This window comes from Aeromicrobium camelliae (assembly GCF_003850045.1).
GTDB lineage: Bacteria > Actinomycetota > Actinomycetes > Propionibacteriales > Nocardioidaceae > Aeromicrobium > Aeromicrobium camelliae.
Genome location: NZ_RQJX01000006.1, coordinates 1 through 57,518, shown reverse-complemented (window position 1 = coordinate 57,518; position 57,518 = coordinate 1). Strand labels below are relative to the sequence as shown.

Genomic DNA, 57,518 nt, shown 5'->3' with positions numbered 1-57,518 from the left:
GCAACTGCAGCGGCTCGCCGGGCTCGAGTGGGACGTGGAGGTCGAGGCCGTTCAGCCCGAGGGCCTCGGCTGGCGCACCCGCGTCACCTACGCGGTGGACGAGTCCGGACGCGCCGGGTTGCGGCGTCATCGCGATCACGCGGTCGTGCCGATCGACCGGTGCCGGATCGCCCACCCCGATGCTCCGCCCGTTCCGGCTGCGCGATGGGACGGCGGCCCCGTCGAATCCGTCATCTCGTCCACGGGGGAGAGGGTCCTCGTCACCGACGCCGAGGTCCCCGGCGATCTCGGGCCTGTCCACGGTGTGGTGGGGCGCGACGGTGAGGTGCGGGCGGGCAGCGGCACACTGCACGAGACGGTGCACGGCCGGACGTTCCACGTGTCCGGGTCGGGGTTCTGGCAGGTCCATCCGCGAGCCGCGGAGACCCTCGTCGACGCTGTCCTCGTCGGGGCTCAGGTGCAACCCGGGGATCGCGTGCTCGACCTCTACGCCGGCGCCGGTCTCTTCTCGGCCTTCCTCGCCGAAGCGGCCGGCCCGCGAGGTGAGGTGGTGAGCGTCGAGGGTGCCCGGTCCGGGCATGAGGACGCACGAGTGAACCTCGCGGAGTTCGAGCAGGCGACCGTGCAGCGTGCGCCGGTGGAGAAGGCTCTCGCTCGTGGTTGGCTCGGTGGATCAGCCGACGTCGTGGTGCTCGACCCGCCCCGCGCGGGAGCCAAGAACGCGGTGGCGCCCATCGCAGCCCTCGGCGCGCGCACGGTCGTCTACGTCGCCTGCGATCCGGCGGCGTTGGCGCGCGATCTCAAGACGTTCATCGAGCACGGCTACGATGTGCGCTCGGTGCGCGCTTTCGCGCTCTTCCCCATGACACACCACGTCGAGTGCGTGGCCGTGCTTGCTCCCGCCGAGCGTTGACGAGAGGGTAATCCGGTGAAGTACGCAGACTCGCACGCCTGCCCCGGCTGTCGAGGCCACATCTCCGGACACCCTCACTGTCCCCACTGCGGGCTCGTGCTCACGGGTCCCTCCGCCACGGAGCTGTGGCAGCAGATGGAGCGTCTCGACGCGCTCGTCGCGCAGGTGCGCGGGTACAGTCCGCAGCCTCCGATGCCGCCCCAGGTCGCGCCCGCGTCGTCGAGGCTGGTGAAGTACGCGGACCCGCACGCCTGCCCCGACTGCCGTGGCTGGATCTCCGGCCACACCCAGTGTCCTCATTGCGGGCTTGCGCTGACGGGGCCCGGGGCGACGGAGCTGTGGCGGCAGATGGAGCGTCTCGACGCGCTCGTCGCGCAGGCACGGCAGACCCGCCCTCAGCCGCCCGCGACGGCGGTCGTCGCGCCGACCGCGCCTCCCGCATCGTCTGCTGCGGCCGTGCCCCCGCAAGCACCGTCGCCTGCGGCGTCGGCTCCCGCGGCCTGGGCTCCGCCGCCGGCGCCTCCCGTCGCGCCGACCGCTCCGCAGGCGTCCTCGTTGCCACCGTTCCCAGGATCGATGCCCCCGCAGGCGACGGCGCAGGAGCCGCGCAAGGGGCTCGACGTGGGGTCGGTCATCCTCGCTCTCGGCGCGCTCCTGCTGCTGGTGGCCGCCACCATCTTCATCTCGGTCTCGTGGGATCGGCTCGGACTGTTCGGCCGGTCCATGGCGCTGTTCGCCGCCACGCTCGTGGCCACCGCCGCGGCAGCCTTCACCACCCGTCGTCGTCTCGGAGCGTCGGCCGAGGCCCTGTGGGCCGTGGTCTTCGGCCTCCTGACGCTGGACTGGTTCGCCGCGCGAGCTGAGGGACTCCTCGGGCTCGACGCGATACCGGGCGAGATCTACGTCGGGGGATGGGCGGTCGTTCTCGCGGTCCTCACGATTCCGCTCGCCCGCACCGCCCGTGGGCGCTTGGGACGGCCGTTGGTGCTTCCGCAGATCTACGCGGGCGTCGCGCCGTGGATCGCCGTCCCCGCCGTGCTCGTATACCTGTGGTCCGAGGCCGATTGGACCGCGTTCTGGTCCGGAGCGGTGGCAGCCCTGCTGGCTGCCCTCGTCCTCGCGCTGGCATGGCGCCTTCGCACGACCGTCGCGCTCTGGATCGTGGTGCCGGTCGGGGTGGCCATGGTGCCGTTCCTGGTCGTGGCCGCACTCTCCGAGGCCTTCGCCTCGCCCGACCTCGACGGGCTCGTGCTCGAGGGTCACGGTGCCCCGCTCGCGGTCATCGCGGTCGGAAGCGGCGTCGCCGCGCTGATCATGCCGCGCGGCGCCGCCGGCGCGGCGGCGGTGACGGTGATGACCGCAGGGATCCTCGTCGTCACGGCGGCGGCCGGCGAAGTCTCCGCCACGGTCGCAGCGGTCGTGGCCGCCGTCTTCGTCGCGCTCGGCAGCGTCCTCGTGCGCGGCGCGTCCACGTGGGCGCGTGGTGCTCAGGCCGCGCTCGTGGCGGCGGCAGGCGGCTCGATGTTCGTCGTGCTGATCGGGTGGTCCGAAGCGACGGTCAGCGCGACCGCGATCGCCTCGTTGAGCCTCGGCGCCGCCATCGCCGCCTGGGGAGCTCGCCGGCGGCCGACCCTCGCCCTGCCGTCGCCGCTCGTGCGGCCGCTCGTGCTGGCGATCGTGGTCGTGGGCGTGCTGGCCACCATGTCGGCGACGGACCTGCCCGAGGCCGTCCAGGCCGCTGTCGCGATCGCCGGTGCGGCGTTGATCGCGTGGCGGTTCGTGCACGGCAGCCAGGTCGAGCAGTGGGTCGGTCCTGCTGCCCTGCTGGTGGCACTCGTCCCGGCATCCGGTGATGACGGTGTCGCGGCCTGGGCCTACGCCGCCGTGGCCGTGGCGTTCGGTGTGCTCACTGCCACGACCCGCTGGGACCTCGTGGGCGCCGTCAGCGGCGTGCTGACCGCACTGACCGGCGCGGTGGCCGGCGTGGCGTTGGCGAACTCGGCCGGACTCGACACCCGTGCGGTCTCGTTGTGGCTCACGCTCGCCGGAGTCGCGGCGTTCGGCGTCGCGAGCTGGTTCGTAGAGTCCCTCGTACGCCGCATTCCGCTCGAGGTGGTGGCGGCTGTCCTCGCATTCGCCGGCGTGCTGGCCGGACTGGATGTCCGGGACGCCTCCTGGATGGCGTTGCTGTTCCTCGTGCTCGCCCTCAGCCTGTTCGCCGCGGCGGCCGATGTCGCCGACCGGCGCTGGTTCGCCGTGCCTGCGATCGTGCTGGCCGTGCTGGCCTGGATCTGCTTCATCGTGGGCGAAGAGGTCACAGCGGTCGAGGCCTTCACCGTTCCCCTCGCGGCGGTCGCGCTCGGCATCGGTGCGTGGTTCATGGCGCGCGACGCGTCCGTACGCTCCGTTCCCGCCCTCGGCGTCGGCCTGGCGCTGGCGGTGTTGCCCTCCTTGCCGCAGGCATTGGCCGACCCGACGAGCTTGCGCGCCATCCTGCTCGGTGGTGCCGCCGTCGTCGCCTTGACGGTCGGCTGGTGGCGTTCGTGGCAGGCGCCTTTCCTCGTGGGGGCGCTCGTTCTGGCCCTCCTCGTGGTCGTCAACCTCTGGCCGCTGGCGATGGCCGTGCAGCGCTGGGCGCTCTTCGGCGTGCTCGGTGTCGTGCTCCTCGTGATCGGCGTAACGTGGGAGTCCCGGGTGCGGCAGGGCCGTGCCGCCCTCCGGGTCGTCGGCTCCATGCGGTGACCCCCGGCGGTAAGGGCAACCTTCGTTGAAGGCCCCGCCGCGGCAAGGTATCTTGATGTCAAGATATTGCGTCGGCCTCCGTGATGCGCGGAACCGAAAGGTCGGCAGGATGGGTCAAGACACGCGAAGGAGAGACGATGAGCGTCGACAGTTTCCAAGCCAAGGACACCCTCCAAGTCGGTGATTCGTCCTACGACTACTACCGACTGGATGCGGTGCAGGGGGAGGGGCTCGACGTCGCCTCCCTGCCGTTCAGTCTCAAGATCCTCCTCGAGGCGCTCCTGCGCACCGAGGACGGAGCGGACATCACCGCCGACGACATCAAGGCGCTGGCCGGATGGGACCCGACCGCGGAGCCGAGCAAGGAGATCCAGTTCACGCCCGCCCGCGTGATCATGCAGGACTTCACCGGCGTCCCGTGCGTCGTCGACCTCGCCACTATGCGTGAGGCGATGGCCGAACTCGGCGGCGACCCCAGCAAGATCAACCCGCTCGCCCCGGCCGAGATGGTCATCGACCACTCCGTCATCGCCGACGTGTTCGGCACCCCCGAGGCGTTCGAGCGCAACGTCGAGATCGAGTACGAGCGCAACGGCGAGCGCTACAAGTTCCTGCGCTGGGGCCAGGGCGCCTTCAGCGACTTCAAGGTGGTGCCCCCGGGCACCGGCATCGTCCACCAGGTCAACATCGAGCACCTCGCTCGCGTCGTCTTCACCCGTGAGGCCGACGGCTCGGTCGTGGCGTACCCCGACTCCTGCGTCGGCACCGACTCGCACACCACCATGGTCAACGGCCTCGGCGTCGTCGGCTGGGGCGTCGGCGGCATCGAGGCCGAGGCGGCGATGCTCGGTCAGCCGATCAGCATGCTGATCCCGCGCGTCGTCGGCTTCAAGCTGTCCGGCGAGCTCCCCGAAGGTGCCACCGCGACCGACCTCGTGCTCACGATCACCGAGATGCTCCGTCAGCACGGCGTCGTCGGCAAGTTCGTCGAGTTCTACGGCTCGGGCGTCGGTGCCGTGCCGCTGGCCAACCGCGCCACGATCGGCAACATGAGCCCGGAGTACGGCTCCACCGTCGCCATCTTCCCGATGGACGAGGAGACCACGAAGTACCTCGAGCTCACCGGACGCAGCCCCGAGCAGATCGCTCTCGTCGAGGCCTACGCCAAGGCCCAGGGCCTGTGGCACGACCCGGACCGCGAGCCCCGCTACTCGGAGTACCTCGAGCTGGACCTCGCCGACGTCGTCCCGTCGATCGCCGGCCCGAAGCGTCCTCAGGACCGCGTCAACCTCTCGGACGCGAAGGCCGGGTTCCGCGGAGCCCTGGCCGACTACGTCTCCGAGGACGTCGACGGCGACCGCAAGCCCGGTGTGCCGCCGGCCGCCAACGAGGAGACCGGCTACGACGAGGCCGTCGCCGAGACGTTCCCGGCGTCCGACCCGGTGTCCAGCCATGACGACGGCAAGAGCGCGCCGAAGGACTACCTGTCCTGCGTGCCGGCCGACGGCGGCCGCCCGAGCAACCCGATCGACGTCACCCTCGAGGACGGGACCAGCTTCACGCTCGACCACGGTGCCGTGACGATCGCGGCGATCACCTCGTGCACCAACACGTCCAACCCGTCGGTCATGATCGGCGCGGCGCTGCTCGCCAAGAAGGCCGTCGAGAAGGGCCTGCAGCGCAAGCCGTGGGTCAAGACCACGCTCGCGCCCGGCTCCAAGGTCGTCTCGGACTACTACGAGCGTGCCGGCCTGACGCCGTACCTGGACAAGCTCGGCTTCAACCTCGTCGGCTACGGCTGCACTACCTGCATCGGCAACTCCGGTCCGCTGATCCCCGAGGTCAGCGCCGCCGTCAACGAGAACGACCTCGCCGTCGTCTCGGTGCTGTCGGGCAACCGCAACTTCGAGGGCCGCATCAACCCGGACGTCAAGATGAACTACCTGGCGTCGCCGCCGCTCGTCGTGGCCTACGCGCTCGCCGGGTCGATGGACCTCGACATCACCACCGAGCCGCTCGGCCTCGACAGCGAGGGCAACGAGGTCTACCTCAAGGACATCTGGCCGAGCCCGGCCGAGGTCGAGGAGGTCATCGCGTCCTCGATGAGCGCCGACACCTTCAAGTCCGAGTACGCCGACGTGTTCGCCGGTGACGAGCGCTGGCAGAACCTGCCGACGCCCGAGGGCGACACCTTCGCGTGGGACGAGGACTCGACCTACGTCCGCAAGGCGCCGTACTTCGAGGGCATGGAGCGTGAGCCCCAGCCGGTCGAGGACGTCACCGGAGCCCGCGTGCTGCTGAAGCTCGGCGACTCCGTCACGACCGACCACATCAGCCCCGCTGGTGCGATCAAGAAGGACAGCCCTGCCGGCCAGTACCTGATGGAGCACGGCGTCCAGCCGCGCGACTTCAACTCGCTGGGCTCGCGTCGCGGCAACCACGAGGTCATGATCCGCGGCACCTTCGCCAACATCCGTCTGCGCAACCAGATCGCCCCGGGCACCGAGGGTGGCTTCACGCGCGACTTCACCGCCGGTGGCGAGGTCACCACGGTGTTCGACGCGGCGCAGAACTACCAGGCCGCCGGCACCCCGCTGGTCGTCCTGGCCGGCAAGGAGTACGGCTCGGGCTCGTCGCGCGACTGGGCGGCCAAGGGCACGGCGCTGCTGGGCATCAAGGTCGTCATCGCCGAGTCGTACGAGCGCATCCACCGCTCCAACCTCATCGGCATGGGCGTCCTCCCGCTGCAGTTCCCGCAGGGCGAGAACGCCGAGTCGCTCGGGCTGACCGGTGAAGAGGTCTTCTCGTTCTCCGGCGTGACCGAACTGAACGAGGGCCGCACGCCCAAGACGGTCAAGGTCACCGCCGAGGGCGAGAACGGCACGATCGAGTTCGACGCGGTCGTGCGCATCGACACGCCCGGTGAGGCGAACTACTACCGCAACGGCGGCATCATGCCGTACGTGCTCCGCTCGCTGCTCGACAACTGAGCGACGACACCACGAGGGCCCCGGCGACTGTCGCCGGGGCCCTCGTGCGTCATCACGCCCGTCGGTGACACCTCGTCGTTACCCTGGCGGCGTGACGATCCACAGCGACCACCCGTTCGTGCCGCCCGAGTCCGACCGCGACGTCGTGCGGCGGTTCCGCGGGCGCCTCGCCGCGCCGGTCACGGTCGTCGCGACGGGGGAGGGCCGCGACCGCAGCGGGCTGACCGTCTCTTCGCTCGTGATCGTCGACGGCCCCCAGGCCCGGGTCGTCGCCTTCATCGACCCGGACTCCGAGCTCGGTGAGGCGGTGGACGTCGGGACCTTCGTCACCGTCTCGCTGCTCTCCGGCGGCGACCAGTTCCTCGCCGACGCGTTCGCGGGGCTCGCGCCGGCACCGGGAGGTGCATTCCGGTTGGGCGCCTGGGATGACACGGCGTGGGGACCCGCGCTCGCGCAGCGATCTTGGCTGGGCGCACGCATCGAGGGCGTGCGTGAACTCGGGTACGCGCTCGAGCTCGTCGCCGTCATCGAGCACGCGGAGATCCACGGTGACGAGGGGCTCGTTCACGTGCGGGGGCGCTACCGCAGCAGCTAGGGTGCGGCCATGGCCAAGCCGTCGATCGACCCGCAGCGCTGGCGGCCTCCCGTAGCGGATCCCTCCGAGCCGAGCGCAGCGCACCTGGCGCACGTGCACCCGGTCTCTGGCAAGGGGCCGGAGGACGTTCTCGTTCTCGCCGACGGCAGCGTGCTCACGGGCCTGGAGGACGGTCGGATCGTCCGCGTCGACCCGGAGTCCGGGCGCGAGCACCCCGTGGTGGACACGGGAGGCCGGCCGTTCGGGCTGGAGATGCATCCCGACGGTGGCGTCGTCGTGTGCGATGGGTTCCGCGGACCGCTGCATCTCAGCGACGACGGCACCCTCACGACGCTGCTGGATCGGGTCGAGGGCGTGGCGCTGAAGTTCTGCAACAACGCCGCGGTCGCCGCGGACGGGACGATCTTCTTCAGCGACTCGACGCGCAAGTTCGGCCCGTTCGACTGGCGTGCGGATCTGCTGGAGCACCGGCCGACCGGCAGGTTGCTGCGGCGTGACCCGGACGGTCGCGTCGACGTGCTGCTCGACGGGCTCGCGTTCGCCAACGGCGTCGCGCTCACGCCAACCGAGGACGCAGTCATCGTGGCCGAGACCGCGGGCTACGTCCTGCGACGCGTGGACCTGGCCAGCGGGGCGGTCACCCAGTTCGGCCCGGTGCTCACCGGGTTCCCGGACAACATCGCCCTCGGCGACGACGGGCTGATCTGGGTCACGATCGCCTCGCCCCGTGACCCCGCGCTCGACACCTTGCTGCCGCGTGCGCCGTGGATGCGCTCGGTGGTGTGGTCGTTACCGGACCGCTTCCAGCCCCAGCCGAAGTCGACGATCCACGTGCAGGCCTACGAGCCGACAACTGGTCGCCGCGTGCACGATGTCGAGACATCGCACCCGGATTTCGGCATGGTCACCGGCGTGCGGAAGGCGGGGAACCGCGTGTGGCTCGGCAGCCTCGAGTCGCGCGCGATCGCGGCGCTGTCGTGGTGACGGCACGAGCGTCGGGCTGACCGGGCACCGTGGGGTCGGCTCGTTACGATGGAGCAATGGCCAGCGTGCTCCGTTCCCTCTCCGGTCCCACGGACCTGCGGCGGCTGGGCGACGCCGAGCTCACCGAACTCGCCACCGAGATCCGCCAGCTGCTGCTCGAGTCGGTCGCCGCCAACGGCGGGCACCTCGGCCCGAACCTCGGTGTCGTCGAACTCACCATCGCCCTGCACCGCGTCTTCGAGTCCCCCCGGGACCGCATCGTGTGGGACACCGGGCACCAGTCGTACGTGCACAAGATGCTGACCGGCCGCGCCGACGGTTTCGCGACATTGCGCCAGGAGGGCGGCCTGTCCGGCTACCCCTCGCGCAGCGAATCCGACCACGACTGGGTGGAGAACTCGCACGCTTCCACCTCCCTCTCGTACGCCGACGGCCTCGCTCGCGCCTATCAGCTCCAGGGCCGTGACGACCACGTGGTGGCCGTCATCGGCGACGGTGCGCTGACCGGCGGCATGGCCTGGGAGGCGATCAACAACATCGCCGCCGACCCGCATCGCCGGGTGGTCATCGTCGTCAACGACAACGGCCGCTCCTACACGCCGACGGTCGGCGGACTCGCCAACAAGCTCACCGAGATCCGCACCAACCCGCGTTACGAGCCGACGCTCACGGCGATCCGCGAACGCCTCACGTCCGGGCACCGCATCGGCGAGGTGGCCTACGAGGCCCTCCACGCGGTGAAGAAGGGCGTCAAGGACGCACTCGCGCCCCAGGGCATGTTCGAGGATCTCGGCATCAAATACATCGGCCCTGTCGACGGCCACGACCGCACCGCCATGGAGCAGGCGCTCCTGGCGGCCAAACGCTTCGGCGGGCCCGTGCTCGTGCACGCCATCACCACCAAGGGTCAGGGCTACGACATCGCGGTGGCCAACGAGAACGACCAGATGCACCAGTCGCATCCGTTCGACCTCGCGACCGGCGAGGCGACGACCGTCGCACCCGCGGGCTGGACGTCGGTGTTCCGCGACGAGATCGTGCGCATCGCCGACGAGCGCCCCGACGTCGTCGGCATCACCGCCGCCATGCTCTACCCGGTCGGCCTGGACGCGTTCGCCGACAAGTTCCCCGACCGCGTCTTCGATGTCGGCATCGCCGAGCAGCACGCGGTGACCAGCGCCGCGGGCCTGGCGATGGGCGGCTTGCACCCGGTCGTCGCGGTGTACGCGACGTTCCTCAACCGCGCCTTCGATCAGGTGCTGCTCGACGTCGCACTACACCGTTGCGGCGTCACCTTCGTCCTCGATCGTGCGGGAGTCACCGGCGACGACGGCGCGAGCCACAACGGCATGTGGGACCTCTCGCTGCTGCAGCTCGTCCCCGGTCTCCACCTGGCCGCTCCGCGTGACGGCGGCCAGCTGCGCGAACTCCTGCGCGAGGCGGTCGCCATCGACGACGCGCCGAGCGTGGTGCGTTTCGCCAAGGGCGCCGTTGGACCTGACATCGAGGCTGTCGACCGGGTCGGCACCATCGACGTCCTGCGTCGCGACGCCGCTGCCGACGTGCTGTTCGTCGGCGTCGGGCCGCTCGCACAGGTCGCTCTCGACGCCGCCGACCACCTCGCCGTCGACGGCGTCGCCAGCACCGTGGTCGATCCGCGCTGGGTCAAGCCGCTCGACCCGGCGATCACCGACCTCGCCCGCCGTCACCGGATCGTGGTCACGGTCGAGGACAACGGCCGCCAGGGCGGTGTCGGCGCGACCGTCGCGCAGACCTTGCACGATGCCGGGGTGTCCGTCCCCGTGCGGATCCACGGCATCACCCAGGAGTTCCTCGACCACGCGAAGCGTGGCGTCATCTTGGAGCGCCTGGGCTTGACGCCGGACGCGGTCGCCAGCGACACGCGGTCGGCACTGTCGGGACTCGACACGGGGAATACTCAACAGGGGTGAGAGCGTTGACGCCGAAGTGGTTCTCATCGAATCGTCCATCCCGGGACCGCTCGCCTCGGCGTGAGCCGGGCCCGGTGCTGATCCACGTCCTCGAAGGCTTCCTGAGCGCCGGTTCCTCCGCGACCCTCGCCGCCGCGCAGTTGCGCGGCAAGGACAGCGAAGTCGTGTACGAGTTCGATCTCGACCCGATCTACGACTATCGCGCCCGCCGACCGCCGATCGTGTTCGACGGCGACCATTACCGCGACTACGAGGAGCCCCGCCTCGCCATCACCCGCGAGCACGACCTCCAAGGTCGCGAGTTCCTGCTGCTCTCCGGTCCCGAGCCTGACTTCGGCTGGGAGCACTTCGTGGACGAGGTCATCAGCGTCGCGGAGCGCGAGAACGTCTCGCTGACGGTCGGCCTCGGCGCCGTCCCGATGGGCGTGCCGCACACTCGCCCGCCCATGATCACCGCGCACGCCACCCGCCCCGAGCTGGTCGACCGCCGCAACCTGTGGGAGGCGGAGATCACCATCCCGTCCTCGGCGCAGACGCTGCTGGAGTACCGGCTCGGCCAGCGCGGGCACGACGCCATCGGGTACGTCGTGCACGTGCCGCACTACCTCACCCAGGTCGAGTACCCCACGGCGGCCATCGCGCTACTGGAGGCCCTGGCCGTCCGGCTCGGACTCGCCTTCGATCTGGAGACGTTGCGCGCGGCGCAGCCCGAGGCCATCGCCCAGATCGACGAGCAGATCGCCGAGCAGCACGGCGAGGAGGTGCTGACCGGCCTGGAACAGCAGTACGACGCCTTCGCCCGTGGCGCCGCGCGCTCGCTCCTGGAGGACGACGACCGGCTGCCCAGCGGCGAGGAGCTCGCGTCCCAGCTCGAGCGTTTCCTGGCCCAACACCGAGGCGACGACCCGAGCTGACCGGCCGATAGGATCGGGCTCGTGCCTGCGTCAGTCAATGAAGTCGTCGAACTGCTGGAGCTTGAGCCCCTCGAGGTCGGACTCTTCCGCGGTTCCCAGCCGCGGAACTCACGGCTGCGTCGCGTGTTCGGCGGGCAGGTCGCGGCGCAGGCGACGATGGCCGCGCATCTCACCGTGCCCGAGGACCGGCAGCTGCACTCGCTGCACGCGTACTTCATCCTCGGCGGCGACCCGGCGATTCCGATCGTCTACGACGTGGAGAACGTCCGCGACGGGCGATCGTTCACCACGCGTCGCGTCGCGGCCCGCCAGCACGGCGAGATCATCTTCTACATGACCGCCTCGTTCCAGCGGGAGGAGACCGGCTGGGACCACCAGGACGCGATGCCGGACGTGCCCGGCCCGGACGAGGCCACGCCGATGTCGGAGCTGGTCAAGCTCATCGACGCCGAGGCAGCCGACCAGTGGCTCGTCGAATGGGGCGGCTACGACATGCGGTACGTCGGCGACAACCGCGCAGCCGACGATCCGTCGCGCGAGGCGGTTCCCGCCGTGCAACGCATGTGGTTCAAGGCCGCCGGAGAGCTTCCCGATGACGAGGCGATCCACAACGCGGCGTTCACCTACTACAGCGACTTCAGCCTGCTCGGCGCCTCGCTCGTGCCGCACGGGCTCATCATCAGCTCGCCCAAGGTGTCGCCGGCCTCGCTCGACCACACCATCTGGTTCCACCGGCCCTTCCGTACCGACCAGTGGCTGCTGTACGACCAGACCTCGCCGTCGGCGTCCGGTGCTCGCGGCTTCAGCACGGCCAAGGTCTTCACCGAGGACGGCACCCTCGTCGCCTCCGTCGCCCAAGAGGGCCTCATCCGCCAAGCCAAGAAGTAAGCCGACCGCCTGCTGGTCAGTGCGGCACGATGGTGCCGACGAGGTGGGGGAGGGGCTTGCGGGTGCCTCGGACGCCGAAGACGGTCCGGTCACCCTGCTGCTCCAGACCGAACACGACCGTGCTCGGGAGGAGGATCGGCTTCTTGAACTCCACCGTGACGGTGTAGGCGTCGGGAAGGCGCGGGCTGAGTGCTGCGAGGCACTTGGCCTTGGTCCACATCCCGTGCGCGATGTTCCGGGGGAAACCGAACGCCTTGGCGGTGAGCGGATACAGGTGGATCGGGTTGCGATCGCCGGACACGGCGCCGTACGTGCGCCCCAGGTTGCTGGGCAGTTTCCAGTGCACCGGTCCGGTCGGAGCCTCGAGCCCCTCCAGCGGCGGCGTGGTCGGCTCGGGGCCGCTGCCGGACGAGCCGCGGAAGAAGACCGTCATGCTCTCGTCCCACACCAATTCGCTGCCCACCCGGGCCTCGGAGAACAGCTCGACGAGCTGGCCCTTGGGATGCGGCGTCAGCGACGCGGCACGCAATGACAGATCGTAGGTCTCGTCCGGACCGATCGGACGGTGCTGAGTGATGCGGTTGCGCAGGTGCACCGCGCCCATCGGGGTGAACGGGAACGCCGTGTCGGTCATCAGCGTCAGATGCAGTGTGTGCGCGGCGAGGTGCGGATAGGTCGCGGGCAGAGCGGGGGAGAGCGGGAATCCGCACACCTCGCGATACCGCACGAGCGTCGTGTCGGGCAGGCCGCCACGCTCGTGCCGGATACCGGGCAGTTTGCCGATGACCGGGATCGCCGGCAGCGCGGCCTTGAGCAGGAGTGGTGCGCCCGCGGGCGCCGTGTCGAAGGTGCGCGTCGCCATGTCAGGCACCGAGGAAGCCCTGGCCGCACACGCGGACCACGTTGCCGGTGATGGCGCCCGAGCCGGGGTGGCAGTACCAGGCGATGGCCTCGGCGACGTCGACCGGCTGACCGCCCTGCGACAGCGAGCTGAGACGGCGTCCCGCCTCGCGGATGCCGATCGGCATCGTCTTGACCATGTCGGTCTCGATGAAACCGGGGGCGATGGCGTTCACGGTGATGCGCCGGTCGGTGAGCCGGGGTGCGAGGTCCTGGACGAAGCCGATGACGCCGGCCTTGGCCGTGCCGTAGTTGGTCTGGCCGTTGTTGCCGGCGATACCCGCGATCGACGAGATGCCGATGATGCGCCCGCCGTCGCGGATCAGGCCGCGGTTGAGCAGCTCGTCGGTGATGCGCTGCGGCGCGCCCACGCTGACGTCGATGACCTTGTCCCAGTTCTCGGGCTTCATGTTCTTGAGCCGCTTGTCCCGAGTGATTCCCGCGTTGTGCACGACGACGTCGACCCCGTCGCGGAGCTGGTCGGCGATCGTCGCGGGCGCGTCCTCGGTGGTGATGTCGGCGATGATCGAGGAACCGCCGAGTTCGGCCATGAGGGCCGCGAGGTCGTTCTGCAGCGGCGGGACGTCCAGGCCGATGATGCTCGCGCCGTCGCGGTGCAGCGTGCGTGCCATGGCGGCACCAAGGCCGCGCGAGGCCCCCGTGACGAGGGCGACCTTGCCGGCCAGCGGCTTCCGTGGGTCGGTGGGACCGTCGACCGAGGTCAACTCGGTCGTGCCGATCCGGATGACCTGCCCGTCGACGAAGGTCGACTTGGGCGAGAGCAGGAACTGCAACGTCGCGTCCACCGCATCGCGCGACTCCTGGGTGAGGTAGACGAGGTTGGCGGTGCTGCCGTTGGCGCCGATCTCCTTGCCCAGCGAGCGCACGAAGCCTTCGAGTCCCCGCTGAGCGATGGCCGCGCCGGTGGTCCCGGTGCGATCGGGCAGGTGGCCGAGCACCACGATGCGCGCCGAGGGCGCGAGCTGGCGCAGCACGGGAGTGAAGAACTGCTGGATCGCCACCAGTCCCTGAGTGGAGTCGATGCCCGTGGCGTCGAAGACGAGCCCCTTGTACCGGCGGCCCTCGGCGCGCACCGTGGTGGTGTCGATGCCGGCGTGCTTGAGCGTCGTCGGGAGCTGGGGGAGGACGATGCCGTCGTCGGTACCGCCGAGCAGCACCGTGCCGTCAACGAGCGGGCCCGATCCGCGCCACCGCTCGAGCTCCGGAGGATTGGGCAGTCCGATGTTCTTGACGAGGAACTGAGCGATCGGGTTCTGGATCAGCGACTGGTAACGGTCGGTCATCGCGACATGTGTCCTATCTCTCGGATACCATCGGTATCTGAACGCGTTACTGTGACTGTAGCTTGCCGTCCCCGGTGAGTCCACAGCGATGCATCGCCCCTGCGAAGAAAGGTCCTCGTCATGGCGTCTGCGAAGTCAGCACCCCAGCCCGCGGCCGTGCGCCGCGTCGCGGTGATCGGCGGCAACCGCATCCCGTTCGCCCGGTCCAACACCGTGTACGCCGGCGTCTCCAACCAGGAGATGCTCACGGCCGCGCTCAACGGCCTCGTCGAGCGCTTCGGGCTCGAAGGCGAGCGCGCAGGCGAGGTCGTCGCCGGCGCGGTGCTCAAGCACAGCCGCGACTTCAACCTCACCCGGGAGACCGTGCTCGGCTCCAAGCTCTCGCCGGCCACGCCCGCCGTCGACATCCAGCAGGCCTGCGACACGGGCATCCAGGCCACGATCCAGGTCGCCAACAAGATCGCCCTCGGCAAGATCGAGTTCGGCATCGCGGGCGGCACCGACACGACGAGCGACGCCCCGCTCGCCGTCGGCGACTCGCTGCGCAAGATCCTCATCCAGGTCAACGCTGCCAAGGACACGGCCACGCGACTGAAACTGTTGAGCAAGATCCGCCCGCATCATCTCGCTCCGGACCAGCCCCGCAATGAGGAGCCGCGCACCGGGCTCTCGATGGGCGACAGCCAGGCGCTGACCGGTCACGAGTGGGGTGTCACCCGCGAGGCGCAGGACGAACTGGCCGTCGCGTCGCACCGCAACCTCGCCGCCTCGTACGACGAGGGCTGGCAGGACGACCTCGTGACGCCGTTCCTCGGCGTGGAGCGGGACACCAACCTGCGTCCGGACTCCAGCGTCGAGAAGCTCGCGAAGCTCAAGCCGGTGTTCGGTAAGCAGTTGGGCGATGCGGCGACGATGACCGCTGCCAACTCGACGCCGCTGTCCGACGGCGCCTCCACCGTCCTGCTCGCCTCGGAGGACGAGGCGGCGCGCCGCGGCTGGGAGCCGCTGGCCTACATCACCGACTACGAGACCGCCGCTGTCGACTACGTCAACGGCGGCGAAGGCCTGCTCATGGCGCCGGTCTACGCGGTGCCGCGCATGCTCGAGCGCAACGGCCTGAGCCTTCAGGATTTCGACTTCTACGAGATCCACGAGGCCTTCGCGTCCCAGGTGCTCACGACGCTGGCCGCGTGGGAAGACGCCGACTACTGCAAGCAGCGGCTCGGGCTCGACGCTCCGCTCGGATCGATCGACCGCAGCAAGCTCAACGTCAAGGGGTCCTCGCTGGCGGCCGCGCACCCGTTCGCTGCGACCGGCGGCCGGATCGTGGCCAACCTCGCGAAGCTGCTGCACGAGAAGGGATCGGGCCGCGGCCTGATCTCCATCTGCGCGGCGGGCGGCCAAGGCGTCGTCGCGATCCTCGAGGCGTGAGCCCCTCGTCCTGCCGGCGCGCGTTCAGCGCGGGTCGGCAGGACGAGCCGTTCCGACGGCCATCGCGATGAGTGATCGCTTGGCGTGCGCCACGACGTCGTCGAACGGCAGGTCGTCCATGAACGGCAGGCCGGAGCGCAGCGAGCGCACGGACTTCTGGAAGTTGACGAGATTGAGGACGCCGAGCCCCTCGGCGTACAGGATGTTGGACAGCAGCTGCGGATCGGCCACGGCGAACTCGCCGGCGGCGGTGCCGTCCTCGAGTGCTCGCACCACGTGGTTGAGGCACAGGAACATGGCCTGGCCCAGCTCGATGAGCCGCTCCTGGCTGACCTCGTCCACGAGGTCGGTGCCGCGGAACCGCAGCAGCGCTTGCGCGCAGTCGACGAACGCCGGGTACTCGGCGCCGTAGGCGAAGAACGCATCGGCCTGAGCGTCGAGCCGGTCGATGGGGGACTCAGCCCGGGCGTCGGCCTCGGCGATGCGCGACTCGAGTTCGCCGAGGTAGTCGACGAGCGTCATCGCGAAGAGTTCTTCCTTCGTGGTGAAGTGCCGGTAGATGATCGCGCGGTTGATGCCCACCGCTTTGGCGATGTCCTCGATCTGAGCTGCTCGCATGCCGCGCTCATCGAAGAGGCGACGTGTCGCCTCGACGATCTCGCGCGTGCGGCGCGCGCGCCGTTCCTCCGCAGGCATGGGCTCACTGTATCGGCGGCGTTGTCGGTGCCGGTGCGTACGCTGGAGGGTATGAGGTCAGCGGCAGAGATGACGCGCCAGGTGGCGCCGTTCGAGGTCGTCTCGGAGTACGTCCCCGCGGGTGATCAGCCGGCGGCGATCGCCGAGATCACGCGGCGTATCCGCGACGGTGCGCAGGACGTCGTGCTCATGGGCGCGACGGGTACCGGTAAGACCGCGACCACCGCGTGGATCGCCGAGCAGCTCCAGCGGCCGATGCTGGTGCTGCTGCCCAACAAGACCCTCGCCGCGCAGTTCGCCAACGAGCTGCGCGAGCTGCTGCCGAACAACGCCGTCGAGTACTTCGTGTCGTACTACGACTACTACCAACCCGAGGCGTACATCGCGCAGTCCGACACTTACATCGAGAAGGACTCCTCGATCAATGAGGAGGTCGAGCGGCTGCGGCACTCGGCCACGTGGTCGCTGCTGACCCGCCGCGATGTCGTCGTGGTCGCCACGGTCTCCTGCATCTACGGCCTCGGTTCGGCTCAGGAGTACCTCAACCGCATGATCGGCTTCCGCGTGGGTGAGGAGGTCGACCGCGACGAGCTTCTGCGCACGCTGGTCCAGGCGCAGTACGTCCGCAACGACGTGGCCTCCACTCGGGGCACGTTCCGGGTCAAGGGCGACACGGTCGAGATCTTCCCGGTGTACCAGGAGATGGCGGTCCGCATCGAGTTCTTCGGTGACGAGATCGAGCGACTCATGACGCTGCATCCGCTGACTGGCGAGGTGCTCAGCGACGACCAGGAGCTTTACGTGGGTGCCGCCACCCACTACGCGGCCGGCCAGGACGTCATGGCCCGGGCGATCGAGGGCATCAAGGCCGAGCTGGAACAGCGCCTCGCCGTGCTGGAGCGTGAGGGCAAGCTGCTGGAGGCGCAGCGCCTGCGGATGCGCACGACCTACGACATCGAGATGATGGAGCAGGTCGGCACCTGCTCGGGCATCGAGAACTACTCGCTGCACATGGACGGTCGCGCCCCTGGCACGGCGCCGAACTGCCTCCTCGACTACTTCCCCGACGACTTCGTGCTCGTCGTGGACGAGTCGCACGTGACCATCCCGCAGATCGGCGCGATGTACGAGGGCGACATGAGCCGCAAGCGCTCGCTCGTCGAACACGGATTCCGGCTGCCCAGCGCCATGGACAACCGGCCGCTCAAGTGGCCGGAGTTCCTCGAGCGCATCGGTCAGACCATCTACCTGTCGGCCACCCCGGGTGATTACGAACGCGAGAAGGTCGGCGGAGATTTCGTCGAGCAGATCATCCGCCCGACCGGACTGGTCGACCCCGAGGTCATCGTCAAGCCCACCAAGGGCCAGATCGACGATCTCATCGGCGAGATCCGCACGCGGGTGGAGCGCAACGAGCGCGTCCTGGTCACGACGCTCACCAAGAAGATGTCCGAAGACCTCACCGACTACCTCCTCGAGGCGGGCATCCGCACGCGCTATCTGCACAGCGAGGTCGACACGCTGCGCCGCGTCGAACTCCTGCGCGAGCTCCGGCTCGGCGAGTACGACGTGCTGGTCGGCATCAACCTGCTGCGCGAGGGCCTCGACCTCCCCGAGGTCAGCCTCGTGGCGATCCTCGACGCCGATAAGGAGGGCTTCCTGCGCTCCAACCGCTCGCTGATCCAGACCATCGGCCGCGCGGCGCGCAACGTCTCCGGTCAAGTCATCATGTACGCCGACACGATCACCGACTCGATGGAATCGGCCATCGAGGAGACCAACCGCCGGCGTGAGAAGCAGATGGCGTACAACGCCGAGCACGGCATCGATCCGCAGCCGCTGCGCAAGAAGATCGGCGACATCACCGACATGCTCGCGCGTGAGGACGCCGACACCAAGAACCTGCTCGCGGCGACGGGCGATCACCGCCGCAAGGGTGTGGCCGTACCGCTCGGGCAGGCCGGAGACGGAGCGTCCGAGATGCCGTCGGGTGAGCTCGCCTCGCTCATCGATCAGCTCAACGAGCAGATGCACCAGGCGGCCGAGGAGTTGCAGTTCGAGGTGGCTGCGCGCCTCCGTGATGAGATCTCCGATCTCAAGAAGGAGCTGCGCGGGATGCTCGAAGCCGGTGCCTGAACGCACCCGCTCGGGGTGGGCAAACCGCCGGGGGCGCGTACTGTAAGAATGTCGGACGGAGGGGAGTATTCCTTCGTCGCAGTGCCGTCATCACGAGCCTCACGGGAGTGCTCCGGTGCTGTGAGCCGCCACGGCGGTGGAAGAGACCTCCGGTACCCATCACAACCGGAGGACACCTTCCTTGAACGTCACGACGCTCGAATGGGGCATCACCATCGCGGTGACGGTCGGCATCTTGCTGGTCGACATCCTGGTCATCGCCCGCAAACCCCATGAGCCGAGCACCCGCGAGACGTCGATCGCCTTGTCGATCTACGTCGGCCTGGCCATCATCTTCGGCATCTGGGTGTGGATGTTCCACGGGCACGATTACGGCATCGAGTTCTTCGCCGGATGGCTGACCGAGTACAGCCTCTCGATCGACAACCTCTTCATCTTCATCATCATCATGGCGAGCTTCGGGGTGCCGCGGAAGTACCAGCAGGAGGCGCTGCTCGTCGGCATCATCCTGGCCCTGATCTTCCGGGGTATCTTCATCGCCGTCGGTGCCGTGGCGATCAACAACTTCGCCTGGGTCTTCTACCTGTTCGGCGCGTTCCTCATCTACACGGCGATCAAGCTGGCGACCAGCCACGACGACGATGACGACGGCGAGAACGCCGTGGTCCGTTTCGCGCGCAAGCGCTTCAACATGACCGACCAGTGGTCGGGCCTCAAGCTCGTCATGCGCGAGAACGGCAAGCGGGTCATCACGCCGATGGCGCTCGTCATCATCGCGCTCGGCACGACCGACATCATGTTCGCTCTGGACTCGATCCCGGCGATCTTCGGCCTGACGCAGGAGCCGTACATCGTCTTCACGGCTAACGTGTTCGCGCTCATGGGACTGCGCCAGCTGTACTTCTTGCTCGGTGGGCTGCTGCAGCGCCTCGTGTTCTTGTCCTACGGTCTGGCGTTCCTGCTGTTCTACATCGGCGTCAAGCTGCTCCTGCACGCGCTGCACGAGAACGAACTGCCGTTCATCAACGGCGGTGAGCACGTGCCGGTGCCGGAGATCCCGACCCTCATGAGCCTGGGCGTGATCATCGTGACGCTCGCGATCACCGCCGTGGCGAGCCTGTGGTACTCCGCGCGCCACCCGGAGAAGCAGGCCGAGGTGCCCGAGCCGCCGCGGGGTAACCGCCAGGCCTGATCCCGTCGTCGAGCCGGCGTCACGGCAGATCGCGCGGCGGAATGTCCTCCGGATGTTCCACCTGCAAGTTCTCCCCGCGACGCCGGCTCGTCAGGTACATCGGGACACTCAAGACGAGGCCGAGCAGCAGAAGGCCGCCCGCCACCTCGTACTGGGCGACGGGCCGACCCGACAAGGGCGTGACCAGATAGAGGCACGCCGCGGCCCCGAGCAGCGCGATCCAGGTGCGCGTGTGGAAGTGCTCATGCTCGACCGGATCGCGCCGCAGGACGAGCACGGCCACGTTGACGACCGCGAAGACCGCGAGCAGCAGCAGCGAGGTCGTGCCGCCGAGGACCGCCACCGCGTTCTCGCTCGCCACCGAGACGTACACGATCAGGGCGAGTGCGATGAGGGTCGTGAAGCCCACCGCGACGTACGGGGTGCGGCGACGCTCGTGCACCCTGGAGAGCGCGAGCGGGATGACCCGTTGCTTCGCCATGCCATACAGCAGCCGGCTCGCCATGAGCATGTTGATGAGTGCGGAGTTGGCGACCGCGAACATCGAGACGAACGGGATGAGCACGTCGATCGGCACGCCGGGTGCGCCGCGCTCCACGACGGTGACGAGGGGAGTGTCGTTGCCGGCGAGATCCCCGACGGGTACGAGCGCCACGGCGCACACCGACACGAGGATGTAGATCACGCCGGTGATGCCGAGGCCGGTCAGCAGGATGCGGGGGAAGATGCGGCTCGGTTCGTGGCACTCCTCAGCCATGTTGACCGAGTCCTCGAACCCCACCATGGCGAAGAACGCGAGCGACGTCGCGGTCGTGACGGCCAGGAAGACGTTCTTGTCCTGCGGCGTATCGAACGCGACCACGCGGCTCCAGTCCGCGTCGCCTCCCGCGATCGCGTAGAAGCCGACCAGGATCACCAGCAGGAGGCCAGAGAGCTCGACGAGGGTGAGCACCACGTTCGTCGCGACTCCCTCGCTGAGACCGCGCACGTTGATCGCGGCGATCAGCAGCATGAAGCCGAGCGCGATCGCCATGATCGCGAGGTTCGAGGCCTCCCAGCCGACGCCGACGGCGAGGTTGGAGGCGAAGGCGCGGGCAGCCGTCGACGCCGAGGTGATGCCCGAGCACATGACCGCGAACGCGATCATGAACGTGACGATGTGCAGGCCGAACGCCTTGTGCACGTACAGCGCCGCGCCGGCGGCCTGCGGGTACTTGGTCACCAGCTCGAGGTAGGAGAACGCGGTCAGCAGCGCGACGACGAATGCGACGAGGAACGGGAGCCACGCGGCGCCGCCGACCTCCGCCGCCACCTGCCCGGTCAGTGCGTACACGCCGGTGCCGAGGATGTCGCCGACGATGAACAGCAGCAGGAGCTTGGGACCCATGACCCGTTTGAGGGCGGGTTGCTGAGCGACGGATGCGGTCATGGGGACCCCCTGCGCGACGAAGCGATGTGTGGTTCAACACTGCTCCGCATGTGCCGCTACAGCAACTGCTGCGTGTAACGTCGGTCCGTGTCGTTGTTGAAGTCCTACGGCGCGCGGATCGGCGGAGCGCTGGCCCGCCGTCACGTGCGCAAGCGCGGAATCGATCTCTCGCGGATCTCGTTCATCCCCGAGTCCACGAAGGCGCCGCTGCAGCGCGTCGGCACCGACCCGGTCCCGCAGATGGCGCGGTACCGGGACGAATCGCCGATGCGCAAGCTGGACCTGCCGTTCGCGTTCAACGCGTATCTGGTCACCGGCTACGCCGAGACGCGCGAGGTCCTGACCGCCCGCGACACCTACTCCAACGACATCCGTCATCTGTTCCGTGGTGACGGCCCGGCCACGTCCGATGACATCGGAGGTCTCGGGTTCACCGATCCGCCGCTGCACACCCGGCTGCGCAAGATCGTCACGCCCGAGTTCACCATGCGGCGGCTCGCCCGGCTGGAGCCGATGATCCAGCAGATCGCCGACGACGCGCTCGACGCGCTTGAGGCTGCGGGGCCCGGGGCGGACCTCGCGAAGCACGTCGCGTTCCCGGTGCCGTTCAACACGATCTGCGCCCTGTTGGGTCTGGACTACGAGGACCGTGAAGCCTTCGCCCGCCTCGGCAGCCAGCGCTTCGACGCGACGAACGGCGCCGCAGCGGCGTTCGGCGCGGTCTCGGCACAACGTGAGTTCCTCTTCGATGCCGTCGCGCGTCAGCGCCTGGAGCCCGGTCCGGGACTCATCGGCCAGATCCTCCAGGCGGAGGGCGACGCCATCAGCGACGTCGACCTCGCGGGGCTCGCCGACGGCGTGTTCACGGGCGGCTTCGAGACGACCGCCGGCATGATCGCCTTGAGCACGCTCGTGCTCCACCGCGACCCCGCGTACGCCGAACTCGTCCGGTCAGGCAACCGCGAGACGGTCGACCGGGTCATCGAGGAACTCCTGCGCTACCTGTCGGTCGTGCAGGTGGCCTTCCCGCGCTTCGCCAAGCAGGACATGGAGCTGTTCGGGACGAAGCTCAAGGCCGGGGACGTCGTCCTGGCCTCGCTCAGCGCTGCCAACCGCGACCCGAAGGTGGCGGGGGAGCGGCCGGACGAGTTCGATCCCTATCGGGTGCCTTCCAGCGGTCACCTCGCCTTCGGCCATGGCATCCACCGCTGCATCGGCGCCGAGCTCGCGCGGATGGAACTGCGCATCGTGCTGCCCAAGCTCCTCCAGCGCTTTCCGACCCTCGGGATCGCCGTGCCCGAGAGCGAACTCGAATTCCGTCAGTTGAGCTTCGTCTTCGGCATCGACGAACTGCCTGTGACCTGGTGACGTAGACCCCAGATTTGCGCTTTATCCGTCAACCGAAGCCGGGCTTTGTCGACGAATTGGGCGCAAATCTGGGTTCTACCAGCCGCGTGCGCGCCACTCGGGGAGGCGGGGGCGCTCGGCGCCGAGGGTGGTGTCGTCGCCGTGGCCGGGGTAGACCCAGGTGTCGTCGGGGAATCGGCCGAAGATCCTGGTCTCGACGTCGTCGATGAGGCTCGCGAAGTCCTCGGGTGACCACGTCTTGCCGACGCCGCCGGGGAAGAGCGAGTCACCCGTGAACAGGTGCACGATGCCGTCGGGGTCGTCGTAGGCGAGGGCGATCGACCCCGGGGTGTGCCCGACGAGCTCGATGACCTCCAACTCGCACGTTCCGACACGCACCCGGGCGCCCGTACGCACCCGCAGGTCGACCGGTACCGGCAGCGCGTCAGCGTCGTCCTCACCCGCGATCGTCTGTGCGCCCGTCGCCTCGACGATTTGGGGGAGGGCCTGGACGTGGTCGTCGTGCCGGTGGGTGGTGATCACGCGGGCGATGCCGTCGGTTCCGGCCACCTCCAGGAGTCGGTCGGCCTCGTCCGCGGCGTCGATGAGCGCCTGCTCGCCGGTGAGTGTGCACCGCAACAGGTAGGCGTTGTTGCTCATCGGGCCCACCGCCAGTTTGGTGATCTGCAGATCCCCGGCATCCTGCACGTCGACCGGTCCGCCGACCTCGACTCGTCCGCTGTACGTCATGGAACCGAGGGTATCGAGCCTGGTGTGGGACAACTCACCACCGGGAGGAACCTGCTCACCACGGGAAACTGTCAGTGCGCCTGGTTACGCTGGAAACCGTGGCTGATCGTCTCGTGATTCGCGGTGCCCGCGAGCATAACCTCAAGGACGTCTCGCTCGACCTGCCCCGCGACGCGCTCATCGTGTTCACGGGACTGTCCGGGTCGGGCAAGTCGTCGTTGGCCTTCGACACGATCTTCGCCGAGGGGCAGCGCCGCTACGTCGAGTCGCTGTCCGCCTACGCCCGCCAGTTCCTCGGCCAGATGGACAAGCCGGACGTCGATTTCATCGAGGGCCTGTCCCCGGCCGTCTCGATCGACCAGAAGTCGACGTCCCGCAACCCGCGCTCCACGGTGGGCACCATCACCGAGGTCTACGACTACCTGCGTCTGCTGTACTCGCGTGCGGGTCGCGCCCACTGTCCGACCTGCGGCGAGCCGATCAGCCGGCAGACGCCGCAGCAGATCGTCGATCGCATCATGGAGGGCGAGGAGGGCACGCGCTTCCAAGTCCTCGCTCCTGTCATCCGCGGCCGCAAGGGCGAGTACACCGAACTGTTCCGTCAACTCCAGCAGCAGGGGTTCAGCCGCGTCATCGTCGACGGTTCGGCCCACATGCTCGCAGACGAGCCGCCCACGCTCGCCAAGCAGAAGAAGCACACCATCGACGTCGTCGTCGACCGTCTCACGGTCAAGGCCAGCGCGCAGCAGCGACTGACTGAATCGGTCGAGACTGCGCTGTCGCTCGCCGACGGCCTGGTGATCATCGACTACGTCGACCTGCCCGAGAACGATCCGTCGCGGCACCGCCGGTTCTCCGAGAAGCTCGCGTGTCCCAACGACCACCCGTTGCAGATCGACGAGCTCGAACCGCGTTCGTTCTCCTTCAACGCTCCGTACGGCGCCTGCCCCGAATGCCATGGTCTCGGCACCCGGATGGAAGTGGACCCCGAGCTGCTCGTCCCCGACCCGGAGAAGTCGCTCGCCGAAGGGGCCATCGCCGCCTGGGCGTACAACCAGGTCTCGGAGTACTTCCTGCGCCTCACCGAGGCGCTCGCCGACGAGCTCGGCTTCTCGATCACCACCCCGTACATCGAGCTGCCCGGCGACGTGAAGCACGCGCTCATGCACGGTCACGAGACCAAGGTGCACGTGCGCTACAAGAACCGGTACGGCCGCGAGCGGTCGTACTACTCGCAGTTCGAGGGCGCCATCCCGTTCGTCCAGCGGCGGTACGCCGAGACGGACTCGGAGACCAACCGCGAACGGCTCGAGGGCTTCATGCGCGAGGTCCCGTGCCCCACGTGCGGCGGCACCCGGCTCAAGCCCGTCATCCTCGCGGTCACGCTGGAGTCGGCGAGTCGCGGTGAGCTCAACATCGCCGAGCTGTGCCACCTGTCCATCGCGGAGGCAGCGGACTTCCTCTCCGACCTCGTCATGACCGACCGGGAGCGCCAGATCGGCGAGCGGGTGCTCAAGGAGATCCACGAGCGGCTGCGCTTCCTGCTGGACGTCGGACTCGACTACCTGGCGCTCGACCGCGCCGCCGGCTCCCTCTCCGGCGGCGAGGCCCAGCGCATCCGGCTCGCGACGCAGATCGGCGCGGGGCTCGTCGGCGTGCTCTACGTCCTGGACGAGCCGTCGATCGGCCTGCACCAGCGCGACAACCACCGCCTGATCGAAACGCTGGTCCGACTCAAGAACCTCGGCAACACCCTCATCGTCGTCGAGCACGACGAGGACACCATCCGCACCTCCGACTGGGTCGTCGACATCGGCCCTGGCGCCGGCGAGCACGGTGGTCAGGTCATCGTCTCGGGCACTGTCGACGAGCTGCTGTCGCACCCCGATTCCCTGACCGGCAAGTATCTCTCGGGCAAGGAGTTCATCCCGGTGCCCGAGAAGCGCCGCCCGCGGGTGGAGGGGCGCGAGCTGACGGTCCGCGGCGCCCGCGAGAACAATCTGCGCGACATCGACGTCAGCTTCCCGCTCGGCCAGCTGGTGTCCGTGACCGGCGTGTCGGGCTCGGGCAAGTCCACGCTGGTCAACGACATCCTCTACACGTCGCTCGCTCGGGCGCTGTACAAGGCGCGCACCATCCCGGGCCGTCACACGGGCATCGACGGCATCGAGAACGTCGACAAGGTCATCCACGTCGACCAGTCGCCGATCGGCCGTACCCCGCGCTCCAACCCGGCCACGTACACCGGCGTGTTCGACCACGTCCGCAAGCTGTTCGCCCAGACCCCCGAGGCCAAGATGCGCGGCTATCAGCCGGGCCGCTTCTCCTTCAACGTCAAGGGCGGCCGCTGCGAGGCATGCCATGGCGACGGCACGATCAAGATCGAGATGAACTTCCTGCCCGACGTGTACGTCCCGTGCGAGGTGTGCCACGGCGCGCGCTACAACCGCGAGACGCTGGAGGTGCATTACAAGGGCAAGACGATCGCCGAGATCCTCGACATGCCGATCGAGGAGGCCGTCGAGTTCTTCGAGGCCATCCCGGCCATCGCGCGGCACCTGCGCACCCTGGTCGACGTCGGCCTCGGATACGTCCGGCTCGGTCAGCCTGCCCCCACCCTGTCCGGCGGCGAGGCCCAGCGGGTCAAGCTCGCCGCGGAACTGCAGAAGCGGTCCACGGGACGCACGATCTACGTGCTCGACGAGCCCACGACGGGTCTGCACTTCGAGGACATCCGCAAACTCCTCGGTGTGCTGCAGCGGCTCGTCGACACCGGCAACTCGGTGCTCGTCATCGAGCACAACCTCGACGTCATCAAGGCCTCGGACTGGATCATCGACATGGGCCCGGAGGGCGGCAGCGGTGGCGGCATGGTCGTCGCCGAGGGTACGCCCGAGGAGGTCGCGGCCAACCCGGACAGCCACACCGGCCGCTTCCTGGCACCGTTGCTGGCGTGATGCTCCGTGGCTGATCCGGCGACCTACCGCCCTCGGCCCGGCGAGATCCCCACCGATCCCGGTGTCTATCGCTTCCGGGACGCCGAGCGGCGCGTCATCTACGTAGGCAAGGCCAAGTCTCTTCGGCCGCGGCTGAGCTCGTACTTCCAGGACATCGCGCACCTGCACCCGCGTACGCAGCAGATGGTCACGACCGCGGCGTCGGTCGAATGGACCGTCGTCGGTACGGAGGTCGAGGCGCTCGCGCTCGAGTACTCCTGGATCAAGGAGTTCGACCCTCGCTTCAACGTCAAGTACCGCGACGACAAGTCGTATCCCTGGCTCGCCGTGACCGTGGGGGAGGAGATCCCGCGCGTCCAGGTCATGCGGGGTGCGCAGCGCAAGGGCGTGCGGTACTTCGGCCCGTACGGGCATGCGTGGGCGATCCGCGACACCGTCGACACGCTGCTGCGCGTGTTTCCCATGCGGTCGTGCTCGGCCGGCGTGTACCGCCGCGCCAAGGCGATCGGCCGTCCGTGCCTGCTCGGCGACATCGGCAAGTGTTCCGCGCCGTGCGTCGGCCGGGTCAGCGCCGAGGAGCACCGCGACATCGTCGATGACTTCCTCGCGTTCATGGGCGGTCAGACGGCCGGGTTCACGCGGCGGATCGAGCAGCAGATGCGCGAGGCCGCCGGACGCCAGGAGTACGAGCTGGCCGCGAAGTACCGCGACGACCTCGCCGCCCTCCAGCGCGTGCTGGAGAAGCAGACCGTGGTGCTCGGTGACGGCACCGATGCCGACGTCTTCGGGTTCGTCGACGACCCGCTGGAGGTCGCGGTGCAGATCTTCTCCGTGCGTGGGGGCCGCGTGCGCGGTCAGCGTGGTTGGGTGGCCGACAAGGAGGACGACGCGACGCTGCCCGACCTCGTGCAGCACGCGCTCATGACGCTGTACCAGGACGCGGCGGAGTCGGCCATCCCCAAGCAGATCCTCGTGCCCGAACTGCCCACCGATCTCGAGGCGGTGGAGCAACTGCTCGCCGAGCGCCGCGGTGGGCCGGTCCGTATCCGGGTGCCGCAGCGCGGCGACAAGAAGCGGCTCATGGAGACCGTCGAGCAGAACGCCAAGCAGTCGATGGCCCGGCACAAGCTCAAGCGGTCCGGCGACCTCACGGCACGCAGCCAGGCGTTGGAGGAGATCCAGGTCGCGCTGGGCCTGTCCGAGCCGCCCCTGCGGATCGAGTGTTTCGACATCTCCAACCTCCAGGGCACCGAGATCGTCGCGTCCATGGTCGTGTTCGAGGACGGCCTGCCGCGCAAGTCGGAGTACCGCCGTTTCACGGTGCGCCACGAAGGCCAGAGCGACGTCGCGGCCATGCACGAGGTCATTACTCGGCGCTTCGAGAACTACCTGCGGGCGCGTGATCGCCAGGGTGATGAGGAACCGGGCATCGACCCGGAGACCGGCAAACCTCGCAAGTTCGCCTACGCGCCGTCGCTCGTCGTCGTCGACGGCGGCCCGCCCCAGGTCGCCGCGGCGCACCAGGCCATGGACGAACTCGGCATCACGGGCGTGGCGCTGTGCGGCCTGGCCAAGAAGCTCGAGGAGGTCTGGCTCCCCGACGACGAGGACCCGGTCATCCTGCCGCGCACGAGCGAGGGACTCTATCTGCTTCAGCGGGTGCGCGACGAGGCGCACCGGTTCGCCATCACGCACCACCGCACGCGCCGTAGCAAGTCCATGGTTCAGAGCCTGCTGGATCCGGTGCCGGGTCTGGGGGAGACGCGGCGTAAAGCGCTGCTCAAGCACTTCGGTTCGCTCAAGCGGTTGCGCGCCGCCACCGCCGAGGAGATCCAGGCGGTTCCGGGCATCGGTCCGGCTACGGCACAATCGATCGTGCAAGCCCTCGCGGAGAACCGGCCAGGACCGGCCATCGACACCCGCACAGGGGAGATCCTCGACGACGATGGGGGCCGGTAGTGAGCAGCATCAACGAGTTCGTGCTGGTGACCGGGATGACCGGCGCCGGTCGTGGCACCGCGGCCAAGGTGCTGGAGAAACTCGGGTACTACGTCATCGACAACCTCCCCGCGCCGATGATCTCCGACGCGGTCGCCACGATCCTGAAGGCCGATGACATCGACCGGTTCGCCCTCGTCGTCGACGCTCGTTCACGCGGGTTCTTCGGTGCTCTGGTCGAGGAGGTCGAGCGGGTCAAGGAAGCCGGTGTCGCCGTGCGCATCCTCTACCTCGAAGCCGCCGACGAGGTCCTCGTCCGCCGCCAGGAAGCCGCCCGCCGCCCGCACCCGCTCAGCCACGAGGGACGGCTCATGGACGGCTTCCTGCGCGAACGTGAGCTCCTCCGCGACGTGCGCGCCGCCGCCGACATCGTCATCGACACCACGCGCCTGAACGTGCACCAGCTCGCGCAACGGATGCAGGCGGCGTTCGACGCTCCGCAGCGGCACGGCTTGCGCGCGACGATCGTCTCGTTCGGCTTCAAGTACGGCGTCCCCATCGACGCGGACATGGTCGCCGACATGCGCTTCCTGCCCAACCCGTACTGGGTGGATGAGCTGCGCCCGCTCAGCGGCCTGGACGATCCCGTCCGCGAGTACGTCGAGAAGCAGCCGCGATCGGCGGAGTTCCTCGACAGCTACGTCGATCTCATCGCGTTACTGACCGACGGGTTCCTGCACGAAGACAAACACTTCCTGACCGTGGCCGTCGGCTGCACGGGCGGCCGTCACCGCAGTGTCGCGATGTCGGAGGCGCTCGGCCGCCGGTTGCGATCGCACGGCGTGAGCACCCTCGTCGTCCACCGCGACCTGGGGAGAGAATGAGTCCCCGCGTCGTGGCCCTCGGGGGCGGTCACGGCCTTGCCGCGAGTCTCGCGGCGTTGCGCCGTGTCACCGACGACCTCACCGGCATCGTCACGGTCGCCGACAACGGCGGCTCCTCTGGACGGCTCCGCGAGGAGTTCGGCATCCTGCCCCCGGGCGACCTGCGCATGGCGCTCGCCGCGCTGTGCCGTGACGACGAGTGGGGCCGCACCTGGGCCGACATCCTCCAGCATCGCTTCAGCGGCGACGGTCCGTTGGCCAATCATGCGCTCGGCAATCTGCTCCTGGCCGCCACGTGGGACCAGCTCGGCGACACCGTCAAAGGGCTCCACCTGGTCGGCGAACTCCTCGGCGCCCAGGGCCGGGTGCTGCCGATGGCGGCGGTTCCACTCAACATCGAGGCCGACGTCCGTTCACGCGAGGAGCCGGGCGACATCTCGGTGATTCGCGGACAGGCGCAGGTCGCCAAAGCGAGCGGGCAGGTGCTCAACGTGCGGCTCGATCCTGCCGACCCGCCGGCGTGCCCGGAGTCAGTCGCGGCCATCGACGACGCCGACTGGGTCGTGATCGGCCCCGGGTCCTGGTTCACCAGCGTGATGCCCAACCTGTTGGTGCCGAGCCTGCGCGCCGCGCTGGTGCGCACCACCGCCCGACGCGTCCTCGTGCTCAACCTCGTCGCGCAGCCGGGGGAGACCGAGGGCCTGACGCCGTCGAATCACCTCGACGTCCTCGCTGCACACGCCCCCGACCTTCGGCTCGACGTCGTCGTCGCCGATGCGGCCATGGTCGACGACGATCCGTTGATCGTGCCCGCCGCAGCGCGCCTGGGGGCGCGACTGGTCTGCGCGGAGGTGGCATCGCGGTCCGACCGTGATCAGCACGACCCCGAGAGGCTCGCAACGGTCTTCGCAGGAGTTTTCTCCACGGCTAGAGTGAACGCAGCATTCGACGAGGAGGAACCGCGCACATGGCCATGACGGCACAGGTCAAGTCAGAATTGGCGCAAACGCCGATCACGAAGTCCTGCTGCCGCAAGGCCGAGGTCTCCACGATCCTGCGATTCGCCGGGGGTCTGCACATCGTTGCGGGCCGCATCGTGGTCGAGGCCGAGCTCGACACCGGCGCCGCCGCGCGGCGACTGCGCAAGGACATCGCCGAGGTCTACGGACACGACAGCGAGATGCTCGTCCATCAGAACGGCGGTATCCGCAAGGGCACGTCCTACGTCGTCCGGGTCGCCAAGGACGGCGACGCCCTCGCCCGGCAGACCGGCGTCGTCGACGGCAGCGGACGCCCCATCCGCGGGCTCCCGCCCCAGGTGGTCTCGGGCGCGTCGTGCGACGCCGTCGCGGCCTGGCGCGGGGCGTTCCTCGCCCGCGGCTCGCTTACCGAGCCCGGCCGGTCGTCCGCTCTCGAGGTCACCGCCCCGGGGCCGGAGGCGGCCCTCGCGCTGGTCGGCGCGGCGCGCCGTCTCGGCATCCAGGCCAAGGCGCGCGAGGTGCGGCACGTCGACCGTGTGGTCATTCGCGACGGCGAGGCGATCGGCGCGCTGCTCACCCGGCTCGGCGCCCACGAGACGCTCCTGGCATGGGAAGAGCGCCGCATGCGTCGCGAGGTCCGCGCGACCGCCAACCGGCTCGCGAACTTCGATGACGCGAATCTGCGTCGTTCGGCGCGCGCCGCGGTGGCCGCCGGTGCCCGCGCCCAGCGCGCGCTGGAGATCCTCGGCGACGATGTTCCCGATCATCTGCGCATGGCCGGGATGCTGCGCGTGGAACACCGCCAGGCGAGCCTGGAGGAACTCGGTCAGCTTCACGACCCGCCGCTCACCAAGGACGCCATCGCAGGCCGGATCCGCCGCCTTCTGGCCATGGCGGACAAGCGCGCCAACGAGATGGGCGTCCCTGACACGGAGGCCGGCTTGAACGAGGAGATCCTCCCCGAGGCCTGACGGGCGGGACACGCCGCGGTACCGAGGCCCAGTAGTAGGGTGGTGGACGTATCCGACCTTCACCTTCGATCGCAGGAGTACCGCGTGACTATTCGCGTAGGCATCAATGGTTTTGGCCGCATCGGCCGCAACTTCTTCCGCGCTGCCCGCGCCGCCGGCGCCGACATCGAGATCGTGGCCGTCAACGACCTCACGGACAACAAGACGCTGGCCACGTTGCTGAAGTACGACTCGATCCTGGGTCGTCTCGACGCGGACGTGACCTACGACGACGAGGCCATCTACGTCGGTGAGCAGAAGATCGCCGCATTCGCGGACCGCGATCCGGCCAACCTCGACTGGGCGAGCGTCGGTGTCGACGTCGTCGTGGAGTCGACCGGCTTCTTCACGGACGCCACGAAGGCCAAGGCGCACCTCGAGGGCGGCGCCAAGAAGGTCATCATCTCGGCCCCTGCCAAGAACGAGGACCTCACGGTCGTCATGGGCGTCAACCACGACCTCTACGATCCCGAGCAGCACACGGTCATCTCGAACGCCTCCTGCACCACCAACTGCCTCGCCCCGATGGCGAAGGCGCTGCACGAGGGCATCGGCATCGAGAAGGGCCTGATGACCACGATCCACGCCTACACGCAGGACCAGAACCTGCAGGACGGCCCGCACTCGGACCTGCGCCGTGCGCGCGCCGCCGCGCTCAACGTCGTGCCCACCTCGACGGGCGCCGCCAAGGCCGTGAGCCTCGTGCTGCCCGAGCTCAAGGGCAAGCTCGACGGCTTCGCGATGCGCGTCCCGGTGCCCACCGGTTCGGCCACCGACCTCACCTTCACCGCCAGCCGCGAGACCTCGGTCGAGGAGATCAACGGCATCCTCAAGGCCGCCTCCGAGGGCGCGCTCAAGGGCTTCCTCACCTACAGCGAGGCCCCGCTGGTCTCGACCGACATCGTCACCGACCCGGCTTCCTGCATCTTCGACGCCGGTCTCACCAAGGTCATCGGCGACCAGGTCAAGGTCGTGGGCTGGTACGACAACGAGTGGGGTTACTCCAACCGTCTCGTCGACCTCGTGGCCCACGTCGGCGCCTCGCTCTGAGACGACGAGGAGACCACGACACGTGAAGACGATCGACGAGCTCGGCGATCTGACCGGTAAACGCGTTCTCGTCCGCAGTGATCTCAACGTGCCGCTCGACGGCCCGACGATCACCGACGACGGTCGCGTCCGCGCGAGCGTTCCCACCATCGAGCGCCTCGCCCGTGCGGGCGCCAAGGTCCTCGTGATGGCCCACCTCGGCCGGCCCAAGGGAGTGCCGGACCCGGCGTTCTCCTTGCGCCCCGTCGCCGAGCGCCTGGGGGAGCTGCTGGGGCAGCCGGTGCTGTTCGCCAACGACACCGTGGGCGCGGAGGCCCAGCGCATCAGCGCTGCCATGGGCGACGGTGAGGTGGCGGTCCTCGAGAACGTCCGGTTCAACCCGGGCGAGACGAGCAAGGACGACGCCGAACGCGGCGCCTTCGCCGACCAGCTCGCTGCGCTCGCCGACGTCTTCGTGTCGGACGGCTTCGGGGTCGTCCATCGCAAGCAGGCCAGCGTGTACGACATCGCGACGCGCCTGCCCGCCGCGGTGGGCGGCCTCGTCCAGGCGGAGGTCGCCGTGCTCGAGCGACTGACCGCGACGCCGGACCGGCCGTACGCCGTTGTGCTCGGTGGCTCCAAGGTGTCCGACAAGCTCGGCGTCATCGACAACCTGCTGGAGAAGGCCGACACCCTGCTCATCGGCGGCGGTATGGTCTTCACCTTCCTCGCTGCCCAGGGCCACCGTGTCGGAACGAGCCTGCTGGAGTCCGACCAGATCGACGTCGCCCGCGGGTACATCGAGCGTGCGGCGGAGAAGGGCGTCGAGCTGGTTCTGCCGACCGACGTCGTCGTCGCCCCCCGCTTCGAGGCCGACGCTCCGGCCACCACGGTGGCCGTGGACGCGATCCCCGACGATCAGATGGGGCTCGACATCGGCCCGGACTCCGCTGCCGCCTTCGCCGAGCGGATCCGTGGTGCGCGCACGGTGTTCTGGAACGGTCCCATGGGCGTGTTCGAGATGCCTGCCTTCGCTGCGGGCACCAAGACCGTCGCTCAGGCGCTCACCGAGGTCGACGGCCTGTCGGTCGTCGGCGGGGGCGACTCGGCTGCCGCGGTGCGTCAGCTGGGCTTCACCGACGACCAGTTCGGCCACATCTCCACCGGCGGCGGGGCCAGCCTCGAGTATCTCGAGGGCGCGACGCTGCCGGGCCTCGCCGTCCTGGACGGAGCGGACGCATGAGCGCGCGTACTCCGCTGATGGCGGGCAACTGGAAGTCCAACCTCAATCACCACGAGGCCGTCGTCCTCGTGCAGAAGCTGGCTTGGACGTTGTCGGACAAGAAGCACGACTACGCCAAGTCCGAGGTCGTCGTCATCCCCCCGTTCACCGATCTGCGTAGCGTGCAGACGCTCGTCGACGGGGACCGACTGCAGATCCGTTACGGCGCCCAGGACGTGTCCCAGCATGACGGCGGCGCCTACACCGGTGAGATCTCGGCGGCGATGCTCGCCAAGCTCGGGTGCTCGTACGTGGTCGTCGGCCACTCCGAGCGCCGTGAGTACCACGCGGAGACCGACGAGGTCGTCAATGCCAAGACGGTGAAGACGCTGGCAGCCGGGATGACGCCCATCGTGTGCGTGGGCGAAGGGCTGGACGTCCGCCAGGCCGGGGAGCACGTCGCCTACACGCTCGGCCAGATCGACGGGTCGCTCGCCGGCCTCGACGCCGAGCAGGTCGCCGGTCTCGTGATCGCCTACGAGCCCGTGTGGGCCATCGGCACGGGCGAGGTTGCGACTCCCGAGGACGCACAAGAGGTGTGCGCGGCGATCCGCGGGCGGCTCGCCGAGACCTGGGGTGACGACACCGCGGCCTCCACGCGTATCCTGTACGGCGGATCGGTCAAAGCCGCGAACGTGGCTGCGATCATGGCCAAGCCGGATGTCGATGGGGCCCTGGTCGGTGGCGCGAGCCTTCAGGCCGAGGAGTTCGCGGCGATCGCCCGGTTCTATGACTTGCCGGACCTCTCGTCCGGCGCCTGACGGAGGAGCGACACGTGATTCTGACCTTCTCGATTCTGCTGGCTCTCAGCAGCATCTTGATGATCGTCCTGGTGCTGATGCACAAGGGCCGCGGCGGTGGTCTGTCCGACATGTTCGGCGGCGGCGTCTCCAGCTCGCTCGGCGGGTCCTCCGTGGCCGAGCGTAACCTCGACCGGATCACGGTCGGCGTGGCGCTGGTGTGGGTCGTGTGCATCTTCGCGCTCGGGCTGCTGCTGAAGGTGAGCGCCTGATGGGCGCCGGTGGCGCCATCCGCGGCAGTCGCATCGGCGCTGGCCCGATGGGCGAGGCCGAGCGCGGTGAGGCCGCACCGCGGCAGACCGTCGTGTACTTCTGCGCCAAGGACCACCGCACGGCCTTGCAGTTCTCGATCGAGGCGGAGGTCCCCGACGAGTGGGACTGCCCGCGTTGTGGTCTGCCGGCTAGCCGGGACGCCGAGAACCGCCCCGAGGCACCGAAGATCGAACCGTACAAGACGCACCTCGCGTACGTGAAGGAGCGCCGCAGCGAGGAGGAGGCATCGGCGATCCTCGCCGAGGCGCTCGAAACGTTGCGCACCAAGCGCAAGACCGGCGAGATCATCTTCTGATCGCAGGTCGCGTCGCGCGATACCACTCGGCGGCGAGCAGCACCATCACCAGCACATCGATGGCGTCGCCTCCGTAGTACATGAGTTGAGCTCCCATCCGCCCGTCGGCCACGCCGGCGGGCGGATGCGCGTACAGCCACTTCGCCAGCACGGAGTGCGCGGCCATGAACGCCACGAGCACGCTCGCGCGGACCGCGAACGAGGCCCGGGGGGCCGGGTCAGGCCCGATGAGCGAGGCCGTGAACAGGTATCCGGCCACGACGAGATGCATGTGCACGAGCGCGTACACCCAGCGTGAGGACGACCCGATGGCGCAGGAGTCGTGCGAGCCTGCGCGCCCATGCGACCGGCAGCGCGCGTAGCGCGAGGGTGACCGGAGCCGCGAGCACCAGCAGGAGCGGCCCGAGCATGCCGAGCAGCAGGTGGGCTCCCATGTGCGCCGTGAAGTCGCCGTGGGCCGCATCGGCGAGCGGTCCCAGAAGCCCCGTGACGATGCCCGCCACCCCGCCGAACCACGCGGCAGTGCGCATCCACGGCCACGCCCCTCGCTGCCTGGCCCGGTAGACGCCTGCCGCGTAGATCAGGAGAGCAGACCCTGCGAGCAGGAGGATGAGGACGTCCCCCGCAGCGGGTCCCGTGGCTGTCGCGTGCTCGTGGTGCATCGCGTTCAGCGGGGCCGTGTGCGCGACAGCACCAGAAGACCGACCAGGAGGGCGGCGATCGCCGTTCCGATCCAGATGGTGTCGTAGAGCAGCAGGTCGACGCCGTACCGGATCTGGTGGATGCGCAGGATCTGGTGGTTGAGCACGCCGTCGAGCAGTTGGAACGCGCCGACACCGCTGAGTACGGCGCCGATCCATCGTGGCCAGTGCACACCGCCGCGGCGGCGCGCGTCGGCGAGGAGGAACAACCCGGCGACGGTGATGAACCAGCCGACGGCGTGGAAGAAGCCGTCAGCGATCAGACCGACGTGCGGCGTGGAGCGGTCGTAGAAGTGATGCCACTGCAGCCACAGGTGGAAGATGAAGAGATCGATCATCGACGCGGCGATGCCGGCGCCGAAGAGCAGCCCCGCCGCGACCGTCCGGCGGTCCGTGACGTTCGCGCGGCTCGTCATGAGCTCGTCAGCGGGGGAGCCGGCTCGCGCTGTCGGTGTCGAGGAGCCATAGCGTCTCTTCGACCCCTCGGACACCGGCGGCCGGTGCCTCGTCCACCGGGGCACCCGAGAGCGCCGCCGCGACAGCGGGCGCCTTGTCCTCGCCGGCGACGACGAACCACACCGCCGTCGCGCTGTTCAGCATCGGATAGGTCAGGCTCAGCCGCTCCGGCGGAGGCTTGGGGGAGTCGTCGACGGGGACCACTCGCCGCTCCTTCTCGTCGAGTTGCGGGAAGCCCGGGAACAACGACGCGACGTGGGCGTCCGGGCCGACGCCCAGCAGGACGAGGTCGAAGGACTCGGGCAGCTGCGCTGCGTAGGCGTCCGCGGCGTCGTCCTTGGATGCGAACTCGCCTGCTGCCGGCATGGGGTGAATCCGGTCCTCAGGGATCTCGAATCGCGTCAGGAACGCTTCGCGTGCTTGCTTCTCGTTGCGATCGTCGTCATCGGACGGGACGTACCGCTCGTCGCCCCAGTAGTAGTCCACGTCGCGCCACAGCGACACAGGGCCCACGAGTTGGGCGAGAACCTCGTTGGCGATCGTTCCTCCGGTCAGGACGAGCCGGGGACGGCGACCGGTGCTGCGTCGCAGTTCGTCGATCCGCTCGGTGAGCCGGTGGGCCACCGCGCGGGCCAGGGCATCGCGGTCCTCGAGGATCTGAACGGTCATGCATGCTCCAGGAGGTGATCGATCGTCTCGGCGTAGATCTCGTCGGGGTCGAGCCGGCGCAGATCCTCGGCGAGCAACTCGGCGAGCGTGCGCCGGCCCAGCGGCACCACACGTGACGACGAGCCGGGGACGCGGAACTCGCAACTGCCCTCGTCGAGGCGGGTGAGCTCGATCGTGCCGACCTGCGTCTCGAGACTCACCCGGGAGATCTGCGTTCCGGGTCCGTACTCGTGCTCGATCGGGACACCGAGCCGCGAGGACAGCCAGGCGACCAGCAGCACGGCCGCCGGGTTGTCCCGGTCGCTGACCACAGTGCCGCTCGACACTGTGCCCGTCGCCTGATCGAGGGCGGCGGCGAGCAGCGCGCGCCAGGGGGTGAGCCGCGTCCACGAGAGATCCGTGTCGCCTTCGACGTAGTGCCGCGCGACGTTGCGCAACGCCCGCACCGGGTTGGCGGTGCTCTCAGCATCGGTCAGTCGGCGGCGTGCGAGGCGCCCGATCGGATCGTCGGCGGGGTTGGCGGGGGCGTTGCTCGGCCACCAGATCACCACCGGGGAGTCGGGCAGCAGCAGCGGCAGCACGACCGATTCGGCGTGATTGGTGAGCTTGCCCGCGATGCGCAGCAGGATCGACTCGCCCGAGGACGACTCGCCGACGCGCACCTTGGCGTTCAGGCGAGCCTTGCCGCGGGCGTCGCCGATGACGACGCCGATGATGCGAGCGGGGTGCTCCATCGACAGGGTGGTGGCGGTCTTCATCGCATGCGCCACGTTCTCGTCGTCGGTGACGACGAGCAGCGTGAGGACCATGTCCATCGCCGGGCTCCCGGCGCCGGACCGTGCGCGGACGAGGGCACGGGCGATCTCGCCCGCATTGGTGTCGGTGAGTGCGATCTCCATCAGGGGCGCCTCCAGGTCCGTCCGTCGCGGGCGATCATCTCGTCGGCCGACCGCGGGCCCCACGTGCCCGCGGGGTACGTGTCGATCGTGCGCTGACGTCGCCAGTGGTTGATGACCGGATCGAGGATCTTCCAGGAGAGCTCGACCTCTTCCTGCTGCGGGAACAACGGCGGGTCCCCGAGCAGCACGTCGAGGATGAGCCGCTCGTAAGCTTCGGGGCTGCTCTCGACGAACGCGCCGCCGTAGGCGAAGTCCATGTTGACGTCGCGGATCTCCATCGTCGTGCCCGGCACCTTCGAGCCGAAGCGCAGGGTCACGCCTTCGTCGGGCTGGATGCGCATGACGAGCGCGTTCTGACCGAGCTCGGTGACGTCGTGCTTGCGGAACGGCAGGTGCGGGGCCCGTTTGAACACCACCGCCACCTCGGTGACGCGCCGGCCCAGCCGCTTGCCGGTGCGCAGGTAGAACGGCACGCCGGCCCAGCGGCGGGTACCGATGTCGATGCGCATGGCTGCGAAGGTCTCGGTGCGCGAATCCTCCGGGATGCCTTCCTCGTCGAGGTACCCGTCGACCTCGACACCGCCCGCCCAGCCAGCGACGTACTGGCCGCGTGCCGTGTGCTTGGAGAGGTCCGCCGGAGCGCTCGCGTTGGCGAGAATCTTCTGCTTCTCGAGGCGGAGGCTGTGCGCGTCGAACGACACTGGCTCCTCCATGGCGGTGAGTGCCATGAGCTGCAGGAGGTGGTTCTGGATGATGTCACGCGCCGCGCCGATGCCGTCGTAGTACCCGGCCCGGGACCCGATGCCGATGTCCTCGGCCATCGTGATCTGGACGTGATCGACGTAGTGGCTGTTCCAGACCGGCTCGAACATGCCGTTGGCGAACCGCAGCGCCAGGATGTTCTGCACCGTCTCCTTGCCGAGGTAGTGGTCGATGCGGAAGACCGAGCTGCGCTCGAACACGTCCCCGACGAGCCGGTTGAGCTCCTTGGCTGAGGCGAGGTCGTGGCCGAACGGCTTCTCGATGACGACGCGGCGCCAGCCCTCCGTCGACGTGGCGAGCCCGTGCTGCTTGATCTTGGAGACGACCGTGGGGAACAGGCCCGGAGGGATGGAGAGGTAGAACGCGTGGTTGCCGCCCGTCCCCTGATCGCGGTCGAGTTCGGCGAGCGTCTCGGCGAGCTGCTTCCAGGCGGCGTCATCGTCGAACTGACCCGGGACGAAGCGGATGCCCGCGGCCAGCTGCTTCCAGACCGTCTCGCTCCACTCCGTGCGGGCTCCTGCCTTCGCGGCCGCCTTGATCATCGAGGCGAAGGTGCCGTTGCCGAAGTCCTGGCGCGCGAAGCCGACGAGCGCGAAGCCCGGCGGCAGCAGTCCGCGGTTCGCGAGGTCGTAGATCGCCGGAATCAGCTTCTTGCGTGCGAGGTCGCCGGTGACGCCGAACATGATCATGCTGCACGGGCCGGCGATGCGGGGAAGGCGGCGGTCACGAGGATCGCGCAGCGGATTGGTCACGCCAGAACGCTCCTGAGTCGTGCGAGTCCGTTGGGAGTGTCGGTCAGATGCAGTCGCAGCACGGGGCGGCCGTGGTCACGCAGGACCGCGGCGTCGCCCTCGGCCTGGGAGGCGATGAAGTCGCCGAAGCTGAAGTCGCGGCCGGGAATGTCGAGGTCTTCCACGGGCGTGTCCGTGAGCTGGAGGAACACGCCGTGAGGAGAGCCGCCCTTGTGGTACTGGCCGGTGGAGTGCAGGAACCGCGGGCCCCAGCCGAAGGTCACCGGCCGGCCGAGTCGCTCGGCCAGAACGTCACGCACCTGGGCGAAGTCCGCGTGGGTCCAACGGTCGAGGTACGCCTGGACGGCGAGGTAGCCCTCGGACGTGAGCTCGGCGAAGAACGCCTCGAGCGCGCCGGCGAGATCGTCCGCTTGGGTTCCGAACAGCTGGATGTCGCCGTCGGTGGCGTCGGGGGAGGGGCGCTCGCCACCGCCGCCGAGCAGTTCGCGTGCGGCCTGCTTGGCGCTCTCCACGTCGGGCTGGTCGAACGGGTTGATGCCGAGGACGCGTCCGGCCACGGCGATGGCCGTCTCCCAGAGCAGGAACTGCGCGCCGAGGGTCCCGTGCACGGCAGCCGCCCAGCCCCCGTCCGGAAGTTCACGGCTGCCCGTCACCACGAGGACGGAGTCGCCGGTGTGGGAGGCGAAGTTCGGCGAGCTGGTGCTCGCCACGACGACCGGGAGGATGCCGGTGCCGTTCTTGCCGGTCGACTCCGCCACGAGCTGCTCGGCCCAATCGCCGAGGCCGACGCCGGAGGTATCGACCAGCACGAGCTTGTCGGCGTGGTCGAGCGCGGCGACTCCGAGCAGGACGCCGAGCCGCAGCGCCGGATTATCGGGCGAGTCCGACGCCAGCGGCTCCTGAACCGCCGCGGCTTCGTCGAGGAGCTGACCGATGGGAGCCCCGGCGAGACCGCTGGGTACGAGGCCGAACGCGGTCAGCGCCGAGTAGCGGCCACCCACGCTCGGGTCGGCCTGGAAGACCTCGTAGCCCGACTCCTGGCCGATCTGGTCGAGCGGCGAGCCGGGGTCGGTGACGACGATCATGCGCTCGGCCGGGTCGATCCCCGCGTCGTTGAACGCCTTCTCGAACGCCCGGCGCTGGCTGTCGGTCTCGACGGTTCCGCCGGACTTGCTCGACACGACCACCGCCGTGCGCTCCAGCTCGGTGATGGCCGCGCGGACCATGTCCGGGTGCGACGAGTCGAGCACGACGAGTTCGACGCCCGCAGCCCGGCAGATGACCTCGGGAGCCAGCGAGGAACCGCCCATGCCACACAGCACGATGCGGTCGACACCGCGGTCCAGCAGGCTCGTGCGCAGGCGCTCGATCCGCGGAACCAGTTCGCGGGAACGCTCCGCGGCCGCCGTCCAGCCCAGGCGTCGCGCCGACTCGTCCTCGGCCGCAGGCCCCCACAGCGTGGGGACCTCGGCGAAGATCTGCGACGCGACGTGGGCTGCGACGGCGTCGTCGAGGGCCGAGGTGAAGCCTTCGGTGAGCCGGGCCCGCTCAACGACCCCGGCGCTCTGCCCGTCCACGGTCAGGCCTTGTCCAGCTCGGCCTGGACGGTCTCGACCAACTCGGCCCACGAGGCGTCGAACTTCTGCAGACCCTCGACCTCGAGCTGGTCGACGACCTCGTCGTATGAGATGCCCTGCTTCTCCAGGTCCGCGAGCACGTCGCGGGCTTCGTCATAACGTCCCGTCACGGTGTCACCCGTGACCTCGCCGTGATCGGCGAAGGCGAGCAGCGTCTTCTCCGGCATGGTGTTGACACTATCGGCGACGACGAGCTCCTGCACGTAGAGCGTGTCGGGGTACGCTGGGTCCTTGACCCCCGTGGAGGCCCACAGCGGGCGCTGCGGCTTGGCCCCCTGGTCGAGGAGCGCTCGGGCGCGCTCGGAGGAGAACACCTGGACGAACGCCTCATGGGCGAGACGCGCGTTCGCGATGGCGGCCTTGCCACGCAGGGGGCTGTCTTCGGGGAGCCGGCCGTCCACCTCGGAGTCGACGCGGCTCACGAAGAAGGACGCCACGGAGGCGATAGTGCTGAGATCGCGGCCCTCGGCCGCCGCCTGCTCCAGGCCGTACAGGTAGGCGTCCATCACGTCGCGGTAGCGCTCCAGCGAGAAGATCAATGTGACGTTGACGCTGATGCCGCGGGCGATGGTCGCCGCGATCGCCGGGAGTCCCTCGCGGGTCGCCGGGATCTTGATGAAGAGGTTCGGGCGGTCGACGCGCTCCCACAGCCGCTGCGCGAGCTCGACCGTGCCATCGGTGTCGTGGGCGAGGCCCGGCTCGACCTCGATGGACACCCGGCCGTCGACGCCGTCGGTGCGGTCGTAGACCGGACGCAGGATGTCGCAGGCGCGCTGGACGTCCGTCGTGGTCAGTTCGAAGATCGCGGTGTCGATATCGGCACCGTTCGCCTTGAGCTCGCGCACCTGCGGCTCGTACCGCTCGCCCTTGGCCAGCGCGGAGGCGAAGATCGTCGGGTTGGTGGTGACCCCGACGACATGCTTGCTCTCGACGAGCTCGGCGAGGTTGCCGGTCTCGATCCTCTCTCGCGACAGGTCGTCCAACCAGATCGAGACGCCTGCCTCACTCAGTGCCGCAAGACGATCGCTCATGGGGTTTCCTCCCGTTGTGTGTCAGTGGGTCGTGTCCGGCAGCACCGGGCCCGTGGGCCGCGCCGCGAAGGGGACGCCGGCATCGGAGGTCACCGCGCCCATCGACTCCTTCGCTGCCGCCACCGTGGCCTCGGCCGTGATGCCGAACTTCTCGTACAAGGTCGCGAACGCCGCGGACGCGCCGAAATGCTCGATGCTGACGATGCGACCGGCGTCGCCGACGACGTCGCGCCAGCCCAGCGCCACACCCGCCTCGACGGCGACGCGTGCCCGCACGTGCGGCGGGATCACGCTATCGCGGTACTCGGCGCTCTGCTCCTCGAACCACTCGCGGCACGGCATCGACACGACGCGGGCCTGGATGCCCTCGTCGGCGAGCAGCGCGCGAGCCTTGACCGCGATCTGCACCTCCGAGCCGGTGGCGACGAGCACGACGTCCGGCGTGCCCTCGGCGTCGATGAGCACGTAGGCGCCCTTCGCCGCCTCGGACGCCGGCGCGAAACCGTCGGTGCCACGCGGGAACACCGGCAGGTTCTGGCGGCTGAGCGCCAGGGCCGCCGGACGGTGGTGACGCTCGAGGATCGTGCGCCACACGGCGACCGTCTCGTTGGCGTCCGCCGGCCGGACGACGTCGAGGCCCGGAATCGCGCGCAGCGCGGTCAGGTGCTCGATGGGCTGGTGGGTGGGGCCGTCCTCGCCGAGACCGATGGAGTCGTGGGTCCAGACGAACGTGACCGGGAGCTCCTGCAGCGCGGCGAGCCGCACGGCGGGGCGCATGTAGTCGCTGAACACGAGGAACGTGCCGCCGTACGGCCGGGTGGGGCCGTGGAGCGCGATGCCGTTGAGGATCGCGCCCATCGCATGCTCGCGGATGCCGAAGTGCAGCACGCGCCCGTACCAGTCGCCGCTGAACTTCTTGGTCGACCACTCCGGCGGGATGAACGACGGCTGGCCCTTGGGGGTGGTGTTGTTGGAGCCGGCGAGGTCGGCGGAACCGCCCCACAACTCCGGAAGCAGCTCGGCGGCCGCGGTCAGGAAGTCACCGGACGCGACGCGGGTCGCGACGCCCTTCTCATCGGCGTCGTAGACCGGGAGCTGGTCAGCCCAGCCGTCGGGGAGCTCGCGGTTCTGCAGGCGCTGGAACAGCGCGTAACGCTCGGGCTCGGCCGATGCCCAGGCGTCGAATCGCTCCTGCCAGGCCGACTGCGCCTCCTCGCCGCGCGCGCGAGCGGCCTGCGTGTGGGCGATGACCTCGTCGTCGACCGCGAACTGGCGGTCGGGATCGAAGCCGAGCACCTCCTTGGTCGCACGGACCTCGTCGTCGCCGAGTGCGGAGCCGTGGGCGGCGCCGGTGTTCTGGGCGTTCGGTGCGGGCCACGCGATGATCGTGCGCAGCACGATGAGGCTCGGCTTGTCGGTGACCTGAGCGGCCGCCTGGTACGCATCCCAGAGGGCGTGGACGTCCTCGCGGTACTCGCTGCCGCCGTGGGTCCAGTCGACGGTCTGGACGTGCCAGCCGTAGGCCTCGTAACGCTGCGCGACGTTCTCGGTGAACGCGACGTCGGTGTCGTCCTCGATCGAGATCTTGTTGTCGTCGTAGAGCACCGTGAGGTTGCCGAGCTTGAGGTGGCCGGCCAGCGAGGACGCCTCCGCGGAGACGCCCTCCTGCAGGTCCCCGTCCGAGGCGATCACGTAGACCTGGTGGTCGAAGGCGCTCTCGCCGGGGGCGGCGTCCGGATCGAAGAGGCCACGCTCGCGGCGGGCGGCCATCGCCATGCCCACCGCGTTCGCGATGCCCTGGCCGAGCGGGCCCGTGGTGACCTCGATGCCCTCGGTGTGTCCGTACTCGGGGTGACCGGGGGTCTGGCTGCCCCACGTGCGCAGCGACTGGAGGTCGCTCAGCTGCAGCGGATACCCCGCGAGGTAGAGCTGAACGTACTGCGTGAGGCTGGTGTGGCCGCACGAGAGGACGAAACGGTCGCGACCTGTCCAGTGCGGATCGGCGGGGTTGTGCCGCATCAGCTTCTGGTAGAGCAGGTACGCCGCGGGCGCGAGGCTCATGGCGGTACCGGGATGGCCGTGGCCGGCCTTCTGCACGGCGTCGGCGGCGAGCAGTCGCGCCGTGTCCACCGCCCTCCGATCGAGGTCGTTCCACTCAAGTTCGGACGGTCCAGCGCTCACAAGCCTCACTCCAAGATCGGTCGGTAGATCCGGTCACTCCGAGCCTACTCCGCGCGAGTTAGACTCATCAGGTGACTTCCGTCGAACCCGAGACCCCCGTCGCCGGCACGTCGCATCCGCGGAAGCACCGCTCTGCCGTGGCTGATGTCGTCAAGGCCTACGTCGCTCTGACGAAGCCGCGGATCATCGAGCTGCTGCTGGTGACGACGCTGCCGGTGATGTTCCTGGCAGCACGGGGAGTCCCGTCGTTCGGCCTCGCCGCCGCCACGATGATCGGCGGCACGCTCGCCGCAGCCAGCGCCAACGCGCTCAACTGCGTGGTCGACGCCGACATCGACACCAAGATGCGGCGCACGTCGCGTCGCCCGCTTCCGCGCCACCAGGTCGGCACCCGTAACGCGCTGATCTTCGGTCTCGTCCTCGGCGTCTTGTCCACCGTGTGGCTGGGGACGCTCGTCAACTGGCTGTCGGCGTGGCTCGCCCTCGCGGCCAACGTCTTCTACGTCGTCGGCTACTCCATGATCCTCAAGCGCCGCACGAGCCAGAACATCGTGTGGGGCGGCATCGCCGGCTGCTTCCCGCCGCTGATCGGCTGGACCGCGATGACCAACGAGCTCGCGTGGGCGCCCTTCGTGTTGTTCCTCATCGTGTTCTTCTGGACGCCGCCGCACACGTGGGCGCTCGCCATGCGGTACCGCGAGGACTACGCCGCGGCCGACGTCCCGATGCTCCCGTCCGTCGCGCCGGCGGCCGAGGTCGGCCGGCAGATCGTGCTGTACACCTGGGCGACGGTCATCACCTCGATCGCCGTGTGGCCCGTGGCCGATACGAGCTGGTTCTACCCGGCCGTCGCGATCGTGCTCGGCATCGTCTTCCTCGCCGAGGCCTACGATCTGCGCGGGCGGACGCGGGAGACGGAGCAGCTGTCGGTCATCAAGCCGATGCGGCTCTTCCACTTCTCCAACGCGTACCTCGCGTTGCTCTTCGTCGCCGCCGCACTGGACCCGTTCATCGGCTGAGCCGCGTTAGGCTCGGCGCATGCGCACCGCGATCACCTGGCTCGTCCTCGGCGCCGCCCACGCGGTGACCTGGTTGCTCTGGCCCACGGCGCTGGACGCTCCCGCCTGGTGGGTCGCCGCCGCGCTGACGTCGGCCGTGCTGGTCGTGGTGGCCGCTGTCGTTCTCTCCCGCCGTGATCTCCCGGCGATCAGTCTCGCCTCGGCAGCGGGAGTGGCGGTCGGATGGAGCTCGGCCGTCATCCCCTCCGGCGACGCCGGTCTTCGCTGGAGCGTCGCCGCCATCGGGGTCTTCGTCGCGGCCGCCGTCCTCGCAGCGCTCCTCGCGGGACTCGCGGTGGGGCTACGCGAGCGGCGCTCCGCACCACCGCGATGACGGTCGTGGTCGAGGAGGTCGGTCCGGACGACTGGCGGCGGTGGCGCGCTCTGCGCCTGCGAGCTCTGAGCGATGACGCCGAGGCGTTCGCGCGGAGCGCTCACGCCTGGATCGAGGGCGGCGACACCGAGGCACGGTGGCGCGAGCGACTCAGCGGCGCTGACCGGCTCTTCGTGGCGACGGACGATGAAGTCGATCTGGGAATCGTCGGTGCGTCGCCGCGGTCAGATCAGTGTGAGCTGATCTCGATGTGGGTGGCGAGCGAAGGGCGCGGGCGCGGTGTCGGCCGCGCCTTGGTCGAACGGGTCCTCGAGGTCGCGCAGGATCGCCCGGTCGCGCTGCGCGTGATGGCAGGCAACGCGCGAGCGCAGGGCTTCTACGAGGCGATGGGGTTCGTGCTGGACGGGGCGCCGCTGGACGACGAGGGAACCCTCACGATGCGGCGACCGGCTGGCGGTCGCGGCTCCCGCTGACCAGCAAGACGACGTACGTGGCCGACGCGAGGAGGACGGCCCCGCCGACGAGGTGCGCCGCCACGAGGGCGATCGGCAGGTCCGTGAAGTACTGCACGTAGCCGATGAGACCCTGCGCCAGCTCGACGACCAGCAGGCCGAGGGCCGCGCTGCGCGCCGGGTGCTGGCGCAGCCGCCACACGACGATGACGGTGACGATGACGAGCGCCCACACCGACACCGCGTGGATTCGGCTCCACAGCTGCGGGTCGAGTCCGTTGCGCGGGGCGTCCGCGTCGCCGGCGTGCGGGCCGCTGCCGGTGACGACCGTGCCGAGGTAAATCGCCACGAGCAGGAGGCCGTAGGCCGCGTACGTGAGTTTGCGTGTGAGCTCGTCGACGTCGAGACCCTGCCCGCCGCGCACCTTCACCAGCAGCACCGTGGACGCGACGACCAAGCCCATCGACAGCAGCAGATGCAGCGCGACCACCCAGGGGTTGAGCTGGGTGAGGACGGTGATGCCGCCGATGACGCCCTGGAAGGGGATGCCGAGCGCCATCACGAGGGTGAGTCGACGCAGCAGGGGAGTGGCGCCGCGCCAGCGCCAGACCGCGACGAACGTGGCGATCGCCACGGCGATGAGCACGTACGTGAGCAGCCGGTTGCCGAACTCGATCGCCCCGTGCCATCCGAGGGAGCTGTGCGGCACGAACGACTCGTCCGTGCACTTGGGCCACGTCGGGCAGCCGAGTCCCGAGCCGGTGAGCCGGACCAGGCCGCCGGTCAGGATGATCACCGTGTTGGCGACGAGGGAGGCCCACGCCCACTTCACCACCGTGGAACGGCGGATGTCGCTCGGGCTGAGCAGTTCCTTCACTCCCATGTGAAACTCCTGGTGGTGAGGGCGCCGGCGACAGCAGTCCAGCCGGCGAGGACGGCGACGGCCGACCAGTGCGGTGCGCCGACAGCGAAGGTGTCGCGCAGGCCTTCGCCCAGCGCGGCCGACGGCAGGAGGCCGAGAACCGACTGAGCGGCATCGGGATAGCGGTCCAACGGGACCAGCAGCGCGCCACCCACGAGCAGCACGACGTACACGAGGTTGGCGAGCGCGAGAGTCGCTTCGGCCCGGAGCGTTCCGGCGATGAGCAGGGCCAACGAGCCGAAGGCCGCCGTACCCAGCACGGCCAGCAGTGCGAGCCACAGCCAGGGGAACACGCCCCCCGCGGGCTCCCAGCCGAGCAGGAGGGCCACCACGCTCAGCAGCGCGAGTTGAGCGATCTCGACCAGGACGACGGCCGCGATCTTGCCGATGACCAGCCCTGAACGCGGCAGCGGCGAGGCGCCGAGCCGTTTGAGGACGCCGTAGCGGCGCTCGAAGCCGGTGGCGATCGCCAGCGAGGTGAACGAGGTGGAGAGGATCGCGAGCGCCAGGACGCCCGGTGTGATGACGTCGATCGGTCGTCCGGGACCGAGATCGACGATGCGGTCCGAGCGTGTGCCGGCGATCAGCAGGATCAGCGGGATGATGATCGTCAGCAGCACCTGCTCGCCATTGCGCAGCAGGAGCTTGAGCTCCATCGCCGTCTGCGAGCGCAGCATCGCGCCGCGCGGTGCGGCACCGGGAGCGGGAGAGAGGTCGAGGGGCGTCATCATCGCAGCGCCTTCCCGGTGAGTTCGAGGAAACGGTCCTCCAAGGACTGGCGCTCCACGAGCATCGACTCGACGAGGACGTCCTGATCGCTGAACCAGCGCGCGACGGCCGTCACGAGCGGCGGGCAGACGTCTCCGGTGACGACGTACTGGCCGGGAACGGGCTCCTCGATCGACGATCCGGTGGGCAGCCGGTCTGCGAGCGGACCCAGGGCGAGGCCGGGACGGGCGGTCACCCGGATCGTGTTGCGCGAGCCGTCACCGGAGAGCTCGCCGGGGGAGCCGGAGGCGATGACGCGGCCGGAATCGACGATGTGCACGAAGTCCGACAACGTCTCGGCCTCGTCCATGAAGTGAGTGGTGAGGACGGTCGTCACGCCGTGCTCCCGCAGTTCGGCGACGAGATCCCAGGTGGCGCGTCGCGACTGCGGGTCGAGGCCCGCGCTCGGTTCATCGAGGAAGAGCAGTTCGGGACGGCCGACGATCGCCATCGCGAGGCTCAGCCGCTGGCGTTCTCCTCCAGACAGGCGGCGGTAGCTCGTCCGCGCGAAGGAGCCCATCCCGAGCCGCTCGATGAGTGCGGGGACGTCGAGCGGATGGGCGTGGAGCGAGGCCATGTGGCGCAACATCTCCTCGGTCCGTACGCCGAGCCAGGCGCCGCCGGACTGCAGCATCACGCCCACGCGCGGTCGCAGTTCGGCGGCATCGGCGACGGGATCGAGGCCGAGCACCCGGACCCGGCCGGCATGAGGGCGCCGGAACCCCTCACACGTCTCGATGGTCGTGGTCTTGCCGGCGCCGTTGGGCCCGAGGATGGAGGTCACCGTGCCGGGTTCGACGCGCAACGTGAGGCCGTCGACAGCGGTGACGTCGCCGTACCGCATGACCAGGTCGGTGACTTCGACGGCAGCGTGCGACACCCCGACATTCTAGGCGGCGCACTACAACGGCCGGTCGGCGGTCCAGCCGCCCTCGCGACGGTAGAGTCCCCTGCCATGAACAGAGTTCGCCTCACGCCGGGCCGCATCGTCGCGGGCCTCGGCGGCTTGATCTTCTTCGCCGGCGCCGTCCTCACCGCCGGGGCGGCGGTGGTGATCGCGGTGATGGTCGCGCAGGGCGATCGTCCGTCACCGTGGGTGCCGGTGGGGACCTGCGTTCCCATGCTGATCGGCTGGGCGCTGGTGCGGCTCACCGGCCGCACGCTGCGCCGTGTGCTGCCGATCGTCACCAACGTCTGAGGAGCATCCGATGGCCTTGCCCGTGAGCCCTCCCATCCGCCCGATGCTGGCCAAGTCGGTCAAGGGGGTCCCTGCGCCCGACTCCGTGGAGGGCGGTCTCGTCTACGAGCCCAAGTGGGACGGGTTCCGGGCGATCGTGTTCCGCGATGGTGACGAAGTCGAGATCGCCAGCCGTTCGACGAAGCCGTTGACGCGGTACTTCCCCGAGGTCGTCGAGATGGTGCGCGCCCACCTGCCCGAGCGATGTGTCGTGGACGGCGAGATCGTCATCGACATCAACGGCCGCCTGGACTTCGACGCGCTCAGTCAGCGCATCCACCCCGCCGACTCGCGGGTGCGCGTGCTCGCCGAACAGACGCCGGCGCGGCTCGTCGCCTTCGACCTGCTCGCGCTCGGCGACGACTCGCTGATGGACGAGCCCTTCGCCGTGCGACGCGATCGTCTCGTCGACGCGTTGGCCGATGCCGCCGCGCCGATCCACGTCACCCGCGTCACCGGCGATGCCGATGAAGCGCAGGAGTGGTTCGAGCAGTTCGAGGGCGCGGGTCTCGACGGCATCGTCGCCAAACCGCTCGCCGAGCCTTACACGCCGAACGGGCGCGTGATGATGAAGGTCAAGCACGCGCGGACGGCCGACGTCGTCGTCGCCGGCTACCGGCTGCACAAGACTTCGACGGCGAATCGACCCCTGCTCGGTTCGCTCCTGCTCGGCCTCTACGCCGGGGACGGCCGCCTCCAGCACGTCGGCGTCGCCGCCTCGTTCCCCGAGCGCCGGCGCGCGGAGCTGATCGAGCAGCTCGCACCGCTCGTGGTCGCCGAGGGCGAACCCCACCCCTGGGCGGACTGGCGCGACGAGTCCGCCCAGGTGAGCGGCCGGCTCCCGGGCGGCCAGAGTCGATGGAGCGGCACGAAGGACCTCTCCTTCGTGCCGTTGCGACCCGACCTCGTGGCGGAGGTCGGCTACGAGCACATGGAGGGTGTCGGCGATTCCGCACGCTTCCGGCACACGGCCCAGTTCAAGCGCTGGCGGCCCGATCGCGAACCGGCGTCGTGCACGTACGAGCAGCTCGAGGAGGTCGCCCGGTACGACCTCGGTGACGTCCTGCTCTGAGTCCACCTCCAGGGCGGTGACTTACCGTCCATTCCGGCGGAAGAAACGGGCGCTGGCCCACCGCCGTCGCGGCTCGATGGACGCTCACTCACCGATCAGGTGTCCGCGCGGGCCTTGGACGGCTGCACGCGCTTCGGTTCGCCGGGCATCTTGGGGTAGTCCGGGGGATAGGGCATGTCGCCTTCGCCGTTCTCTTCGTCGCGGGCGTACCACTCGAGCAGGGTCTCGAGGCCGAACGCCTCGTCGTCGATCGAGGCCCACGGGTCGGGCCGCTGCGCGAGAAGGTCGGGGACCGTCGTGAGATTGAGCGTCCGCGGCTCGTCGAGGTCGAACAGCTCGTCCCAGGTCAGGGGAGTGGACACGGGAGCGCCGGGTTTCGGTCGCAGGCTGTAGGCGCTGGCGATGGTGCGGTCGCGCGCGTTCTGGTTGAAGTCGACGAAGATCTTCTCGCCGCGTTCCTCCTTCCACCACTTCGTCGTGACCCTGTCGTCGCGCCGTTCGAGCTCACGACCGAACGCCAGCGCGGCGTGCCGCACATCGGTGAACGTCCACTCGGGGCGAATTCGTACGAACACGTGCACCCCGCGGTTGCCGCTCGTCTTGACGTAGCCGCGCATGCCGATCTCCTCGAGGAGTTCCTTGGCCACGCGGGCGACCCGCTGGGCGTCGTGGAAGTCGGTACCCGGCTGCGGATCGAGGTCGATGCGCAGTTCGTCCGGCCGGTCGACGTCGCTGCGCCGCACCGGCCACGGATGGAACGTGATCGTGCCCATGTGCGCCGCCCAGGCGGCGACGGCGATCTCCGTCGGGCAGATCTCGTCAGCCCGGCGGCCCGACGGGAAGTGGATGCGCACCGTCTCCAGGTAGTCGGGTGCTCCCTTCGGTACGCGTTTCTGGTAGAACGCGTCGCCGTGGTTGTCCTGGCGCGTCGACAGCGTCATGCCCTCGCGCACGCCCTTGGGCCAGCGCTCGAGGGTGGTGGGCCGCTCGTAGAGCGCCCGCATGAGGCCGTCGCCGACCGCGACGACGTACTCCACGACCTCCAGCTTCGTGATCGCGGGAGTGATGTCCGTCGCCTCGTAGATGATCCGGTCGGGGCTCGACACGCGGACGGTACGCCCGCCCGCCTCGACCTGCGCTGCCGTGGTGGCCATGCTTCACCGTATCGTCGTCGGGGCATGGCGGCAGGCGCATCGAGCGGTAAGGCGAACCTTCGTTGAATGGCCGGAATGAATAACGGCACACTGGTGTTGTGAAAAACATGCGGGTACCGGAGGTGGCGTCGTCGACCGATGACGCTCCCACGCGCCTGCGTGTCGCCCAGTGCCTGTTGTCGCATGGCGCCTCGACCGCTGCGCAGCTGGCCGAGCGCCTCGATCTGACGCCCGCAGCCGTCCGCCGGCACCTGGACGCGCTGCTGGAGCAGGGCCTCATCGAACCGCGCGAGCAGCGCATCGTCGGCCAGCGCCGTCGCGGACGGCCCGCTCGGGTGTTCGTCCTGACCGACTCGGGCCGCGACCAGTTCGAGCACTCGTACGACGCGCTCGCCGCCGAGGCGCTGCGCTACCTGCACCAGACCGGCGGGGACGATGCCGTCAAGGCCTTCGCCCGCCACCGCCTCGGTGCCCTCGAGGAGCGCTACCGCGCGGTCCTGGAGGGCGTCGAGTCCTTCGAGGAGCGTGCGCGTATCCTCGCCCAAGCCCTGACCGACGACGGTTACGCCGCGTCTGTCAGCAGCTCGCCGGCCGGCGAGCAGATGTGTCAGCACCACTGTCCCGTGGCGCACGTCGCGGGGGAGTTCCCCCAGTTGTGCGAAGCCGAGACCGAGTTGTTCGCCGACCTGCTCGGCACGCACGTCCAGCGACTCGCCACCATCGCGCACGGTGACGGTGTCTGCACCACCCATCTTCCGCAAGCCCCCACACCAGAGAGGGTGTCGTCATGACCACGACGCACGAGACCAACCAGATCGAGGAGCTGAACCCCGGTCTGAAGGAGGTCGGCAACTACGAATTCGGCTGGGCCGACCCCGATATCGCGGGTGCGAGCGCTCAGCGCGGCCTCAGCGAGGCCGTTGTCCGAGACATCTCGGGCAAGAAGAACGAGCCGGCCTGGATGCTCGAGCGCCGTCTCAAGGGACTCAAGCTGTTCGAACGCAAGCCGATGCCGACGTGGGGCGCTGACCTCACCGACATCGACTTCGACAACATCAAGTACTTCGTGCGCTCCACCGAGAAGCAGGCCACCACGTGGGACGAGCTTCCCGAGGACATCAAGAACACGTACGACAAGCTCGGCATCCCCGAGGCGGAGAAGCAGCGTCTCGTCGCCGGTGTCGCCGCGCAGTACGAGTCCGAGGTCGTCTACCACCAGATCCGCGAGGACCTGGAGGAGCAGGGTGTCATCTTCCTCGACACCGACACGGCGCTCAAGGAGCACCCGGAGATCTTCGAGGAGTACTTCGGCACCGTCATCCCGACCGGTGACAACAAGTTCGCCGCGCTCAACACCGCGGTGTGGTCCGGCGGCTCGTTCATCTACGTGCCGAAGGGAGTCCACGTCGACATCCCGCTGCAGGCCTACTTCCGGATCAACACCGAGAACATGGGCCAGTTCGAGCGCACGCTGATCATCGCCGACGAGGACTCCTACGTCCACTACGTCGAAGGCTGCACCGCGCCGATCTACAAGAGCGACTCGCTGCACTCGGCGGTCGTCGAGATCATCGTCAAGAAGAACGCCCGCGTGCGGTACACGACGATCCAGAACTGGTCGAACAACGTCTACAACCTCGTCACCAAGCGCGCCACCTGCGAAGAGGGCGCGACGATGGAGTGGGTCGACGGCAACATCGGCTCCAAGGTCACGATGAAGTACCCCGCCGTCTACCTCATGGGCGAGCACGCCCGCGGCGAGACGCTCTCCATCGCCTTCGCCGGCTCGGACCAGTACCAGGACACCGGCGCCAAAATGGTGCACGCCGCTCCGCACACGTCGAGCTCGATCCTGTCCAAGTCCGTCGCCCGCGGCGGCGGCCGCACCTCGTACCGCGGCCTGCTCCAGGTGCTCGAGGGCGCCGAGGGCTCGGCCAGCACGGTCAAGTGCGACGCGCTGCTCGTCGATCAGATCAGCCGTTCGGACACGTACCCGTACGTCGACGTGCGTGAGGACGACGTGACCCTCGGCCACGAGGCCACGGTCTCCAAGGTCAGCGACGACCAGCTCTTCTACTTCATGTCCCGTGGCATGGAGGAGGACGAGGCCATGGCGATGATCGTGCGCGGCTTCGTCGAGCCCATCGCCCGCGAGCTGCCGATGGAGTACGCCCTCGAGCTCAACCGTCTGATCGAACTGCAAATGGAAGGAGCGGTTGGTTAATGACCGCCACCGTGGAGAACGTCGCGAACGCGCTGGAACTCGAGCATGTGGAGTCGCACTTGCATCCCGAGCCGTCCTACGACCTCGCGGCGCATCCCGTTCCCAGCGGCCTGGAGGAGATCTGGCGGTTCACCCCGCTCAAGCGTCTCCGCGGGCTGTTCGACGGCGCGGCCTCCGACGCGCACCTTTCCTGGGAGAACGACCTGCCCGAAGGCGTCACGCTCGGTGAGCTGAGCACCGAGGAGGCGCAGGCGCTCGCGGTGAGCGCTCCGTTCGACCGGCTCGGCGCCCTCGCGGTCGCCAACGCCGGCGGCGCGGTGCTGCTGGACATCCCCGCAAACGCCGAGCTGGATCGCCCTGTGCGTCTCACGATGCGCGGCGCTGGCGCCGACACGCTGGTGTGGGGACACGTGGTGATCCGGGTGGGTGCGCACGCGAAGGCCACCGTCCTCGTCGATCACGTCGGCTCGGCCACCTACGACGCTTTCACCCAGGTCGTCGTCGGCGACGGTGCCAAGCTCGATCTCGTCACGCTCAACGACTGGGAGGACGACGCCGTCCACACCGAGCAGATCAATCTGCGCGCCGGTCGCGACAGCGAGGTCCGGGTCTTCGAGTTCAGCCTCGGCGGCGACCTCGTCCGCACGAGCCTCAACGTCGACTACGCCGGTCCCGGTGGCAGCGTCGACCTGCTCGGCGTGTACTTCGCCGACGCCGGCCAGCACATCGAGCACCGCCAGTTCGTCGACCACACGGCCCCCAAGACCCGCAGCAACGTCGAGTACAAGGGCGCGCTGCAGGGGCAGGACGCGCACACCGTGTGGATCGGCAACGTCCTCATCCGCAAGGTCGCCGAGGGCATCGAGACGTTCGAGCAGAACGACAACCTGGTGCTCACCGACGGGGCCAAGGCCGACTCGGTGCCGAACCTCGAGATCGAGACGGGCGACATCGCCGGCGCCGGCCACGCGTCGACGACCGGTCGCTTCGACGACCAGCACCTGTTCTACCTGCAGAGCCGCGGCATCGAGGAGACCGAGGCGCGTCGCCTCGTCGTCCACGGCTTCTTCAACGACATCATCCGCCGGATCGGTGTCGAGGATCTTCAGGAGCGGCTCACCTCGGCCATCGAGGACGAGCTCGCGACGGTCGTCGGCCGGCTGGAGTCCTGATGGCGTTCCAGGAGGCAGCCAAGCTGGCTGACGTTCCCGAGGGCGCGGCCCTGGCCGTCGAGCTCGGCGGCATCGACCTTGCGCTCGTCAAGCAGGGCGACACCGTCTACGCGATCCAGGACTGGTGCTCCCACGCGGAGATCCCGTTGTCGGACGGCGACGTCGAGGGATGCACGATCGAGTGCTTCCTCCACGGTTCGCGATTCGACCTTCGCACCGGCGAGCCGCTCGGCCTGCCCGCCACCGAACCCGTGCCCGTGTACCCCACCAAGATCGAGGGAGAGACCGTGTGGGTCGATCTCCCCGACGAAAGCGAGAACTGACACATCATGTCCACCCTTGAGATCAAGAACCTCCACGTCTCGGTCGAGACCGAGGACGGCGCGAAGGAGATCCTGCGCGGCGTCGACCTCACCATCAAGTCCGGCGAGGTCCACGCGATCATGGGACCCAACGGCTCGGGCAAGTCGACGCTCGCGTACTCGATCGCCGGCCATCCGAAGTACACGGTGACCGACGGCGAGGTGCTGCTCGACGGCGAGAACATCCTCGAGCTGACCGTCGACGAGCGCGCGCGCGCCGGCCTCTTCCTGGCCATGCAGTACCCCGTCGAGGTGCCCGGCGTGTCGGTCGCGAACTTCCTGCGCACCGCCAAGACCGCCATCGACGGTGAGGCGCCCAAGCTCCGCACCTGGGTCAAGGACGTCAACGCCGCGCTCGAGCGCGTGACGCTGGATCCGACCTTCGCGCAGCGCAGCGTCAACGAGGGCTTCTCCGGTGGTGAGAAGAAGCGCCACGAGATCGCGCAGCTCGAACTGCTGAACCCGAAGTTCGCGGTGCTCGACGAGACCGACTCCGGCCTGGACATCGACGCCCTGCGCGTCGTCTCCGAGGGCGTCAACCGCTACACGAGCCAGGGTGACCGCGGCGTTCTGCTGATCACGCACTACACGCGCATCCTGCAGTACATCCAGCCCGACTACGTCCACGTGTTCGTGGCCGGCAAGCTCGCCGAGTCCGGCGGACGCGAACTCGCCGAGCAGCTCGAGTCCGAGGGCTACGACAAGTACGTCAAGGCGGCCGCAGCACTGTGACCCGGACTCAGGGCTACGACGTCGAAGCGATCCGCAAGGACTTCCCGGTCCTCGCGCGGTCGGTCGCGGGCGGGCACCCGCTCGTGTACCTCGACAGTGCCAACACCTCGCAGAAGCCTCGGCAGGTCGTCGAGGCCATCGAGCGGCACTATCTCGAGCACAACGCGAACGTCGCTCGGGCCATGCACCAGCTCGGTGCGGAGGCCACGGCGGCGTTCGAGGGTGGCCGTGACAAGATCGCGCAGTTCATCGGAGCGCCCTCGCGCGACGAGGTGATCTTCACGAAGAACGCCTCCGAGGCGCTCAACCTCGTGGCGCGCGTGCTCGGCGACGTCGGCACTGTGGGTCCCGGCGACGAGATCGTCATCTCGCAGATGGAGCACCACTCCAACATCGTCCCGTGGCAGCTCCTCGCCGAGCGCACGGGTGCGACGCTGCGGTGGTTCGGTGTCACCGACGAGGGCCGCCTCGACCTCGACGATCTCGACACGCTGGTCAACGAGCGCACCAAGATCGTCTCGCTGACGTGGGTGTCGAACATGCTCGGCACGATCAACCCGCTCGACGTCGTCATCGCGCGGGCGCACCAGGTCGGTGCGCTGGTGGCGGTCGACGCCTCGCAAGCCGTGCCGCAGATCCCGGTCGACGTCGCGTCGCTGGGCGCGGACTTCGTCGCGTTCACCGGCCACAAGATGGTCGGTCCGACGGGCATCGGCGTGCTGTGGGGTCGCTATGACCTGCTGGCGTCGCTCCCGCCGTTCCTCGGCGGTGGCGAGATGATCGAGACGGTGACGATGGAGCGCAGCACGTTCGCCGCTCCGCCGCACCGGTTCGAGGCGGGCACCCCGCCGATCGCGCAGGCCGCCGGCCTGGGTGCGGCGGTCGACTACCTGACCGCCCTCGGCATGGAGAACGTCGCCGCGCACGAGCAGGCCATCACCGCCCACGCGCTCGAGCGTCTGCAGGAGATCGACGGCCTGACCATCGTCGGGCCGCGGGAGCCGGTCGATCGTGGGGGAGCGATCAGCTTCGCCCTGGACGGCGTGCACCCGCACGATGTCGCGCAGCTGCTCGATTCGCGCGGTGTCGCCGTGCGTGCCGGGCACCATTGCGCCAAGCCGGCGCACCGCCGCTTCGGTGTCCAGTCGACGACGCGCGCGTCGTTCTACCTGTACACGACCGAGGCGGAGATCGACGCGCTGGTTGAGGCGATCCGCCACACCCAGCGGTACTTCAAGGTGAGCTGAGATGGACGTCGACGCGCTGTACCAGGAGATCATCCTGGATCACTACAAGAACCCGCACGGGGCTGGCTTGCGCGAGCCCCACGAGGCCGAGGTGCACCACGTCAACCCGACGTGTGGTGATGAGATCACCCTGCGGGTGCACCTCGACGGTGACACGGTCGCTGACGTCTCGTACGACGCGGAGGGCTGTTCGATCAGTCAAGCCTCGGCGTCGGTGCTCTACGACCTGCTGGTCGGCAAGTCCGTCCCGCAGGGGCTCGCCGTGCTGGACGCCTTCTCGGAGGTCATGCACGGGCGTGGCCAGGTCGAGCCCGACGAGGAGGTCCTCGAGGACGGCATCGCCTTCGCCGGCGTCGCCCAGTTCCCGGCACGCGTCAAGTGCGCGCTGCTGAGCTGGATGGCGTGGAAGGACGCCGTCTCCCAAGCCGTCTCCGATCCGAAGGAGCAGTGAGACCCATGACCACCGACCATTCCGACCTGCCTGAGGTCGATCTCGCCCCCAAGCCGACCAGCTCGGACGATGTCATCGAGGCGATGAAGGACGTCGTGGACCCCGAGCTCGGGATCAACGTCGTCGATCTCGGGCTCGTGTACGGCGTGCACATGGACGAGCACAGCAACGCGGTGCTGCAGATGACGTTGACCTCGGCGGCCTGCCCGTTGACGGACGTCATCGAGGACCAGACGCGCGCGGCTCTCGACGGCATCGTCAACGAGTTCCGGATCGACTGGGTCTGGATGCCGCCGTGGGGTCCGGACAAGATCACCGACGACGGCCGCGAGATGCTGCGCGCCCTCGGCTTCAACATCGGCTGACCTACTCGGTGAGTATCGTTCCGCCGACGTCCCACGCCCACTGGTCGTCCCGTTCGATCGGGACGGCGTGGTCGAAGGTTTTGAGTTTGTGGTGGTGTCTGCATAACGCCCAGAGGTTTCGGGCGGTGGTGTGTCCGTTGGGCCAGGGTTCTCGGTGGTCGAGGTCGCAGTTGGTGGCTTTGGTGGTGCATCCGGGGTATCTGCAGGTGCCGTCTCTGTAGCGGATGGCGTTTTTCAGGTGGTCCGGTGGTGAGTATCCGCGGTAGCTG

Annotated in this window: 52 protein-coding genes and 1 pseudogene (1 of these 53 running past the window's edge); 35 read left to right on the top strand and 18 right to left on the bottom strand. The window is 69.0% G+C overall.

Going from position 1 to position 57,518, the window contains the following annotated elements; translation table 11 throughout:
• From EHW97_RS06275 to EHW97_RS06235, 8 genes are all read left to right on the top strand, one after another.
• A protein-coding gene (locus EHW97_RS06275; protein WP_424922779.1) for a class I SAM-dependent RNA methyltransferase crosses the window boundary here: on the top strand, positions 1-913 show its 3' portion. 215 nt of this gene lie to the left of the window's left edge; only the last 913 of its 1,128 coding nucleotides appear in the window; its start codon lies off the left edge, out of view; the stop codon is at positions 911-913.
• Positions 914-1,009: 96 nt separating this feature from the next.
• Entirely contained in the window at positions 1,010-3,655 is a 2,646-nt protein-coding gene (locus EHW97_RS06265) for an SCO7613 C-terminal domain-containing membrane protein (protein ID WP_166367407.1), read from the top strand.
• Positions 3,656-3,792: 137 nt separating this feature from the next.
• Positions 3,793-6,645: an aconitate hydratase gene (locus EHW97_RS06260; protein WP_124236310.1), complete on the top strand. Its 2,853-nt coding sequence runs from the start codon at positions 3,793-3,795 to the stop codon at positions 6,643-6,645.
• A 91-nt stretch (positions 6,646-6,736) separates the two neighbouring features.
• The gene (locus tag EHW97_RS06255; RefSeq protein ID WP_124236309.1) at positions 6,737-7,240 is read left to right on the top strand and encodes a flavin reductase family protein; all 504 of its coding nucleotides are present in this window, start codon (positions 6,737-6,739) and stop codon (positions 7,238-7,240) included.
• Between the two features lie 9 nt (positions 7,241-7,249).
• On the top strand, positions 7,250-8,224 hold the full coding sequence (locus EHW97_RS06250) for an SMP-30/gluconolactonase/LRE family protein (protein ID WP_124236308.1): 975 nt from the start codon (positions 7,250-7,252) through the stop codon (positions 8,222-8,224).
• 56 nt (positions 8,225-8,280) lie between these two features.
• A complete protein-coding gene (gene dxs, locus EHW97_RS06245; RefSeq protein ID WP_124236307.1) occupies positions 8,281-10,176 on the top strand; it encodes a 1-deoxy-D-xylulose-5-phosphate synthase in 1,896 nt (631 codons plus the stop codon).
• A 74-nt stretch (positions 10,177-10,250) separates the two neighbouring features.
• On the top strand, positions 10,251-11,090 hold the full coding sequence (locus EHW97_RS06240; RefSeq protein WP_243696323.1) for a PAC2 family protein: 840 nt from the start codon (positions 10,251-10,253) through the stop codon (positions 11,088-11,090).
• 21 nt (positions 11,091-11,111) lie between these two features.
• Positions 11,112-11,978: an acyl-CoA thioesterase gene (locus tag EHW97_RS06235; RefSeq protein WP_124236306.1), complete on the top strand. Its 867-nt coding sequence runs from the start codon at positions 11,112-11,114 to the stop codon at positions 11,976-11,978.
• 16 nt (positions 11,979-11,994) lie between these two features.
• On the opposite strand, the gene EHW97_RS06230 is transcribed toward EHW97_RS06235, so the two are convergent.
• On the bottom strand, positions 11,995-12,840 hold the full coding sequence (locus EHW97_RS06230; protein WP_124236305.1) for a MaoC family dehydratase: 846 nt from the start codon (positions 12,838-12,840) through the stop codon (positions 11,995-11,997).
• Position 12,841: 1 nt separating this feature from the next.
• Positions 12,842-14,182, bottom strand: a complete 1,341-nt coding sequence (locus EHW97_RS06225) for a 3-oxoacyl-ACP reductase (RefSeq protein WP_124236304.1) — start codon at positions 14,180-14,182, stop codon at positions 12,842-12,844.
• Between the two features lie 120 nt (positions 14,183-14,302).
• Here EHW97_RS06225 and EHW97_RS06220 point away from each other — a divergent pair, with 120 nt between their 5' ends.
• Complete coding sequence (locus EHW97_RS06220; protein WP_124236303.1) at positions 14,303-15,613, top strand: acetyl-CoA C-acetyltransferase; 1,311 nt, start codon at positions 14,303-14,305, stop codon at positions 15,611-15,613.
• A gap of 24 nt (positions 15,614-15,637) precedes the next feature.
• Here EHW97_RS06220 and EHW97_RS06215 read toward each other — a convergent pair whose 3' ends face one another.
• Complete coding sequence (locus EHW97_RS06215; protein ID WP_124236302.1) at positions 15,638-16,309, bottom strand: TetR/AcrR family transcriptional regulator; 672 nt, start codon at positions 16,307-16,309, stop codon at positions 15,638-15,640.
• A 51-nt stretch (positions 16,310-16,360) separates the two neighbouring features.
• Here EHW97_RS06215 and uvrB point away from each other — a divergent pair, with 51 nt between their 5' ends.
• Together uvrB and EHW97_RS06205 are read left to right on the top strand one after the other, a co-directional pair.
• Entirely contained in the window at positions 16,361-18,445 is a 2,085-nt protein-coding gene (uvrB, locus tag EHW97_RS06210; protein WP_124236301.1) for an excinuclease ABC subunit UvrB, read from the top strand.
• Between the two features lie 181 nt (positions 18,446-18,626).
• Complete coding sequence (locus tag EHW97_RS06205; RefSeq protein WP_124236300.1) at positions 18,627-19,637, top strand: TerC family protein; 1,011 nt, start codon at positions 18,627-18,629, stop codon at positions 19,635-19,637.
• Positions 19,638-19,656: 19 nt separating this feature from the next.
• On the opposite strand, the gene EHW97_RS06200 is transcribed toward EHW97_RS06205, so the two are convergent.
• Positions 19,657-21,066 carry an APC family permease gene (locus tag EHW97_RS06200; protein ID WP_124236299.1) on the bottom strand — a complete coding sequence of 470 codons (1,410 nt, stop codon included), beginning with the start codon at positions 21,064-21,066 and terminating at the stop codon, positions 19,657-19,659.
• A gap of 87 nt (positions 21,067-21,153) precedes the next feature.
• Between EHW97_RS06200 and EHW97_RS06195 the strand changes: the two genes are divergently transcribed.
• Positions 21,154-22,434: a cytochrome P450 gene (locus EHW97_RS06195; RefSeq protein WP_243696322.1), complete on the top strand. Its 1,281-nt coding sequence runs from the start codon at positions 21,154-21,156 to the stop codon at positions 22,432-22,434.
• Positions 22,435-22,509: 75 nt separating this feature from the next.
• On the opposite strand, the gene EHW97_RS06190 is transcribed toward EHW97_RS06195, so the two are convergent.
• Positions 22,510-23,163, bottom strand: a complete 654-nt coding sequence (locus EHW97_RS06190) for an MBL fold metallo-hydrolase (RefSeq protein ID WP_124236298.1) — start codon at positions 23,161-23,163, stop codon at positions 22,510-22,512.
• 98 nt (positions 23,164-23,261) lie between these two features.
• Here EHW97_RS06190 and uvrA point away from each other — a divergent pair, with 98 nt between their 5' ends.
• The 10 genes from uvrA (at position 23,262) to EHW97_RS06140 (ending at position 34,611) form a co-directional block, all read left to right on the top strand.
• Positions 23,262-26,120: an excinuclease ABC subunit UvrA gene (uvrA, locus tag EHW97_RS06185; RefSeq protein WP_124236297.1), complete on the top strand. Its 2,859-nt coding sequence runs from the start codon at positions 23,262-23,264 to the stop codon at positions 26,118-26,120.
• A gap of 6 nt (positions 26,121-26,126) precedes the next feature.
• Entirely contained in the window at positions 26,127-28,079 is a 1,953-nt protein-coding gene (gene uvrC, locus EHW97_RS06180; protein ID WP_124236296.1) for an excinuclease ABC subunit UvrC, read from the top strand.
• Entirely contained in the window at positions 28,079-28,942 is an 864-nt protein-coding gene (gene rapZ / locus EHW97_RS06175; RefSeq protein WP_124236295.1) for an RNase adapter RapZ, read from the top strand. Before uvrC ends, rapZ begins: the two co-directional genes overlap by 1 nt.
• Positions 28,939-29,919, top strand: coding sequence for a gluconeogenesis factor YvcK family protein (locus tag EHW97_RS06170; protein ID WP_124236294.1), 981 nt, complete (start codon positions 28,939-28,941; stop codon positions 29,917-29,919). Before rapZ ends, EHW97_RS06170 begins: the two co-directional genes overlap by 4 nt.
• On the top strand, positions 29,910-30,893 hold the full coding sequence (whiA, locus tag EHW97_RS06165) for a DNA-binding protein WhiA (protein ID WP_124236293.1): 984 nt from the start codon (positions 29,910-29,912) through the stop codon (positions 30,891-30,893). The genes EHW97_RS06170 and whiA overlap by 10 nt, the downstream gene beginning before the upstream one ends.
• An 84-nt stretch (positions 30,894-30,977) precedes the next feature.
• Positions 30,978-31,982 (top strand): type I glyceraldehyde-3-phosphate dehydrogenase, encoded by a 1,005-nt coding sequence (gene gap / locus EHW97_RS06160; RefSeq protein ID WP_124236292.1) that lies wholly within the window; start codon positions 30,978-30,980, stop codon positions 31,980-31,982.
• 22 nt (positions 31,983-32,004) lie between these two features.
• Positions 32,005-33,204, top strand: a complete 1,200-nt coding sequence (locus EHW97_RS06155) for a phosphoglycerate kinase (protein ID WP_124236291.1) — start codon at positions 32,005-32,007, stop codon at positions 33,202-33,204.
• Positions 33,201-34,004 (top strand): triose-phosphate isomerase, encoded by an 804-nt coding sequence (gene tpiA, locus EHW97_RS06150; RefSeq protein WP_124236290.1) that lies wholly within the window; start codon positions 33,201-33,203, stop codon positions 34,002-34,004. The genes EHW97_RS06155 and tpiA overlap by 4 nt, the downstream gene beginning before the upstream one ends.
• A gap of 14 nt (positions 34,005-34,018) precedes the next feature.
• Positions 34,019-34,255, top strand: coding sequence for a preprotein translocase subunit SecG (gene secG / locus EHW97_RS06145; protein ID WP_121794876.1), 237 nt, complete (start codon positions 34,019-34,021; stop codon positions 34,253-34,255).
• Positions 34,255-34,611, top strand: coding sequence for an RNA polymerase-binding protein RbpA (locus EHW97_RS06140; RefSeq protein WP_124236289.1), 357 nt, complete (start codon positions 34,255-34,257; stop codon positions 34,609-34,611). Before secG ends, EHW97_RS06140 begins: the two co-directional genes overlap by 1 nt.
• Here the strand turns inward: EHW97_RS06140 and EHW97_RS15705 are convergent.
• From EHW97_RS15705 to tkt, 8 genes and pseudogenes are all read right to left on the bottom strand, one after another.
• A pseudogene (locus EHW97_RS15705) lies at positions 34,601-35,141 on the bottom strand (cytochrome c oxidase assembly protein). The gene EHW97_RS06140 and the pseudogene EHW97_RS15705 sit on opposite strands and share 11 nt — an antisense overlap.
• 137 nt (positions 35,142-35,278) lie before the next feature.
• The gene (locus EHW97_RS06130) at positions 35,279-35,728 is read right to left on the bottom strand and encodes a DUF2243 domain-containing protein (RefSeq protein ID WP_124236288.1); all 450 of its coding nucleotides are present in this window, start codon (positions 35,726-35,728) and stop codon (positions 35,279-35,281) included.
• Between the two features lie 7 nt (positions 35,729-35,735).
• On the bottom strand, positions 35,736-36,437 hold the full coding sequence (pgl, locus tag EHW97_RS06125; protein ID WP_124236287.1) for a 6-phosphogluconolactonase: 702 nt from the start codon (positions 36,435-36,437) through the stop codon (positions 35,736-35,738).
• Entirely contained in the window at positions 36,434-37,336 is a 903-nt protein-coding gene (locus EHW97_RS06120) for a glucose-6-phosphate dehydrogenase assembly protein OpcA (protein WP_124236286.1), read from the bottom strand. The genes pgl and EHW97_RS06120 overlap by 4 nt, the downstream gene beginning before the upstream one ends.
• Positions 37,336-38,850: a glucose-6-phosphate dehydrogenase gene (gene zwf, locus EHW97_RS06115; RefSeq protein ID WP_124236285.1), complete on the bottom strand. Its 1,515-nt coding sequence runs from the start codon at positions 38,848-38,850 to the stop codon at positions 37,336-37,338. The genes EHW97_RS06120 and zwf overlap by 1 nt, the downstream gene beginning before the upstream one ends.
• The gene (locus EHW97_RS06110; RefSeq protein WP_124236284.1) at positions 38,847-40,427 is read right to left on the bottom strand and encodes a glucose-6-phosphate isomerase; all 1,581 of its coding nucleotides are present in this window, start codon (positions 40,425-40,427) and stop codon (positions 38,847-38,849) included. The genes zwf and EHW97_RS06110 overlap by 4 nt, the downstream gene beginning before the upstream one ends.
• Before the next feature lie 2 nt (positions 40,428-40,429).
• Positions 40,430-41,518, bottom strand: coding sequence for a transaldolase (gene tal / locus EHW97_RS06105; RefSeq protein WP_124236283.1), 1,089 nt, complete (start codon positions 41,516-41,518; stop codon positions 40,430-40,432).
• Positions 41,519-41,539: 21 nt separating this feature from the next.
• Positions 41,540-43,699 (bottom strand): transketolase, encoded by a 2,160-nt coding sequence (tkt, locus tag EHW97_RS06100; protein WP_124236282.1) that lies wholly within the window; start codon positions 43,697-43,699, stop codon positions 41,540-41,542.
• Between the two features lie 71 nt (positions 43,700-43,770).
• Here tkt and EHW97_RS06095 point away from each other — a divergent pair, with 71 nt between their 5' ends.
• Genes EHW97_RS06095 through EHW97_RS06090 form a run of 3 tightly spaced genes read left to right on the top strand, consistent with a single transcriptional unit; the run spans position 43,771 to position 45,564 of the window.
• Positions 43,771-44,718 (top strand): heme o synthase, encoded by a 948-nt coding sequence (locus tag EHW97_RS06095; RefSeq protein ID WP_124236281.1) that lies wholly within the window; start codon positions 43,771-43,773, stop codon positions 44,716-44,718.
• A gap of 19 nt (positions 44,719-44,737) precedes the next feature.
• Positions 44,738-45,091 (top strand): hypothetical protein, encoded by a 354-nt coding sequence (locus EHW97_RS15270; protein WP_166367405.1) that lies wholly within the window; start codon positions 44,738-44,740, stop codon positions 45,089-45,091.
• Positions 45,088-45,564 (top strand): GNAT family N-acetyltransferase, encoded by a 477-nt coding sequence (locus tag EHW97_RS06090; RefSeq protein WP_166367404.1) that lies wholly within the window; start codon positions 45,088-45,090, stop codon positions 45,562-45,564. Before EHW97_RS15270 ends, EHW97_RS06090 begins: the two co-directional genes overlap by 4 nt.
• On the opposite strand, the gene EHW97_RS06085 is transcribed toward EHW97_RS06090, so the two are convergent.
• From EHW97_RS06085 to EHW97_RS06075, 3 genes are read right to left on the bottom strand one after another with little or no spacing between them, the layout of a single operon-like run.
• Complete coding sequence (locus EHW97_RS06085) at positions 45,524-46,426, bottom strand: COX15/CtaA family protein (protein ID WP_124236279.1); 903 nt, start codon at positions 46,424-46,426, stop codon at positions 45,524-45,526. The two genes, EHW97_RS06090 and EHW97_RS06085, sit on opposite strands and share 41 nt — an antisense overlap.
• Positions 46,417-47,193: an ABC transporter permease gene (locus EHW97_RS06080; RefSeq protein ID WP_208001919.1), complete on the bottom strand. Its 777-nt coding sequence runs from the start codon at positions 47,191-47,193 to the stop codon at positions 46,417-46,419. The genes EHW97_RS06085 and EHW97_RS06080 overlap by 10 nt, the downstream gene beginning before the upstream one ends.
• Positions 47,193-48,113, bottom strand: coding sequence for an ABC transporter ATP-binding protein (locus EHW97_RS06075; RefSeq protein ID WP_243696321.1), 921 nt, complete (start codon positions 48,111-48,113; stop codon positions 47,193-47,195). The genes EHW97_RS06080 and EHW97_RS06075 overlap by 1 nt, the downstream gene beginning before the upstream one ends.
• 75 nt (positions 48,114-48,188) lie before the next feature.
• Here EHW97_RS06075 and EHW97_RS06070 point away from each other — a divergent pair, with 75 nt between their 5' ends.
• Positions 48,189-48,431, top strand: a complete 243-nt coding sequence (locus tag EHW97_RS06070; RefSeq protein WP_124236277.1) for a hypothetical protein — start codon at positions 48,189-48,191, stop codon at positions 48,429-48,431.
• A gap of 10 nt (positions 48,432-48,441) precedes the next feature.
• Positions 48,442-49,542, top strand: a complete 1,101-nt coding sequence (locus tag EHW97_RS06065) for an ATP-dependent DNA ligase (RefSeq protein WP_124236276.1) — start codon at positions 48,442-48,444, stop codon at positions 49,540-49,542.
• 95 nt (positions 49,543-49,637) lie between these two features.
• On the opposite strand, the gene EHW97_RS06060 is transcribed toward EHW97_RS06065, so the two are convergent.
• Positions 49,638-50,696 carry a DNA polymerase domain-containing protein gene (locus tag EHW97_RS06060; protein ID WP_124236275.1) on the bottom strand — a complete coding sequence of 353 codons (1,059 nt, stop codon included), beginning with the start codon at positions 50,694-50,696 and terminating at the stop codon, positions 49,638-49,640.
• 107 nt (positions 50,697-50,803) lie between these two features.
• Here EHW97_RS06060 and EHW97_RS06055 point away from each other — a divergent pair, with 107 nt between their 5' ends.
• The 8 genes from EHW97_RS06055 to EHW97_RS06020 are packed head-to-tail and all read left to right on the top strand — an operon-like array spanning position 50,804 to position 57,249.
• Positions 50,804-51,487 carry a helix-turn-helix transcriptional regulator gene (locus EHW97_RS06055; RefSeq protein ID WP_124236274.1) on the top strand — a complete coding sequence of 228 codons (684 nt, stop codon included), beginning with the start codon at positions 50,804-50,806 and terminating at the stop codon, positions 51,485-51,487.
• Complete coding sequence (gene sufB, locus EHW97_RS06050) at positions 51,484-52,920, top strand: Fe-S cluster assembly protein SufB (protein ID WP_124236273.1); 1,437 nt, start codon at positions 51,484-51,486, stop codon at positions 52,918-52,920. Before EHW97_RS06055 ends, sufB begins: the two co-directional genes overlap by 4 nt.
• Positions 52,920-54,092, top strand: a complete 1,173-nt coding sequence (sufD, locus tag EHW97_RS06045) for a Fe-S cluster assembly protein SufD (protein ID WP_124236272.1) — start codon at positions 52,920-52,922, stop codon at positions 54,090-54,092. The genes sufB and sufD overlap by 1 nt, the downstream gene beginning before the upstream one ends.
• Positions 54,092-54,415 (top strand): Rieske (2Fe-2S) protein, encoded by a 324-nt coding sequence (locus tag EHW97_RS06040; protein WP_208001918.1) that lies wholly within the window; start codon positions 54,092-54,094, stop codon positions 54,413-54,415. The genes sufD and EHW97_RS06040 overlap by 1 nt, the downstream gene beginning before the upstream one ends.
• A 6-nt stretch (positions 54,416-54,421) precedes the next feature.
• The gene (gene sufC, locus EHW97_RS06035; protein WP_124236271.1) at positions 54,422-55,186 is read left to right on the top strand and encodes a Fe-S cluster assembly ATPase SufC; all 765 of its coding nucleotides are present in this window, start codon (positions 54,422-54,424) and stop codon (positions 55,184-55,186) included.
• Positions 55,183-56,433, top strand: a complete 1,251-nt coding sequence (locus EHW97_RS06030) for a cysteine desulfurase (RefSeq protein WP_124236270.1) — start codon at positions 55,183-55,185, stop codon at positions 56,431-56,433. Before sufC ends, EHW97_RS06030 begins: the two co-directional genes overlap by 4 nt.
• A gap of 1 nt (position 56,434) precedes the next feature.
• A complete protein-coding gene (gene sufU / locus EHW97_RS06025; RefSeq protein WP_121794896.1) occupies positions 56,435-56,884 on the top strand; it encodes a Fe-S cluster assembly sulfur transfer protein SufU in 450 nt (149 codons plus the stop codon).
• 5 nt (positions 56,885-56,889) lie between these two features.
• Positions 56,890-57,249, top strand: a complete 360-nt coding sequence (locus tag EHW97_RS06020; RefSeq protein WP_124236269.1) for a metal-sulfur cluster assembly factor — start codon at positions 56,890-56,892, stop codon at positions 57,247-57,249.
• A gap of 1 nt (position 57,250) precedes the next feature.
• On the opposite strand, the gene EHW97_RS15500 is transcribed toward EHW97_RS06020, so the two are convergent.
• Positions 57,251-57,518, bottom strand: a 268-nt coding sequence (locus EHW97_RS15500; protein ID WP_208001917.1) for an HNH endonuclease signature motif containing protein, incomplete at its 5' end; no start/stop codon positions are given.

What these genes read in the sequence shown, in the direction of transcription:
- EHW97_RS06260 (WP_124236310.1), top strand. Translation starts at nt 3,793, where the DNA reads ATGAGCGTCGACAGTTTCCAAGCCAAGGACACCCTCCAAGTCGGTGAT.
- EHW97_RS06250 (WP_124236308.1), top strand. Translation starts at nt 7,250, where the DNA reads ATGGCCAAGCCGTCGATCGACCCGCAGCGCTGGCGGCCTCCCGTAGCG.
- dxs (WP_124236307.1), top strand. Translation starts at nt 8,281, where the DNA reads ATGGCCAGCGTGCTCCGTTCCCTCTCCGGTCCCACGGACCTGCGGCGG.
- EHW97_RS06230 (WP_124236305.1), bottom strand. Translation starts at nt 12,840, where the DNA reads ATGGCGACGCGCACCTTCGACACGGCGCCCGCGGGCGCACCACTCCTG.
- EHW97_RS06225 (WP_124236304.1), bottom strand. Translation starts at nt 14,182, where the DNA reads ATGACCGACCGTTACCAGTCGCTGATCCAGAACCCGATCGCTCAGTTC.
- EHW97_RS06220 (WP_124236303.1), top strand. Translation starts at nt 14,303, where the DNA reads ATGGCGTCTGCGAAGTCAGCACCCCAGCCCGCGGCCGTGCGCCGCGTC.
- EHW97_RS06215 (WP_124236302.1), bottom strand. Translation starts at nt 16,309, where the DNA reads ATGCCTGCGGAGGAACGGCGCGCGCGCCGCACGCGCGAGATCGTCGAG.
- uvrB (WP_124236301.1), top strand. Translation starts at nt 16,361, where the DNA reads ATGAGGTCAGCGGCAGAGATGACGCGCCAGGTGGCGCCGTTCGAGGTC.
- EHW97_RS06200 (WP_124236299.1), bottom strand. Translation starts at nt 21,066, where the DNA reads ATGACCGCATCCGTCGCTCAGCAACCCGCCCTCAAACGGGTCATGGGT.
- EHW97_RS06190 (WP_124236298.1), bottom strand. Translation starts at nt 23,163, where the DNA reads ATGACGTACAGCGGACGAGTCGAGGTCGGCGGACCGGTCGACGTGCAG.
- EHW97_RS06170 (WP_124236294.1), top strand. Translation starts at nt 28,939, where the DNA reads ATGAGTCCCCGCGTCGTGGCCCTCGGGGGCGGTCACGGCCTTGCCGCG.
- whiA (WP_124236293.1), top strand. Translation starts at nt 29,910, where the DNA reads ATGGCCATGACGGCACAGGTCAAGTCAGAATTGGCGCAAACGCCGATC.
- tpiA (WP_124236290.1), top strand. Translation starts at nt 33,201, where the DNA reads ATGAGCGCGCGTACTCCGCTGATGGCGGGCAACTGGAAGTCCAACCTC.
- EHW97_RS06140 (WP_124236289.1), top strand. Translation starts at nt 34,255, where the DNA reads ATGGGCGCCGGTGGCGCCATCCGCGGCAGTCGCATCGGCGCTGGCCCG.
- EHW97_RS06130 (WP_124236288.1), bottom strand. Translation starts at nt 35,728, where the DNA reads ATGACGAGCCGCGCGAACGTCACGGACCGCCGGACGGTCGCGGCGGGG.
- pgl (WP_124236287.1), bottom strand. Translation starts at nt 36,437, where the DNA reads ATGACCGTTCAGATCCTCGAGGACCGCGATGCCCTGGCCCGCGCGGTG.
- EHW97_RS06120 (WP_124236286.1), bottom strand. Translation starts at nt 37,336, where the DNA reads ATGGAGATCGCACTCACCGACACCAATGCGGGCGAGATCGCCCGTGCC.
- tal (WP_124236283.1), bottom strand. Translation starts at nt 41,518, where the DNA reads ATGAGCGATCGTCTTGCGGCACTGAGTGAGGCAGGCGTCTCGATCTGG.
- EHW97_RS15270 (WP_166367405.1), top strand. Translation starts at nt 44,738, where the DNA reads ATGCGCACCGCGATCACCTGGCTCGTCCTCGGCGCCGCCCACGCGGTG.
- EHW97_RS06090 (WP_166367404.1), top strand. Translation starts at nt 45,088, where the DNA reads ATGACGGTCGTGGTCGAGGAGGTCGGTCCGGACGACTGGCGGCGGTGG.
- EHW97_RS06085 (WP_124236279.1), bottom strand. Translation starts at nt 46,426, where the DNA reads ATGGGAGTGAAGGAACTGCTCAGCCCGAGCGACATCCGCCGTTCCACG.
- EHW97_RS06080 (WP_208001919.1), bottom strand. Translation starts at nt 47,193, where the DNA reads ATGACGCCCCTCGACCTCTCTCCCGCTCCCGGTGCCGCACCGCGCGGC.
- EHW97_RS06070 (WP_124236277.1), top strand. Translation starts at nt 48,189, where the DNA reads ATGAACAGAGTTCGCCTCACGCCGGGCCGCATCGTCGCGGGCCTCGGC.
- EHW97_RS06065 (WP_124236276.1), top strand. Translation starts at nt 48,442, where the DNA reads ATGGCCTTGCCCGTGAGCCCTCCCATCCGCCCGATGCTGGCCAAGTCG.
- EHW97_RS06060 (WP_124236275.1), bottom strand. Translation starts at nt 50,696, where the DNA reads ATGGCCACCACGGCAGCGCAGGTCGAGGCGGGCGGGCGTACCGTCCGC.
- EHW97_RS06055 (WP_124236274.1), top strand. Translation starts at nt 50,804, where the DNA reads ATGCGGGTACCGGAGGTGGCGTCGTCGACCGATGACGCTCCCACGCGC.
- sufB (WP_124236273.1), top strand. Translation starts at nt 51,484, where the DNA reads ATGACCACGACGCACGAGACCAACCAGATCGAGGAGCTGAACCCCGGT.
- sufD (WP_124236272.1), top strand. Translation starts at nt 52,920, where the DNA reads ATGACCGCCACCGTGGAGAACGTCGCGAACGCGCTGGAACTCGAGCAT.
- EHW97_RS06040 (WP_208001918.1), top strand. Translation starts at nt 54,092, where the DNA reads ATGGCGTTCCAGGAGGCAGCCAAGCTGGCTGACGTTCCCGAGGGCGCG.
- sufC (WP_124236271.1), top strand. Translation starts at nt 54,422, where the DNA reads ATGTCCACCCTTGAGATCAAGAACCTCCACGTCTCGGTCGAGACCGAG.
- sufU (WP_121794896.1), top strand. Translation starts at nt 56,435, where the DNA reads ATGGACGTCGACGCGCTGTACCAGGAGATCATCCTGGATCACTACAAG.
- EHW97_RS06020 (WP_124236269.1), top strand. Translation starts at nt 56,890, where the DNA reads ATGACCACCGACCATTCCGACCTGCCTGAGGTCGATCTCGCCCCCAAG.